This is a genomic window from Flavobacterium cerinum (assembly GCF_024496085.1).
GTDB classification, from domain to species: Bacteria; Bacteroidota; Bacteroidia; order Flavobacteriales; family Flavobacteriaceae; genus Flavobacterium; species Flavobacterium cerinum_A.
On sequence record NZ_CP101751.1, the window covers coordinates 3,747,360 to 3,805,030 of the forward strand.

Consider the following 57,671-nt stretch of genomic DNA (forward strand, 5'->3'; position numbering starts at 1 on the left):
GAAAAAGACACAGACATTGTTGCGTTGGCACAGACCGGGACAGGTAAGACAGCTGCGTTTGGTTTCCCGCTGATTCAAAAAATTGATGCTGAGAACAGAAATACTCAGGCTTTAATTTTATCGCCAACACGCGAACTTTGTTTACAGATCACCAATGAGATTAAACAATATTCAAAATACGTTAAAGGAATTCACACTGTAGCGGTTTATGGTGGTGCCAGCATTACCGAACAAGCTAAAGATGTAAAAAGAGGTGCTCAGATTATTGTAGCTACTCCAGGAAGAATGCAAGACATGATTAACAGAGGTATGGTTAACATTAAGAACATTAATTTCTGTGTTCTTGATGAGGCTGACGAGATGTTAAACATGGGATTTTATGATGATATCACTGCTATTTTATCCGATACCCCGGAAGATAAAAGTACCTGGTTGTTTTCTGCAACCATGCCACAGGAAGTAGCGCGAATTGCCCGTGAATTTATGAGAAAGCCACTTGAAATTACAGTGGGTCATAAAAATTCCGGTTCGCAAAACGTTTCTCACGAGTTTTATCTTGTTAATGCCCGTGACCGTTATGCTGCTTTAAAACGTTTAGCCGATGCAAATCCGGATATTTTCTCTGTGATTTTTTGCCGAACAAAACGCGATACTCAGGCTGTAGCTGAAAAATTAATTGAAGACGGATACAATGCTGCTGCTTTACACGGTGATTTGTCTCAGGCACAACGTGACAGCGTAATGAAATCATTCCGTGGTCGCCAGATTCAAATGCTTGTTGCAACTGACGTAGCTGCACGTGGTATTGACGTTGATGATATTACACACGTAATCAACTATCAGTTACCGGACGAAATCGAAACGTATACACACCGTTCAGGAAGAACCGGTCGTGCCGGAAAATCAGGAACTTCACTTGTAATTATTACTAAAAGTGAATTGCGTAAAATTTCACAGATCGAGCGTATCATCAAAACTAAATTTGAAGAGAAACCGATTCCTTCCGGAATTGAAATCTGCGAAATCCAGTTATTCCACTTAGCTAACAAAATCAAAGACGTTGAAGTAGATCACGAAATCGATTCTTACCTTCCGGCTATTTATGAGGTAATGAAAGACCTTACAAAAGAAGAGGTAATTAAGAAAATGGTTTCCGTTGAATTCAACCGTTTCATCAACTACTATAAAAAATCACGCGATTTATCAGCTCAAAATGCAGGAGAACGTCGCGAAGATGCCGGAAGTATCCCAACTGACGGAGCTGTTCGTTTCTTTATCAACATCGGGTCACGCGATAATTTTGACTGGATGACGTTAAAAGATTTCTTACGCGACACATTGGAACTAGGCCGTGATGATTTGTTTAAAGTAGATGTAAAAGAAGGTTTCTCCTTTTTCAATACGGATGCAGAACATGCTGACAAGGTAATGGACGTATTAAACAATATCCATTTAGAAGGTAGAAAAATCAACGTAGAAATTTCTAAAAACGACGGTGGTTCTAATAGCAGACGACGTGATCACAACGGACGTAGTGGTGGTGGCGACAGAGGCCGCTCTTCTTCTTTCCGAGGTGGTGACCGCGATCGCGACAGAGGTCCGAGAAAAGAACGTAGTTTTGGTGGCGGACGTTCCGAAAGAAAAGATGATTTCGGCGACAGACCGGCACGAAACGAAAGAAGATCAGACCGTTCTCCGCGTCGTTCAGAAGGTTCTTCGAACAACACTAGCGGAAGACGCCCGAGAAGAAGCTAATTCTTTTGTTAATTTTCTTCTAATATAAATTAAAAACTGCAAAATATCCCTTACTTTTAGACCAATCTAATAACCCGTATGAGATTTTTTGCAGTTTTTTTATTGACCTTACTTACATTAACCGGCTACGCTCAGGAAACCGAAACATCCACTACTGTTTCCGGAATTGTAGTAAATGCCACGACTTTACTTCCCAAAAGTAATGTCAACGTTGTTAACATCAATACCGTAAAAGGAACTACTTCCGGCGGTCACGGTGAATTCACTATTGAAGCCAAAGTAAACGACACCCTTCACTTTTCTTTTATCGGTTTCGAATCGATTAAGATTCGGGTCACAAATGACTGGATCAAAAATAAAAACACTAAAATCCGACTAACTGAAAAGGCATATGCACTGGAAGAAGTTGTGATTAACAAATATCAATTGACCGGTTACCTTGAAGTGGATACCAAGATTTTACCGTTAAATGAAAATTTCCGCTATCCTATCACCGGATTACCATACGGATATGAAGCCGGCGATCATTCACCAAACAAAATTAACCGCGTTTTAGGTTCACTCTTTAACCCTGCTGATTTACTGTATAATTTCTTCGGAAAAAAACCGAAAGAAATGAACAAGCTTAAGGAAATCAAAAAAGATGATGTAGTCAAAAACCTATTGGCTTCCAAATTCGACAAAGAGACACTCGCTTCTTTACTAGGTATTGATCCGAAAGAAATCAATGAAATTTTACAGCGTTGTAATTATTCCGAAACCTTTATCAAGACAGCAAATGACCTTCAAATCATGGAAGCAATCAGTAGCTGTTATGAAGATTATAAAATCTTAAAACGGAAGAAATAACCTCATTTATGAAAGAAACTTTAGCTAAAGCAAAACATTATTCAAAATGGCTTTGGCTGCTACTTTTTTCGTATTTCGGTTATCTGATGCTGGAAATTACTCTGCGTTATATTCCTTTTCATACTGATACCGCCTTTTTACAGATCAAACAACAGGAAGTAACTGCTATTACGAGTTACATTACCTTCTTTTATATTCATGTATACAGCGCTCTATTTGTCTTATTAGCCGGTTATACACAATTTAGTTCTTCGTTGTTGGAACGATTTCCTAAACTTCATCGAATTAGCGGAAAAGTGTATGCTTTTATTGTTCTTTTATTAGCCGCACCCTCCGGAATCTTTATCGGTTATTATGCCAATGGTGGCTTAAGCTCCCAAATCGCTTTTATACTATTAGGCCTATTATGGTTCTTTTTTACACTTAAAGGCATCATCGCTATCCGAAAAAAAGCTATCATAGCGCATCGAAATTTTATGCTTCGGAGTTTTGCATTAGCTTTATCTGCCATAACTTTACGTTTATGGAAAGTAATTCTGGTATATTTATTTCATCCGAATCCTATGGATGTCTATCAAATTATCGCATGGTTAGGATGGATTCCCAATCTTATACTAGCAGAATGGCTTATTCGTTCTAAAAAACAGATTAAATGAAGAAAATTATTTTTTTTGCTCTCGTTTTAACTTTGGCAGCTTGTAACTCCAAAGACAAAAAAACAACCGATTCCATTGAGAATATTGCTTCCAATGAAACGGTGAAGGAAACCAATACCGAATTATACGGCTCCTGGGTTGGTGACTTTATCGTAGTTGAACAAAAAGATCCTGCCGAATATCATCCGGACAATAAAATCAGTATTGTTTTAAAAAAAATAACACCTGAACAGGTTATCGGGCAAAGCGTTGTAGCCGGTAACAGTAGGCCGCTCACAGGAACTTTATCGGGAAATAAATTCATCTTAAAAGAACCCGGCGATCATAAATATGACGGTGTTTTTGAATTCGAATTCCGAAATGATAGTTTAATTGGTAACTGGACCGCTTTTAATACCAATATTGCTGTTCCGAAACGAAGTTTTGGTCTGGCGAAAAAACAATTTATATACGATCCGAAGCTAATGTTACCGGAAGAAGGTGATTATGTTGATTGGTATAATCCCAAACAAAAAGAACAGGAAATTGAAGGTGAAACCTTTTCGGAAGAATATTACCGTCAGGCTTCCGATGAAATTACACAACTTAATGCTTCCACACAGAAGTTAACGGAACCAATTCTGAAAAACTTAAAAAAACTGGATCTTGAAATCATTCGCAATACTATATACGCCCGACATGGTTATACCTTTAAAAAGAAAAGCATCCGCCAATTCTTTGATCCGGTTAGTTGGTATATGCCGGTTTCCGACAATGTAGACAACGAACTGACACCATTGGAAAAGGACAACATCGCCTTGTTAAAGCGATTTGAAAAATATGCCGAAGATAATTACGATACTTTCGGAAGATAAAAGAGGAAATTATTCCTCTTTTTTGTTTTTTTCCAGATATAATCGGGTGATATAATCAATATCCTTAATCGATTTCCGGGTCCAGTCGATTCTTTTTTCCAGCATTTCCGCTTCCGTGAGTTTCCAGTCCAAACCGGAATTTCGCAAACGGGTTGATATATTTTGCAGAATAATAGCCGCTGAAACCGAGATATTAAGACTTTCCGTAAAACCAACCATTGGAATTTTCATAAAACCATCGGCCTGTTGCATTACCTCATCCGATAATCCGTTCCGCTCCGTTCCGAAGAAAATAGCGGCCGGCTGTGAAATATCAAAATCTTCCAATAAACAATCATTATCATGCGGAGTGGTCGCAATAATACGATAGCCTTTTTGCTTCAAATCCATAATACAATCCTGATTCGAATTAAAACGATTAATATCGACCCATTTTTGTGCCCCCATTGCAATCTCTTTGTCAATTTTTTTTCCGAAACGCTCTTCTACAACATTCAGCTCCTGGATTCCGAAAACTTCACAACTACGCATCACAGCACTTGTATTGTGTAACTGAAAGAGATCTTCAACCGCAACCGTAAAATGTTTCGTACGGTTTTCTAACACTCTGATAAAACCCTCTTTGCGATTTTCTGTAATAAAATTCTCTAAATATGCTAAATAAGCGGTATCCGAAAAAAGATGCTCCATTAAAAAAATATGATTTGTTAATTTTGTTTACTAACTTTAGTGAGGTTAAATCACTCTTATGACTCAAGAAGAACTACTGGCACAAATTTACAAAAAAGACGACAAAGCTTTTACGCTTTTGTACGACATGTATGCCAAAAACCTGTACGGTATCATTTATACCCTTATAAAAGACCGGGAAGAAGCTGAGGATGTCCTTCAGGAAACTTTTGTTAAAATCTGGAAAAATCTGGATTCCTATAACGAAAGTAAAGGGCGTTTTTTTACTTGGATCCTCAATATAGCCCGTAACGGAGCCATAGATCGATTGCGTTCCAAAGACTTTAACAATAATCAGAAAAACTTATCTTCCGACAATTTCGTACATATACTCGATGACAGTTCAAGGACGACTAATAAAATCGATACAATAGGAATCCAGGAGTTTGTCAAAAAACTAAAACCTAAATGCATCCAGCTTATCGACCTTTTATTTTTCAAAGGTTATACACAACAGGAAGTTTCCGAAACGCTGGAAATACCATTAGGAACAGTAAAAACACAAAACAGAAATTGTATTAACGAATTAAGAAACCTGCTGAGAGTATAATGAATACAAGAGAATATATAGAATCCGGTATTTTAGAACTATATGTTTTCGGAAAATTATCCGAAGATGAAAATACTGATGTACAAATTCGTGCCAACGAATATCCGGAGATAAAAAAAGAAATTGAAAGTATCGAACAAGCGATTATCAACTTATCGTATAGTGTTGCTCCGCATCTTTCCAATGAAAATTTCAATGCAATCCGAAAGGCATTACTTGAAAGAGAAACGGCCGTAGTACCGTTAAAACCGAAGACAAACCGAGCTGCTTATCTGGGCTGGGCCGCCTCATTCCTATTATTATTGGGTGCCGGCTTCCTGTATTTCCAAATGAATCAGGGCGATATATTATTAAAAGACAGCAAACAGAAAAACGATCAATTACAGAAATCGGTTGTAACGCTTCAGGAACAAAATAAAAACAATGAAACCATCCTGAATCTCCTTAAAAACGAGAAAAATACCCTTGTAACTCTTGCCGGGCAAACTGTTGCACCGGAAGCAAAAGCTAAAATATACTGGAATCAGGAAGATCATTCCGTATATGTAGACGCATCAGGATTACCGGAAGCACCTAAAGGCCATGTTTATCAGGTATGGTCCTTAAAAATGGATCCGCTAACACCAACAAGCATCGGGTTACTGGAAAAAACCGAAATCGGAAATTCAAAAATATTTAAAGTAGACAATACCGCTGATGCCGAAGGTTTCGGAATTACTTTAGAACCGGCCGGAGGTAGTGCAGCACCTACAATGGATCAATTATATACATTAGGAAAAGTTTAAAATGAAGCAGAAACTTGTCGTTCTTTCCGGTGCCGGAATTAGTGCCGAAAGCGGAATCAAAACCTTTCGCGATGCAGATGGCTTATGGGAAGGGCATGATATTATGGAAGTCGCCTCTCCTATCGGATGGGCCAATAACAGCGAACTGGTTCTTGATTTTTACAATAAAAGAAGAGCCCAGTTAAAGGAAGTACATCCTAATAAAGGACATCAGATTTTAGCTGAACTTGAACCCTATTTTGATGTGCATATCATCACGCAGAATGTAGATGATCTTCATGAAAGAGCCGGTAGTTCCAATGTTTTACACCTTCACGGCGAATTATTAAAAGTCAGAAGTACTGTTCATGACGACATTATTCTGGATTGGCATCATGATTTAAACAAAGGCGATAATGATATTCACGGCAATCAGCTTCGGCCGCATATTGTCTGGTTCGGAGAAGAAGTTCCGGCTATCGAAGCCGCAATTCCGATTGTAGAACAAGCCGATTACCTCGTTGTTATAGGTACCTCGTTACAGGTTTATCCGGCCGCCGGCTTACTTCATTATGCACATGAAAAAACACCGCTTTACTATATCGATCCCAAACCGGCTTCCATCAACAATATTGACAATCCGTTGAAAGTAATACCGTTAACCGGATCCGAAGGAATGGAAATCCTGAAAAAAGAACTCCTGGAACAATTTGAAAAGATTTAAAAATGTTGTTTCAGAAGTTTTGGTAAAAGCTTATCTTTGCGACTATTACAAAAATAACACAACAACAAATGCATTTAACTGAACTAAGTGCTATATCGCCAATTGACGGTCGGTATAGAAACAAAACCGTTTCCCTTTCTCACTATTTTTCTGAAGAAGCCCTGATCAAATACCGCGTACTGGTAGAAGTGGAATATTTTATCGCTTTATGCGAATTACCATTGCCGCAACTAGCCGGAGTCGATCAAAATTTATTTGCCGAATTGCGAAAAATCTACGAGAATTTTACAACGGAAGATGCACTTTGGATCAAAGAAACAGAAAAAACAACGAACCATGATGTAAAAGCAGTGGAGTATTTTATCAAAGCAGCTTTTGATCAATTAGGTTTACAACAATATAAAGAGTTTATCCATTTCGGATTAACGTCACAGGATATCAACAATACTGCGATTCCGTTATCAACCAAACATGCTTTCGAAAAAGTATATCTGCCATCGTTAGTAAGCGTTGTAGCCCGATTAAAAGAACTAAGTCAGGAATGGAAAGATGTACCGATGTTGGCTCGTACACACGGACAGCCGGCTTCTCCTACTCGTTTAGGTAAAGAAATTGCCGTTTTTGTAGAACGTCTTGAAGAACAAATGCGTTTGTTGTTCAATGTACCGTTTGCTGCGAAATTCGGTGGTGCTACCGGAAATTATAATGCCCATTTTGTTGCTTATCCAACTTTAGACTGGCGTAAATTCGGTAACGATTTCGTAGAAGATATATTAGGTTTACACCATTCATTCCCTACTACACAAATTGAACATTACGATCATTTTGCTGCCTTTTTCGATGCTTTAAAACGTATTAATACCATTTTAATCGATTTAGACAAGGATATCTGGACTTATGTTTCAATGGACTATTTTAAACAGAAAATAAAAGCCGGAGAAATCGGATCATCGGCCATGCCACATAAAGTAAACCCGATCGACTTTGAAAACTCAGAAGGAAATTTAGGAATTGCCAATGCCATTTTCGAACATTTATCAGCCAAATTACCAGTTTCCCGTTTACAACGGGATTTAACCGACAGTACGGTATTACGTAATATCGGCGTACCGATGGGACACACGCTTATTGGTTTTGAAGCAACTTTAAAAGGGTTAAACAAACTACTTTTAAATGCAGAAAAATTCGAAGAGGACTTAGAAAAAAACTGGGCTGTAGTAGCAGAGGCCATTCAAACGATTTTAAGACGTGAAGCGTATCCGAATCCTTATGAAGCGTTAAAAGACCTGACCCGTACCAATACTGTGATCAATAAAGAAGCTATTCATAACTTTATAGGCACATTAAACGTATCTGACGCTGTTAAAGCCGAGCTTTTAAAAATTACACCAAGCAATTATCTCGGGATCTAAAACCCGATCTGAATAGTATTTTATCATCCCGACAGTTATGAAACTGTCGGGATTTTTTATTTACCTTTATGATAAATTTATCTTAAAATAACAGCTTAACAAGCACCGGCTCTTTCATAAATACGCATTATTTTATAACTTACACAAATCCTAAAAAACAAAAAATATATGCCATTATCAACTGCCGAAACAATAACCGAAACTTCCCATCATTTATATCCCCTAATCAGTGATTTAGGATTAATCCTAATGACAGCCGGTGTAGCCGTACTGCTTTTTAAGAAAATCAAACAACCCCTGGTATTAGGTTATCTGGTTGCCGGTTTTCTCGCCGGAAATAATTTTGATTTTTTCCCTTCCGTCACCGATATAAAAAGTGTTGAAGTATGGGCTGAAATCGGGGTGATTTTCCTATTGTTCAGCCTCGGACTCGAATTCAGTTTTAAGAAGCTGATGAAAGTGGGCGGAACCGCTTCTATTACCGCCATTATTCAGATTATTTCGATGATTTTTATCGGGTATATGTCCGGACAATGGATGGGATGGTCCCAAATGGACAGTATTTTCCTCGGCGCCATTCTGTCAATGTCCTCCACCACGATTATCCTCCGTGCTTTTGACGAATTAAACGTAAAAGGAAAGAAATATGCCGGAATTGTTTTCGGAGCCTTAATTGTAGAGGATATTGTCGCCATCTTACTGATGGTGTTACTTTCCACCATCGCCGTTAGTCAGCAATTTTCCGGAGCCGAATTATTTGAATCCGTTTTAAAGTTATTCTTCTTCCTGATTCTTTGGTTTGTAGGCGGAATTTTCTTTATTCCTACCTTACTAAAAAAGGCCAAAAACCTGTTGAATGAAGAAACCTTATTAATCATATCATTAGCCCTTTGTCTGATGATGGTAATTTTGGCCACCAATGCCGGTTTTTCACCTGCTTTAGGTGCCTTTATCATGGGATCGATTATTGCAGAAACAACTCAGGCCGAAAAAATCGAACATCTTATCAAACCGGTAAAAGATTTATTCGGAGCTGTATTCTTTGTATCCGTCGGAATGTTAATCAACCCGGATACTTTGGTTGAATATGCCGTTCCTGTATTATTGATCACCCTTATTACTATTTTAGGTAAAACAATTAGTACCGCAGCCGGCGCTTTGGTCTCCGGACAACCTTTAAAACAATCCGTTCAGGCCGGTATGAGTTTGGCACAGATCGGGGAATTTTCCTTTATTATCGCTACGTTGGGGATGTCGTTAAAAGTAACCAGTGACTTCCTGTATCCGATTGTAGTAGCCGTATCCGCCGTAACGACCTTTACGACACCATTCATGATCAAAATGTCGCAACCGGTTTATGAAAAACTGGAAAAAGTGTTACCGCAAAAATGGCTTACCGCTATTGATAATTACAGTACAAACTCACAATCAATCAAAGCTACCAGTAACTGGCAGGTGGTATTAAAAGCCAAAATGACACAGATTGTGATCAACTCGGTAATTATTATTGCCATCATATTATTAGCCGATTTGTATATTTCCCCTTTGGTAGTGCATTCTAAAATGGGAAATGCTCTTGCCGCACTTATCACACTGATAATCATTGCACCGTTTCTATGGGCGTTATCACTTCGAAGAGTCGCAGTAAAAGCGATGGATGAACTTCGTAAAGAACGTAAATATCGCGGTCCGTTAACCATGTTAATCCTTGTAAGAATTGGTCTTGCCTTATTTTTTGTCGGGTTTCTTCTCAATAATTTCTTTTCACCGATCGTCGCTTTTATCGCTTTGATTCTGGTGATCATATCCTATATCGTCTTTCCTAAAAAGCTACACGCTCAATATGAAAAGATCGAGAATCACTTCCTTAAAAACTTCAACGACCGTGAAATTGCACGAGCTCAGAAAACCCGTGACGATTTAACCCCTTGGGACGGACACATGGCTAATTTTGAAATCGCCAAAGAATCCAATCTGGCCGGGAAAAAATTACAGGATTTAAAAATCCGGGAAAAAATGGGAGTCAACATTGCTTTTATCAAGCGTGGTGAAATCATGATCAATATTCCAACCCGAAATGAGCGTTTGTTCCCTGGCGATGAGATTTGTGTTATCGGAACTGATGATCAGGTTCAAAACTTCAAAGGCTATTTAGATCAGAATGAAATTGAAGTTCCGGAATCTGTAACGGAGGCACAGATTGTATTACAGCAATATGAACTGACGAATCAGGATTTTATCGGAAAAAGTATTCGGGAATCCCAATTACGGGAACGTACAGGCGGACTTGTCGTAGGTATTGAACGTAACGGTGAACGTATCCTGAATCCGGAATCGCATCTTATTTTAGAACAAAACGATATTCTATGGTTGGTAGGTGATAAAAAACTATTATCAGCCGTATTTAAAAACTAATTTCGATCTGACAGATTTGAATAAAAAAACCTGATATTTTCATATCAGGTTTTTTTGTTTTTTATCTTGAATAATTCGGTGCTTCTTTTGTAATTGTAACGTTATGCGGATGGCTCTCTCCGATTCCGCTGGTTGTAATTCTAACGAATCGTCCTGTTTCCTGTAATGTCTGAATATCTTTAGCACCACAGTATCCCATTCCGGCACGTAATCCGCCAATAAACTGAAGCATACTTTCGTTTAGTTCTCCTTTATACGGTACGCGTCCTACAATTCCTTCCGGAACCAGTTTTTTCACATCATCCTCCACATCCTGGAAATAACGATCTTTCGACCCCTCTTTCATCGCTTCAACCGATCCCATTCCTCTGTATGACTTGAATTTTCTTCCTTCAAAAATAATAGTTTCTCCCGGTGATTCTTTTGTTCCTGCTAATAAAGATCCTAGCATCACACAGTCGGCTCCGGCAGCAATCGCTTTTGGAATATCACCTGTATAACGGATTCCACCGTCAGCGATAACCGGAACACCAGTCCCTCTTAAAGCAGCTGCAACTTCCAATACTGCGGAAAATTGCGGGAAACCAACTCCGGCAACAACACGTGTTGTACAAATCGATCCCGGACCGATACCTACTTTAACAGCATCAGCTCCATTCTCAGCCAGATATAAAGCCGCTTCCGGTGTCGCAATATTACCTACAACCACATCTAATTCCGGGAATTTTTCTTTTACCTGTTTTAAAACACCTACCACTCCTTTAGTATGTCCGTGAGCCGTATCAATAATCACAGCATCTACACCGGCATTTACCAAAGCAGTCGCTCTTTCTACTGCATCATTTGTTACTCCTAAAGCAGCTGCAACACGTAAACGTCCGAATTTATCTTTGTTTGCGTTTGGTTTTTGCGTTAACTTGGTAATATCTCTAAAAGTGATCAATCCAACTAATTTGTTTTCCTGATTGACTACCGGTAGTTTTTCAATCTTATTATGTTGTAATATTTCTTCAGCAGTCGTTAAAGTCGTTCCTTCTCCGGCCGTTACCAAATTCTCAGAGGTCATTACTTCGATAATCGAACGGGTGTTATCTTTTTCAAAACGCAAATCCCGATTCGTTACAATCCCTTTTAGAATCTGATTTTCATCCACTACCGGTATTCCTCCGATACTGAATTCACGCATCGCCAGTTTGGCATCGCCAACCGTTGCTGTAAGCGGTAATGTAACCGGATCGATAATCATTCCGGATTCCGCTCTTTTTACTTTTCGTACTTCGGCAGCCTGCTGCTCGATCGTCATGTTTTTATGTAATACACCAATACCGCCTTCCTGTGCCATTGCAATAGCCATAGCACTTTCGGTTACCGTATCCATAGCAGCGGATACAACCGGTACATTTAGTGTTATATTTTTTGAAAATTTCGTTTTGATACTTACTTCTCTGGGAAGTACTTCTGAATAATTGGGAACTAGTAGAACATCATCATAGGTTAGACCTTCCCCGATGATTTTAGCTGTGTGTGCTTTCATGTTGCAATTTGTAGTTGAATTGCATGCAAATATAACACATTTATTCCATCTGCGGGAAAAACTTTAACATTATTATAAATTGTCTTACAATGGCTTATCTAAAGATCAAATTGTGCTTTTACTTTTTTTCTTTATTTTAGCCATCGCAACAAAATTTTTATTTTTTGTAGCTTTTATTTTTTAAAAAATATTTTAATCTACTCTATTTCAATTCATTTACATTCCATATAGCTACTTATTCCCTTCAAAATGACTCAAAAAATCTATCTTTTATTCTGTTTTATAACTACAATTGCATTACAGAACAGCTACGGCCAATCCGCAGTGCCGAAAAAATTTCACAGCAAAGATTTTAACTGGACCATAACCATACCGGACAATTTTGAAACAGTTTCAAAATCCGACTGGACTAAAATTCAAAATCGCGGTCAGCAGGCAATCGAAGATACTTTTGATCAGGAAATTGACAATCAATCCGTTAACATTTTCGTTTTCAAGAATGATCAATTTAATTATTTTGAAGCCTGTCATCAGCCTTTTGATCCGAAAATTGACGGCAATTATGTACAATCCTGTAAAGATGTAAACAATCTTTTATACAAGGTTATGCAAGAACAACTACCCGGAAGTCCGATTGACACACTCAGAACCGTTGAAAAAATTGACAATTTAGAATTTCAGGTCTTTAAGATTGCCCAAACGCTTCCCAATCAAAAAACATTTACGATGATCATGTATAATCGTCTATTCGGTAAAAAAGAGTTGGCCGTTAATATTATGTATATGGATGAAGCGAAAGGCAAACAGATGTTATCCTCCTGGCGAAATTCTACATTTTTAAAGAAAGTTCCAAAAGCGGCAATAAAGAATAAGAAATAGGATTCTTCATTTATAGTTCCTGTAACATGGATTCGCTTTCTTCTATTCAGCTAAAACCGATATTGCAATGTAATATAGCCCGTTCTCGGTGCTGACGGTATAATCCCCGGTCCGGGATAACCGGTGGCTCTTCGGGTAAAATAAACCGTATTCATCAGGTTTGTAATTCCGGTTTCCAATGTAAAACGGGAACTGAATTTATAGGATAATGACCAATCTGTGATAGCATATCCGGGAACCTGACCTTCGATTCCACGTATGTTTTCGTTTTTATCCTGTTTTATATTTGTGGCATCGGTATATTGATCACTTAGATAAGTAAACTGTATACTTGTCAGCCCGTTTTTATAGCCTAACGTCATTCCGGTTTTTAAGTTGATCATCGGAACAAATTCTACCTGATTTCCGGTTATTCCCGGTTGTCTGGAATGCGTATAAGTTGACTTTGTAAGCGCGAGATTCGTAAATATATTCCATTTATAATCATTGTCTAACGGATTAAATAGTGTTTTTTGCAGACTTAAATCGGTAAAAAATTCAAGTCCGTATAACATCGCATCACCTACATTCGTTCGGAAGCGAATAATTCGAAAATCGTCTGTCTCCTTAATAATTTGTCCCAAGCGTCCTTTATAGGCCAATCCAAAAGCACTGATATCATAAGTCAACTTGCTTTTCCATTGCCCACGAATTCCGAAATCAAACGTATATCCATATTCATCCTTTAGATTCTCATCAATCTGATACGACGGTTCTGTAATTCGCATATCGTTAAACGTTACCGAACGATAATTTTGTGAGAAATTCATATATGTTTCAACAGCTTTAATCGGTTTATAACTTAATCCGATGCCCAAAAGCACAAACGAGCGTTTTAAATTGTTGTTTTCATCGTAACGTTTATCAAAAATGACATTCCCGGCATTATCGCGGTTTATTTTTTTATAATATCCTTTTGCCTGTGTATTGATATATTCCCAACGAATTCCGGGTGTTATTGAAAAGGCATCCGTGATACGGAAAATATTTTCTCCGAATAACGCTAAATTGAGATTCGGATAGTTATAATCCGATTGGTTCTCATAATACGGAAACGCTTGTGTTGCTAAATTAAAATCGGCATCACTTCCGGAACTCCCCGGTCCTTGCCGGGCATTATTTTTTGACTGATAATACTTTCCTCCAATCACAAATGCATTTTCATGCCCCAGAAAACGATAACGCTGTAAAATTTTTGCTTCCATTCCCCAATTCGCAAATTTTCCGGTAATCAGATCGCGAACGGTTCCTTCCTTATCTTCCTGAAATACCCGATTGGAACGAAATCCTAATGCTTTCCGACCGGCATATAATCCGAATACATTCAGGCTTATATCTGTTTTTTGAGTGGCCTGATGCTTTATTTTAAATGAAAAAAGATTCCAGTCAACCGCAAACCAATTTCGCTTCCGATTACTTTGAAAGGCGTCTTCATAAAACATCTTATCCGTTAATCCTCCGGGTTGATGCGCTAAATACTGAAAATGAGTATAGTCAAAACTCAGGTTCGTTTTATTATTAATCCGATAATTAAAGTTTCCGAAATAATTTTGAGATTCAAAATCGGAATTAAGCTGAAAGCCATCTCCTTTTTTATAATTGAAAAACGTGTAATAACTAAAATTCTTTAGTGTTCCGCTTAAATCGGTAAAACTGGTAAATAAATTATTACTTCCTATTGTTTGTCTGTTGGTTAAACGGCGTTTTTTATCCGGATCCGGGGCTTTTATTTTAAAGTTGATCAGTCCGCCGAACTGTGTTCCGTATTGTAATGAGGCAGCTCCTCTTATTATTTGTATCCGGTCTAATCCTTCCGCCGGCGGTGTATAATAACTTTCCGGATAACCTAATAAATCTGCACTGATATCATAATCATTTTGCCGAATATTAAAATGCGCTGATCGATTCGGATCCAGTCCTCTTCCGCCAATATTAAGTTGTAAACCACCGGCATCACTTTCATAAATATTCAATCCTGCAACTTGTGAAAACACTTGTCGGGCTAAATTGACCGCTTTATTTCCCGTTTGTTCACCAACAATAACTACTTCTGATTTTTTACCGGCATAAATTCCCATCCCGTCAACATCCCGCAATCGTGACATTGCAAAAAATTCCTTTCTTCTTTTTTGAATTAAAACTTCACTGAGTCGGACTTCCATTGGCTGTAAAACCACTAATACCTCTACATCACTATGCTTTATAGTTACTTTCTTTTCTTTCAGATGAAAATGATCGGACAAGAAAATCAAATGGTATTGACCTGGCTTTATATTTGAAAAAGTAAATTCCCCGTTTTCGCCGGATTGCACTCTGATACCATCCTCTACTTTTAAGATTTCAGCCAAAACTACCGGAGTACCATTGTTAGCATTGCTAATTTTGCCATGGATATTGAATTGTGAAAAACAGCTCCAACTGATCAATGTAAATAACACTATATTAAAGTCCTTTAATCTCATCTTCAAATGGAATAATCCAATATTTTGGTAAAAAAGAATCTTTCTCCTTTGCCAGATTTACAGTCGGGTTAATAAATATCCGTGAGGGTCTCCCGTTAAGGGTTACGTAACTTTCTACAGAAACGATAGGATCATTCATCCCTTTTTCTTGGTAATAATTATGTATAAAACGAGCAAACTCAAGGATAAAATCCGGTTGAAAAGCCATTTGTTTTTCCTGAAAAGGGGTTAGAAACTCGGAATTATCGATGTAAAAGGAATTTCCTGTTACCGCATCTTTGACGATAAACTGGGCATAACCCGCTTTTTCCATCAGCATAACCCGCCAGGAAAAACGAAAACCTTCTTCCGTCCAGAATAATTCGCCCGGATATAAAAGATAGCGCAACGGGAATACTAATTGTACTATAAAAAAACAAATCAATATTCTGATTCGTATTGCCGTACCACTCAATGTTTTGGTAAATCGTGCTTTACCATTATCAAATCGTTTTTTATTGATTTTAAAAATAATACTGAGGTATTCCAATGCTTTATGATGATACTTGGCATCAAAAAACACCAATGTTGCACCAATCATAATAAACGGAAACATTCCGATAGGAAACAAAATCCGGGTTACGCTATGAAAAATGACTACTAATACAAAGGCAATAAGTCGGGTTTTGCGATATAACAGCAGAAACGGGATAGCCAAATCATATAGCATACCGAACCAACTGAATATAAACGGCATCCATTCCTTTTGGAGTAAAAAACCAAATACAGGAAGATCATACTGCGGTTTTAACCATAATTGTAACGGCATTGCTTTGAACAGCCAATCGGAATTGATTTTAGCCAATCCGGCATAAAAATAGACAATGCCCAGCATAAGTTTCAAACTGTCGATACACCAGGCCGGTATTTTCTGAAAAGCTAATTCCGGTTTTAGTCGAGCATCCACTGAGTAGTAAGCATTGGCAGGCAAAAAAATAAGAATAAATGCTACCGTACTAATAAAATAGTAATGATTCAGATAGGTCGTTTTATCCATCAGCTCTATATAAGTAAAACTTATAAAAAACAGGATAATGGCAATCCTATACCGATATCCTATAGCGATCAAAAGACAGGATAAGGAACAAATCAAAAAAATCAGATACGTAAAATCGCTTACTGGTTTTACCCATTCAAATCCGTAATAGGAAAAGAAAAACTTCGGTTCGATATACAATGTCTTTACCCAACCTTTACTCACAAACCGAACCAGACTTATAAACATAATAGTACCGAAAAGAATACGGAAAGTAGCCAACGGAGCTGCTTCGGTTGTTCGGTTTAGATACTCCTGAAATCGTTTCATCTGTCGTATTAATCGCCGTCGGTGTCTGCGTAATCGATCGCGATACTCATCGCTGATGTCATATCCGATTTCATATAGGCAACATTACGCTGTAAAGCATTAAAAGTGGCTGTCATCTTTGTATTATCTATGGTAATCTGTCGGCTTAAATCCGGTAATAGCAAATCTGCTATATAGTGTGATTTATAGAATTGATTACTAATCAGTTTACTTAATAAAATCCCTGACTCCTCACTCTTTCCTTTTATATCCAGATAATCCAGATAACTTTTCAACGAAGGTCCGCTTTCATTTCCGTTAAAATGCTTGCCTTCAAAGAAGTTTTGCGCCGCTATGATCGCTTCCAAAAGCAGCTCTTTCGAATATTTTTTACTGTAATAGGCTTCCACCTTATCCGGATAGGTTTCGGTCGAAAATTTACCGGCCGGATAACCTATTTTTGCAGTCCGAATGTCTTTTTCATAAAAATGAATATACGCATTGACCATACGGTTTACACTTCCGGAGGCCGTATTATCACTTTTTTGAATAAAGGTAGCCTTGAATCCGGATTGCCAGTCATCATAAACTGTATTAAACAATAAAGCCAATCGGTTTACAAGTGCATTCAGATAACCTTTATAGTTGTCGGCATTCGCATTCGTAGTATATCGCTCCAGAATCGCATCTTCATTCTCTCCCAATCCGAATAACATATAATCCAAAGCCGGAAAGCCCTGAACAACATCAAAAGAGGCTCCGTTCAGATCAAAATTACCCGAATCGATTTTTGCTTCAATTTGTCCTGTTGCCGTCGGATAGGTATTCGAATACTTACTGAGTTGTATTTCATCGGCTTTTCCGATAGTAAACATCGAAATATATTGATAGGTTTTATATGCTTCCAGCCATTTTTGTCTTACTTCTTCGAGCAGCATCATATCGGGTGTTGCAATAAAATCATCTGAGGCACTTTTCAAGTTTTCTAATTGTGTTTTATAATGCTGAAAAGAAGGCATAATGTTATTATCAGCCCAATTCAATAATATTGCTTTCCTGTCATATTTATCAACAACAACCTCACTATCAGAATTATCAAAATCACAAGAACACACTAGTTGCGATACTACTGTCAGTAATAATCCTATTTTTTTCATTAAATAATTACATTAAAATTTTACAAAGAATCATATCATAAAAGGATATTCTTCCCAATGTTTTTAAAATGAAAAGAGTCCCGAATTCAGGACTCTTTTTAAACATTAATGGCTTCCCGCCTGTGCTATAGCCTGCTCAATTGTAAATCCAAATGCTGTTGCAATTGTCTGAGAAATGGAATCAATTTGATCTGCGGTATAATTAGCATCCCAAAATCCATCGTTACCGCCTAAAAATGAAGTCAGTACTTCCTCGACTCTTGTTTTTGTCAGATAAGGTTGTCCCGTGGCCGGGTTATTCGTATAAGCCAATCCGCTTATAAATCCGTAAGCTTCAGACAAGCCGTGAAATGCAGCAGCAAGATCACCGGTAATAGTAGTTGTTCCCGATAATTTACCTTTTGATTTATTCAGATAATATACCGCACGAATAGCACCGACTTTCGATAATTTTTCTTTTATGATGTTTATCTGCTTATCCCGTTCTATTTTATTCCCTGCTATAATAGCTGCTTTTCCTTGTTCATAAGCATCAGTAACCGCCTGCGTAATTCCTGAAAAGTTGGCATTCCCGTTAACGGTATTCAAATAGCTTTCCCAGAAGTATTTTTTGTTATTGTTCGGTCCTTTATATCCGAAGATGTAATTATACCCTTCCTCCCATAATTGTTGCGCTTCCTGCTGATTTGCCGCAGCGTTTAAAACCGCGGGATTCAAACAGTAATTCAACGTCTGATCCAGTAAAACGGCTCCCATTAATCCTTTGATAATCGCCTGATTGATTTCAAGCCCTTTTTCATTAAACAATCGGGCTGAAGAAGCTGTTGTATAGGATCCTTTTACACCTTTAGCCGCCGGAATCTGATAAGCAGCGGCCACATTACCCATTTCGGTAAAAAAAAGATCAAACTCCGGCTTTGCATTTTCAGCTGTTTTCTCCTTTAGTGAAGCTCCGGAAGTATTTAAAGCAGCATCCGAAAACGGATTTCCGCTATTTGTAAACATCCCTTTGATTTTTACTTTATCAAGCGGATACAGTGCTTTATCTTTTGAATAAGCATCAAACTCAACCAGCATTTTCACCCTTGTTACGGCCTGAGCCGGATCAGCATGAACCTGAATTGCAATTGGTTGTTGTGGAGTGTCATTGGAATCATCAGAACACGATACCGTGAAGACCGACGCGATTAAAGCGGCAGCTGTAATTTTTCTAAAATGCATATTAATTCTTATTAAGATCGATTATAAACTATTGAAATCAAAAGTAATAATCATTCTTAAGAAGACACTTTTCTACGCATGGTCAAGAATAGACACATGGCGGACAATTAAATAGTACGTTTTTTAATTAATGATAAACCGTGAAGATTTTCAGTGCTTCGTTATAGGCACTTTCAAAACTCATCGGACTTAATCCGGTATCGGCTTTTTGTGTAGTAAAATAGGAAAGCATTTTTTCGGTTGGCATATTCCCGGTTAAATCATCTTTAGCCATAGGACAACCGCCGAATCCCTGGATAGCTCCGTCAAAACGACGGCAACCTGCTTTATAAGCCGCATCTACTTTTTCAAACCATCTGTCCGGTGTTGTATGCAGATGTGCTCCGAACTCAACATTCGGATATTTCGGAATCAGGTTGGAAAACAAATAGGAAATAACTTCCGGAGTTGAAGAACCGATCGTATCGGATAACGACAATATCTTAACGCCCATATTCGCCAATCGTTCCGTCCATTCCCCAACAATCTCAACATTCCACGGATCTCCGTATGGATTACCGAATCCCATCGACAAATAAGCTACCACTTCTTTATCGGTTGCATGTGCAATGTCCAGAATTTCCTGTAGCGTTACAAGGGATTCTGCTATGGTTTTATGGGTATTCCGCATCTGGAAATTCTCCGATATCGAAAACGGGAATCCCAAATATTTGATTTCCGGATGACGGGATGCATTTTCTGCCCCCATAGTATTGGCAATAATAGCCAGTAATTTGCTTTTGGTTTGTGACAAATCCAATTGTGCCAATACTTCCGAAGTATCCTGCATTTGCGGAATCGCTTTAACGGAAACAAAACTGCCAAAATCAATCGTATCAAATCCTACACGCAATAAGGATTGAATGTATTGCACTTTCTTTTCTGTAGGAATAAACGCCTTGATACCTTGCATGGCATCGCGGGGACACTCTATGATTTTAACTTGTTCCATAATGTTTCAAAGATAAGCTAAAGTTCATAACTTTCAAATATACAAACAAAGCCCTACACGGTTTAAAACGCCTTATTCACGCAAAAACATCGCTTTCAGACAGTTATCCCGTTCCCTTTTTTATAATACTGTAAAGTTTAACAATTTTTATGTTTCGTGTAAGAATAGCTTTCGCCTTATTTTCCCGCCAGTATTTTTTTATTAATCGCCTTTATCAAGCCCGGTCCTTCATAAATAAATCCGGTATAAAGTTGTATCAGACTCGCTCCGGCTTCCAGTTTTTCGATTGCATCTTCGGCCGAGTGAATTCCGCCTACACCGATAATCGGGAACGCTTTATTACTTTTTTCGGAAAGGAAACGAATTACTTCCGTCGAACGTTTTGTGAGTGGTTTTCCGGATAATCCGCCGGTTTCTTTTTTATTTTCGGATGCCAATCCCTCTCTTGAAATGGTTGTATTTGTGGCGATAACACCGGCAATTCGGGTCTCATTTACAATCGCAATGATATCGAGTAATTGCTCATCGGTCAGATCCGGTGCGATTTTTAAAAGTATCGGTTTTTGTTTTGGTTTTCCCTGATTCTTATACTGTAAGGTCTGTAATAGCTGAGTTAACGGTTCTTTATCCTGAAGCGCTCTTAAATTAGGCGTATTCGGAGAACTCACATTTACGACAAAATAATCGACATAATCATATAAGGCGTCAAAGCAGATTTCATAATCTTTAGTCGCCTCTTCATTCGGTGTATTTTTATTTTTCCCGATGTTTCCTCCTATTAGTACACCGTTATTCTTTTTCAGACGTTCTACGGCTTCAATAACACCGCCGTTATTAAACCCCATTCGGTTGATCAATGCACTATCCTCCTTTAAACGAAACAAGCGTTTTTTCGGATTTCCTTCCTGTCCTTTTGGCGTTAGCGTTCCGATTTCAATAAAACCGAAACCCAGATTGGAAAGTTCCTTGTATAATTTGGCATCTTTATCCAATCCGGCGGCCAATCCTACCGGATTTTTAAATCGCAATCCGAAAACTTCACGTTCCAGTCGCGGGTCTTTTTCTTCATAAATAGCATTTAACAAAGAAGGCATTCCCGGGATCTTATGTAAGAAACGAATGGATGCAAAAGTAAAATGGTGAATCTTTTCCGGGTCAAAACGGAACAGGATCGGTCTGATAATTGATTTGTACATAAGTGTGTTGTGTTGTGCTGCAAAAATAGGAAAATATATGGTGTTTCGAAAAGCATAAACCGCCCCAAATTCTGCTATTTTCTATTCCTTTTTAAAAAAATGGGATTATATTTGCTAAAAATCGATTTTTATATGAATGCCTTACAGCCAATAATAGAGCAAGCATGGGAAAACCGTGCATTATTACAGGAAGAAAAAACAACAAATGCTATTCGGGAAGTTATTGAATTACTGGATGCCGGAAAATTAAGAGTGGCTGAGCCAACTGTTGACGGATGGCAGGTAAACGAATGGGTTAAAAAAGCCGTAGTAATGTATTTTCCTATTCAGAAAATGGAAACGCTTGAGGCAGGAATTTTTGAATATCACGACAAAATGCCTTTAAAAAGAGGATATGCTGAAAAAGGTATCCGTGTGGTTCCGAATGCTGTAGCGCGTCATGGTGCTTATATCTCTGCCGGTGTGATTTTAATGCCGAGTTATGTAAATATCGGAGCTTATGTAGATGAAGGAACTATGGTCGACACCTGGGCTACTGTAGGTAGTTGTGCCCAGATCGGGAAAAACGTTCACTTGAGTGGCGGTGTCGGAATCGGTGGTGTACTGGAGCCGTTACAGGCTGCTCCCGTTATCATTGAAGACGGTGCTTTTATCGGTTCAAGATGTATTGTTGTTGAAGGTGTTCGCGTTGAAAAAGAAGCAGTATTGGGTGCCAATGTATGTTTAACGGCATCGACTAAAATCATTGACGTTACCGGCGATACTCCGGTAGAAATGAAAGGTATTGTTCCGGCTCGTTCTGTAGTGATTCCGGGAAGCTATACCAAAAAATTTGCGGCCGGTGAATATCAGGTGCCATGCGCTTTGATTATCGGGAAACGCAAACCGTCAACAGATTTAAAAACGTCCCTGAACGACGCCTTACGTGAGTATGACGTTGCCATTTAATTTTAATGAGCATTAATAATCCAAAAATATCGGCGTTAGCCATTATTCTGAACGAGGAAGACAATATTCGGGAATACCTCCGGAATATGTCTTTCGCGGACGAAATCATTGTTGTTGATTCCTTTAGCAACGATACTACTCTGGATATTATCCGGAATGAATTTCCTCATGTTCGTATTGTACAACGTCCGTTTGACGACTTTTCCAGTCAGCGTAATTTTGCTATCGATTTAGCTTCAAACGACTGGATTACTTTTTTTGATGCAGATGAAAGGGTTACGGAAAACGGTATCCGGGAAATTAAGGAACGGGTTGCTTCCAATCCGGAAGAGGTTGCCTTTTGGGTAAAACGTACGTTTTATTATTCCGAAAAACCGATGTTCTACGGCGGGCAAAATCAGGATAGGGCAATTCGCTTGTTCCGTAAATCCAAATGCCGTTATTCGGATAAACTGGTACACGAGCAACTTATTGTTGACGGAAAAACGGCCAACTTACAAGAGATTATTCACCATTATTCGTTTAAAAACAAAGCGGATTTTCTGGGTAAAAGGCTGCAATATTCGCAACTGCGCGCTCAGGAACTCTATCGTAAAAACCGAAAGCCGAGTGCCTTTCATTTTTATGTTAAACCGGCTTTTCGTTTTTTTAAACATTACGTTATAGAACTGGGATTTTTAAACGGTTCGCAAGGCATATCGTTAGCCAGAATCATGTCACAACATGTTTATATGCGCTATGTTTACCTACAACAGTTATATCAAAACGACAATTCCGATAACCGAAACATGATTATCGGTTATGAGGCAAAACGCGTTTTTCACAATAAAACCGGATTAGGTAATTACAGTCGGGATCTGGTACGGATTCTATCGCGTTTTTACCCCGAAAATCAGTATTTATTATACAATCCGAAACCAGCGAAAAAACCACTTTTCACTATCGAATCGGAGTCGATTTCAGAGAAACAACCAACGGGCTGGTTTAACCGGAAGTTTTATAACATCTGGCGACAACGCACTATTGTTTCCGACCTGAAAAAAGATAAAGTACAACTTTTTCACGGCCTTTCCGGGGAATTACCTTCAGGATTGAAAAAAGCCGGCATCAAGAGTACGGTGACTATTCACGATCTGATCTTTATGCGCTATCCTGAATTTTATTCCTTTTTCGATCGGAAAATTCATTTTTATAAATTTAAAAAGGCAGCACATAATGCCGACAGGGTTATTGCGATCAGCGAACAGACAAAAAGAGACATTATACAGTATCTGAACATACCCGAATCTAAAATAGACGTAATCTATCAGGGATGTCAGAACGTTTTTAAAGAAACCTTTACCGATCAGGAAAAAAAAGCGGTTATCGAAAAATATAACCTTCCGGATCAGTTTGTATTAAATGTCGGCACTGTAGAAATCCGTAAAAATGTGCTGGCTGTTGTAAAGGCGGTTCAGCATATCGATACCCATCTTATTATTATAGGAGGCGAAACTTCCTATACGCAAACGGTAAAACAACATATCAGCGATCACAAAATGGAGGATAAAGTAACCTTTTTAAAAGGACTTAACAGCCGGGAACTCGCTATTGTGTACCAATTGGCTACCGTTTTTATTTATCCGTCCTTATTTGAAGGATTCGGCATTCCGATTATCGAAGCTTTATATTCACGAACACCTGTAATTACAACTAATTCGGGCGTTTTCCCTGAAGCCGGCGGACCGGATAGTCTATATGTAGACCCGACCGACAGTACCGATATACAGGCAAAAATTGAATTATTGCTGCGTGATCCGAATTTAAGAGATGAGATAACAGAAAAAGGTTATATGTTTGTACAGAAATTTAACGATGACAGGATCGCAAAAAAGATCATGGCATTGTATAAAGCTTTGTAAAAAAAACAAAACCTTCTTATTTTTAAGACAATATAAATAATATATAAATCCATAACCCTATGAAAGTCGCCGGTTTTACCTTTATCCGCAATGCCGTTCAAAACGATTACTCAATCGTAGAAGCAATTACTTCCATATTGCCTATCTGTGATGAATTTGTCGTAGCACACGGAAATTCTACCGACACCACATTGGAGCTTATTAAAAGTATTGATTCTCCGAAAATCAAAATTATTGAAACCGTTTGGGATGATACCGTACGTGAAGGCGGCCGTACTTTTGCATTGGAAACCGATAAAGCTTTTAAAGCGATCAGTCCCGATGTAGACTGGGCATTTTATATTCAGGGTGATGAATGTGTTCATGAAAAATACCTGGATACGATCAGAAAAGAGATGGAATTATCTCTTAAAGACCCGAATATTGAAGGATTATTATTTAACTATACACACTTCTACGGTTCTTACGATTTTTATGCTCATTCCCGCAGATGGTACCGCAGAGAAATCCGTATTATCCGTAATCTTCCGGGAATGGAATCGTATAAGGATGCACAAGGATTCCGTTTTGAAGGTCGAAAATTAAAAGTAAAACACATTGCCCCTTATATTTATCACTACGGTTGGGTAAAAGCGCCGAGCGGATTAAAAACGAAAGTTAAAAATACCGGACGTTTTTACAGTAACGATGATGAATGGATCGATACAACATACAATGAAGATTATGAATTCGATTACGGTAATGCCGAACGATTACTGAAATTTAAAGGAACTCATCCGCAAGTATTTCAGGAAAGAGTAAATCGCAGCAACTGGAAATTTTCTTTTGATCCGACTAAAATGGGGCTAAAATTGAATTTCAGAAGACGATTTTTAGCACTTGTTGAAGATCTGACCGGCAAACGATTATTTGAATACCGCAATTACGTAATTGTAAAACGAAGTTAAAACCTATATGACACCGCAACCCAGCCCAGTTAAAATCAGCGGACTGATAATTACCTTTAACGAAGAAAAAAATATCCGGGAAGTAATCGAATGCCTGGACTTCGTTGACGAAATTATCATAGTGGATTCCTATAGCACCGATAATACCGTGGCAATTGCCAATACCTATCCGAAAGTAAAAGTGATACAAAACAAATTTGTAGACTTTACTTCGCAACGTAATCTTGCACTTGATTTAGCCAAGTATAACTGGGTTTTATTTCTGGATGCCGATGAAAGAATTACACCGCCTTTAAAGGCTGAAATCATTGCCGAACTACAAAAACCGGAAACAAAAGACGCTTACTATTTTGTAAGAAAGTTCTTTTTTGCCGGTAAAGCGATTCATTTTTCAGGAACACAAACCGATAAAAATTTCCGCCTTTTCAAAAAAGACAAGGCGCATTATATTCCGGAAAAACTGGTTCATGAAACACTAAAAGTAGACGGAACTGTAGGAATACTTGAAAATAAGTTGCTCCACTATTCGTATGATAATTATGCAATCTATAAGAAAAAGATGATTAGTTACGGCGTACTGAAAGGGAAAGAACTTTTTCAGAAAGGGAAACGTTATAATTTTTTTACCCATTACCTGAAAACTATTTTTAAATTTATCAAAGCTTTTTTTATTCGATTGGGTATTCTGGACGGAAAAAACGGACTCATTATTTCTTATCTACAAGCCTTAAGTGTTCATCACACCTATAAATCGTTAAAATTTAACCAAAAACAAAATATTTAACTCGTTATAACGGTTATTATTAATAACACCTCTCCCATTAATATTATAATTTAAAATGAAACAGAAGATTTGTTTGATTAGTTTCGACAATTGGCACTACGACAAATACATCATCAAATTGCTACAGCAAAAAGGTATTGATGCCTATCATATTAATTTGGGAGGATATAAGCATGCCAATTTAATCTCCCGGGTGATTAATGTATTTTCGAAAATATTTCTGGGTATTAATCTTAAAACCAAAAAGAAACAGGAACATATCTTGTCGGAACTAGAAAAAAACGGACAACACGATATTATTCTTGTAATCAATCCTGATGTTATCGAATTGAAATACCATCAGTTGATTAAACAACATACCAAAAAATACATTGCTTATTTATATGATAGCTTACATCGTTGTCCGGTGGATCATCTGTTAAATGCAGGTCTTTTTGATGAAGTTTTTTCGTTTGATGAACAAGATGCCAAAGCGCATAACTTCATCAAAATGAACAATTATATTTATTTTGACAAAAAGCCGATTCCGGCCGAAAAGCCACCTTATAAAATCACAACAATATCATCGTTTGACAAACGCTTCCCGATCTACAATACGATCGCGAACCAATTGGAACAAATGAAAGCTCCGTTTCATTTTATCTTTGTCAGCCGTAATATCAACTTTAAAAAATTCAAGTATAATTTTAAAGCTGAAGCCGGTGCCAAAACTAACAAGCAACTTTTGTTTCAGTCGAAAAAAATCCGATTGAAACAGTTATTAAAGCTTTATTCTGAAGCCGAAATTATTCTTGATATTGTACAAAACAACCAAACCGGCCTGAGTTTCCGCGTTTTTGAAGCGATGGGAATGCAGAAAAAACTGATAACCGACAATAAAACAATTGTCAATTATCCTTTTTACAATCCCAATAATATTCTAATTATAGATCGTGATAATCCTGTAATTACCCCGGAATTTCTAGCCACCGATTACGAACCTGTTCCGGAAGCAATTTACAATCAATATACACTGGATAATTGGGTTAGTACGATTTTTAACCTCCAAAAATAAACTATGAATGTTTTAATCCTAACGCGGGAATACAAGCATCCGCTACTTCCTCCTTGTGGCGGAACCGGTAACTTTGATACTTTATTGGCTAAAGAATTGGTCAGACAAGGACATAAAGTATATGTTTTCGGAGTTAATAAAACTAATATTGATTTTGAAGATGAAGGCGTTCAGGTACATTATACTAAAAGTTTATTCAAACGCAATTTTGTATACAATCTTCTGAGATCCGTTACGCAAAAGATCCCGGCATTATTGCCGTATCATTTTAAGCTGCACGAAAAAGAAAAACAAGATATCAATGCGCGATTATTCGCCTACATTCAAAAAAACAATCTGGCTATCGACATTATCGAATGTCATGATTTTGAAGGCCTCAGCTTATTCTTAGGCAAAAAAATCCCTTATGTGGTACGTTGTCACGGGTCGTTTTCGGTACTGGAAAAATATTTTGGTTACAAAGTAGAATCCGGACGAAAACACTGTGAAAGAGAAGCTTTTAAAAAGGCTGAAAATGTTATTGCCGTATCCCGTTTTTCAGAGCAGGTTAACCGGGAATTATTCGGTGTTCCGAAATTCAAACTTATTTATAACGGTATCAACATACAAGAGTTTCAACAGGATCCTACAGTTACGACAATTCCTTTTTCTATTTTCTATATCGGAAATGTTTCGGTTGAAAAAGGCGCAGATACCGCATTCCGGGCATTTACACATTTAGCCGAGAAATTTCCGTTAGCAACCTTACATTATATTGGTCGGGAAACACCTTATAAAAGCATACTGGAGAAAGATATTCAATCGCAATCTCTAACTGATAAAGTTCTTTTTCACGGTTATCAGTCCAAAGAAAATATTATCCGATTACTGAGCAGTGCCAATGTGATTCTGTTTCCGTCAAAAGGCGAAAATTTCAGTCTTGCACTTTTAGAAGCAATGGCTTTAAGTAAACCTGTGGTAACGTCAAATCTGGATTCCTTCAGGGAAATTATCACATCCGGTGAGAATGGCTATATTTGCGAAAATGATTCCGATTTTGTAACGGCTGTTTCTGCTATTTTCAACGACAAAATATTGGCCGATTCCCTGGCACAAAAAGCACGAAAAACAATAACAGATGGTTTTAGTATCGAAAAAATGATGACTGAAACACTCGCTTATTATGAAACCGTAATCCGTAATCATTCCTAATCCTTTAGTTTAAAAAATATGAGCCAACCTATTTTATCTGTTGTAATGCCGGTTTATAATGCCGAAAAATACCTTCAGGAAACAATTGACAGCATCTTAAATCAGGATTTCACAGATTTTCAATTGATCATTTTAAATGACAAATCAACGGATAACAGTAAAGCCATTATTGAAAAAAATGCTGCATCGGATTCCCGTATTGTTTTTGTTGACAAAGTAGAAAATGTAGGTCCGGCCCGATTACGAAATGAAGGATTTTCGTTATCTACCGGTGAATTTATCGCCTTAATGGATGCCGATGATATTTCAAAACCGAATCGTTTTACGAAACAGTTGGAATTTTTACGTACACATCCTGAAATTGGTGTTTGCGGAACTTTTTACACGCTATTTAAGCCCGACGGAAAGCGAAAATTAATCTCGTTACCTACTGAGCATATTGATATTAAAACCGATTTTTTATTTTATAATCCGATTGGGAATCCAACGATAATGCTTCGAAAAGCAGCACTAAAAGATTTCCGATTTGACAATGATTTTGTTCCGATTGAAGATTACGAATTATGGGATCGAATCAGTGCTTTTACGGTACTTGCCAATCTCCCGGAATCTTTACTTGATTATCGTTGGCATAATACCAACATCAGTCAGACAAAAATTGACAATGTAAACCGATCACTTCGCAATATCCGATTGGCTCAATTACAGTTCCATTTCGGAATAGCCGCCAACGACTCCAATATTGAAGGCTACCTGAATGCATTGGATTTTAAACGGGGCTTATCGGCCGAAGCGGTTATGAATACCGTTAAAGCCGCTCAAAAATTAATCGAAATTAGTCGCGCATCCGGAACTTTAAATCAAAAGATACTGGAAAAACAAGTCAACCAGATTGCGGTTCGTACTATTCGAAAATCAAAAGAATTTAATAAAACGCTTTTAAAATACCTGCGTAACGAAGGGAAACCGGTTTTTCAAAAAGTACGCTGGTTCGATCGTCTCCTGATTATGCTAAAAGCTTTATAAAAAAAGAGCGAAGATAAAATGATTGTCTTCGCTCTTTTCTCTTTCTTCTTTCTTCTCTATTCTTTTTTCTTTATTCTCTCTATCAATATTTCATACCGAAGTATTTCATCTTGATATAGCGTCTCCAGAATTTCATCCGCATTTTAAAAGAAGCTTCTTTTAGAAAGGTTTGCACCACCTGTTGCGGTTCTTTTTGGTATTCTTCTTTATTTTCGTGTAGTTTTAAGGCTTCAAAAGCAGCATCCTTTAATAGCGATTGCAACACATTTTTCATATTTTGTGTTCGGGATTGCGGCACTTTTTCGTAAATCTCTTTTACATTCAGATACGACGAATAGCGTTGGAAAAAAGCCGATTTAAGCGAATAAATTCCTCCGGCATGCCAACGGTATACACCACCCTGAAAATTCAGGAAAGCTCCTTTTCCGTGACATAAGACCAATCCGTACAACGTATTATCTTTTAAATATTGAAAGTTTTTAAAATCGGCCGGATTAACCGCAGTTCTTCGGAACAAACTGGTTAAAGTATAGGTACAATACGGAACGAAAATACTATTAAAATCGATCGTATACACTGCCGGTAGTGTCTCTTTAAAGTCATTCGGAACCAACTCTTCCCCTTTTCGGTTTAAAAAATCAGTCCAGGTAATCACATAATCCGGATTCGTTTCTAAAAAGTCGACCTGTTTTTGCAATTTATTCGGATCAATCCAATAATCGTCTCCTTCACAAAGTGCAATGTATTTCCCTTTGGCTAACGGAAACGTATTTTCACCCCATATACCACGGGTTCCTATTTTTGAATATTGATTTTCCGTCTGATAAATCGGTTTTATCAATAACGGATATTTGCTTTCAAATTCTCTTAAAACAGCCGGAGTTCCGTCAGGAGAAGCATCTTCATGGACAATAATTTCGAACGGAAAAGTTGTAATCTGACTTAAAAATCCTTCCAATGCATCCCGCAAATAAGCCTCATGCTTAAAGGCATCACACAAAATGCTCACTAAAGGACTGTTAAGATCCTGTCCGTTCCAACCCGCAATTATTTCTTCCTGACTTCTACCCTGTTTCATACGTAATTATTTTCTAACCCGATTCTATCGACTGTCATCTTATTCCGACCAAATACGGTTAGATTGCTTAACTTTTTATATTTTTACAGCACAAATGTAACTATTAAGTTCATTTCTAAACGATAAAAATTTGACAAACCCTACAGTAATGATAACCGTAACCAAAACCTTTTTCCCTGATTTAAAAGAATACGAAAAACAACTCGAACGGGTTTGGAAAAACAAATGGCTTACTAACCGGGGCGAGCTGGTACTGGAGCTGGAACAAAAATTAAACGGTTATTTGTCAACCGAAAATATCATTATCACAAATAACGGTACCGTACCGTTGCAAATTGCCTTGAAAATACTGGGAAATCAGGGTGAAATTATTACGACACCTTTTTCCTATGTCGCGACAACTTCCTCAATTATATGGGAAAATTGTACTCCGGTTTTTGTGGATATCCATCCGGATTACCTGACGATTGATGAAACCAAAATCGAAGCGGCAATAACGCCCAAAACAACGGCTATTCTGGCAACGCATGTTTTCGGGAATCCGTGTGAAGTCGAAGCCATTGCAGCCATCGCTAAAAAGCACAATTTAAAAGTAATTTACGATGCGGCTCATTCGTTTGGTGTTACCTATAAAGGTACTTCCCTATTCAACTACGGAGATGTGAGCACGTGTAGTTTCCATGCGACCAAGCTATTTCATACCGGGGAAGGCGGAGCAATGTTCTGTCAGGATAAAACACTTTTTCATCAATTGTTTTACAGTCATAATTTCGGGCATAACGGACCACTGGAATTTCACGGATTAGGGATTAATGCAAAAATCTCGGAACTACAAGCCGCAATGGGACTGGCTGTTTTACCGCATATGGCAACCATCTTATCCGAAAGAAAAAAAGTAGTTGATTATTACAACGAAAATCTGGATTTCAACCAATTGAAAACCATGACCATTCGCAACAATACAACCTGGAATTACAGTTATTACCCTGTTATTTTGCCTTCGGAAGCGATTTTATTAAAAGTACAGCAGGCACTTAACTATGCAAACATTATTCCGAGAAGGTATTTCTATCCTTCGCTTAATACGATTGAATACGTTGATCAACCAAATCAGACCATGCCGGTTTCAGAATCAGTAGCAAAACGCATACTCTCTTTACCGCTTTATGTCGGCTTGACTACAGAAGAATTAGAACAAATAACCGCTATAATCAATCAGAACGCATGCTAGTAATCGGAGCGAAAGGGTTTGCCAAAGAAATTCTGGAAGTCCTTCACCGGGACGGTCTGAGTGAAAATCTGGTTTTTTATGATGATGTCAGTACCGATCTTCCGGATAAATTATATGCACTTTTCCCGATTATTACCAATCTGGCAGATGCGCAAACCTATTTACAGGAAACCGACAATCGTTTTACGTTAGCTATCGGAAACCCGATATTGCGCAAACGACTTCATGATAAATTTATCGCAATCGGCGGTATTTTTACGTCAACAATATGTTCAAGAACATCAATCGGTACTTTCGGTAATCAAATCGGAATCGGATGTAATATTATGACCGGTTCCGTTATTACCAATGGTGTTACTATCGAACAAGGTGTTTTGATCAACCTTAATTGTACTATAAGTCATGACTGTCATATTAAGGAGTTTACTGAAATTTCACCCGGCGTTAATATAACCGGTAATTGTACGATCGGATCTTTTTGTGCGATCGGTACCAATGCCACGATATTGCCTAAAATAACGATTGGGAATAATGTTGTAGTTGCTGCCGGTGCTGTGGTTACTAAAGATTTACCGGATAATTGTATGGCAGCAGGCGTTCCGGCTGTGATCAAAAAAATACTTCCCGAATTGCCTTTTTAGCGATTACTATACCAAAACAACCGCAAGAAAAGTGATTATCATTTTTCTTTGGCTCAATTAAGTATCAGAGCTGTTACTCCAAAATACTGCACGATCGATCGTATCCGCTACCAAATAAAAGAACGTTATCAATAGGTTTTATAAATCCGGATAGTTAAAAATGTAACTATCTGAATTTTAACTATTCTTTTCGTTCATTTTCCTTACCATTCCATCCAACGATACGATATAACATTAGGTCATACCCTAATTTTGATTTTTCAAATTCGACTTTTATCAATCAAGACTTATTGATTGTTTAAAGCGCTGAAAAATCAAAAATGAAAAAACGTTTATTATATATCGCTCCGGATCATTATGATTTCTATAAGATTGTTTTAAAAGGGTTTCAGGAGTACAGCGATTATGAAGTCGTTATGGTATTTTCCAGTGGCTCTATGCATAGAAATGTTTGGAAACGTCTGCTTCATTTGTTTCAAAAATTGTTTTTTAGAAAAAACGGCAAGCAACTTTATTTTCAAAAAAAAATTATCGAATCCATTAATCGTTATGATTCATACGATCTCCTTTATATCAATCGTCCGGATATTTTCTCTTCCGACATGCTCTCTTTTATTTCAGGTAAGGCCAAACGCTCTATTGTCCATTATTGGGATAGTTTTGATAAAATAAAAGGCCAAAAAGAAACCATTCCGTTTTTTGATATTCATTATAGTTTTGACGAGAAAGATTGTCTTGAATATAAAATCAAACGGATTCATAATTTTTATTTTGCGGAGAATATCACTTCGAAACCGGAACATGATGTTTTCTTTTTGGGTACCTATGACAAACGCTTTGAAAAGATTAAATACATTATTAATCAAATAAGTCGGTCCGGCATAAAAGCTAAAGCACTGTTTTTATCAAAAGATCGGAACACTATAAAAACACATACTTCCGACACGATCTCCTTTATCCAAAAAGCTATTCCGTTTCCGGAATCCATCACTTACAGCGCTAATACCCGTATCCTTCTGGACGTAGATCATGAAAACCAAACCGGTTTGTCCTTTCGTCCGTTTGAAGCTATGGGTTTCCGAAAAAAGCTAATCACAACCAATAGGCATATCAGGAACTATGACTTCTACAATCCGGATAATATTTTTATCTGGACTGATACTACAACGAAAATACCGGAGTCTTTTTTAAATACTCCTTATCAGGAAATTCCAACTGAAATCCGAAATAAATACAGCCTCAAAAATTGGATTGAATCCCTTTTAAATGTTTAAACAATATATGAAAAGAAAGATCTATTTTATCTGCCCTGATAATAAAGCACCAATCGGAGGAATCAAACAACTCTATAAACAAGTAGATATTTTAAATAAAAACGGTTTTAATGCTGTAATTCTTCATAAAAAAAGAAATTTTCGCCAAAAATGGTTTCACAATAATACTCAAATAGAATATAACTACCCGTTGTTTATGCAAATCCGTTCCGGAATAAACAAACGCAAAGCCTCATTCTTAAAGCGATTTTATACTACTATTGTTTATACTTTCCAGCGTATATTCGCTCCGAAACTCAATGATAATGCCATCCTCGTCTTTCCCGAAATCTTCAGTCAGAGTATACATAAAATAAAGATTGATGTCCCAAAAGTAATATTTAATCAAAATTGTTATTACACTTTTATAAACAATTCGATTGATAGTTCTGCTCAGGAAAATCCATATTACAATCAAAATATTCTAGCGACCATTGTTGTTTCAAAAGATTCTAAAAATTATTTATCGTTTGCTGCTCCCGGGATTTCCATGCACCGGATACGCCTCGGTATTGATAATCAAAAATTCTATTACAATCCGCAAAAGAAAAAACAAATTGCATTTATGCCTCGTAAACTCGAAGATGATATTACTCAGATTGTAAACATCTTAAAATACCGAAATAGTTTACAAGACTGGTCACTGGTTAGCATTGATAATAAAAACGAACAGGAAGTTGCCCAAATCATGAGAGAAAGTCATATTTTCTTAAGTTTTAATCACATTGAAGGATTCGGATTACCACCTGCTGAAGCCATGGCTTGTGGCTGCATTGTTATCGGATATACGGGACGAGCCGGTAAAGAATATTTTAATCCTGATTTTTCCTATCCTATCGAAGATCGGAATATCATTGCTTTTGTCCGAAAAATAGAAGATGTTATTTTGCTGTTTGAAAAAGAACCGGGTGTTTTTACAGATAAACAAAAAAAAGCGTCACAATTTATCCTGGGTCAATATAATCTCGATCATGAAGAGCAGGACGTTGTCAATACATGGAATGCGATCATCAACTCATATTGATCAGCCCATACATTGTTGTTCATTGCTACGAATCAATTGTAACATTTGTTTATCTATTCCTTAAAATAAATCTGAAAAAGGATCTCCTAATTGTTGGGGTAGTAGTTTTTTGATCTTATTTTTGCATTAGAAACGGGAAAGTCATTTCCATATCGAAAAGTTTTAAAATACAGCAATACTCAATTTTGCTTTAAAACTCCTTTTCCGAATCTAATTCACTTTATTCTGAAAAAGCATAAATTGCTATAATTTTAAAGACAAGATAATGATTGCAGAAGAAGTTCATAAAGCATATGAAGTCATCAAAAACGGAGGAATCATCTTATATCCTACCGATACGGTTTGGGGAATCGGATGTGACGCCACCAACCCGGAAGCAGTAAAAAAAATTTACGCGCTTAAACAACGGGAAGAAAGCAAAAGTATGATCGTACTGATGAACGGTGACCGCATGGTATACAATGTTTTTAAAGACATACCTGAAGTAGCCTGGCAAATCCTGGATCTTTCTGAAAAACCAACAACTTTAATCCTGGATAATCCGCGAAATGTAGCGCCTAATATTATCGGACAGGATAATACATTAGGAATGCGAATCGTTAAAGAACCATTCTGCTTTAAACTGATGGAACGGATGAAAGTACCGTTGGTTTCAACCTCAGCGAATATCAGCGGTGAACCGACACCAAAATCATTTAAAGAAATAAGCCCAGCAATTTTGCAAGGCGTTGACTATGTTGTAAATTTGCACCACGATAAAATCGGCGGAAAACCGTCGACCATCATCAAACTGTCTGGGAACAGTGAGGTAAAAATTATACGAAAATAAACAGGTTTCCTGCGAACGCAGTTACGATTAATGAAAAAACAAACTTCATATAAAGAGGCATTACAGTCAAAAATTTTTGAAATTATTTCCAATGCGGCTAAAGAATTACAAGTCGAGTCCTATGTTATCGGCGGATTTGTAAGAGATTTGATTCTGGAACGCAATCATAAAAAGGACATCGATATCGTAGCTGTAGGCAGTGGTATCGAACTGGCTTTAAAAGTATCCGAATTGATCCCGCATAATCCAAAAGTACAGGTTTTCAAAAACTACGGAACGGCGATGCTTCGCTATGAAGACATGGATATCGAATTTGTTGGCGCCCGTAAAGAATCCTATCATTTCGACAGTCGTAATCCTGTTGTGGAAAACGGCACACTTGAAGATGATCAAAATCGTCGTGATTTTACAATCAATGCATTGGCTTTATCGTTAAATGAAGAAAATTACGGTGATCTGATCGATCCTTTTAACGGATTAACCGATCTGGAAAACAAAATTATCAAAACACCTTTGGATCCGGATATCACCTATTCTGATGATCCATTGCGTATGATGCGTGCGATTCGTTTTGCTTCGCAACTTAATTTTACTATCGAAACGGAGTCTCTAAATTCCATTTCCCGAAACAAAGACCGGATTACTATTATTTCCGGAGAGCGTATCGTAGAAGAGTTAAACAAAATTTTATCCTCAGAAAAACCTTCCATCGGATTCCTGTTATTATATCAAACCGGGTTACTGGACATTATCCTTCCGGAATTAACCGCTTTAAATCAGGTTGAAGAAATAGAGGGTCATACCCACAAAAACAATTTTTATCATACGCTGGAAGTAGTCGATAATATTTGTCCGAATACAGATGATGTATGGTTACGTTGGTCGGCTTTACTTCACGATATCGGAAAAGCACCGACAAAACGTTTTAATAAAAAACAAGGATGGACATTCCACGGACATGAATTTTTAGGCGGCAAAATGGTCAAAAGAATATTTGAACGTTTACATATGCCGTTAAACCACAAAATGAAATTTGTTCAGAAAATGGTAATGATGAGTTCCCGACCGATTGTATTGGCTCAGGATATTGTTACCGATTCTGCCGTTCGTCGTCTGGTTTTCGATGCCGGAGAAGATGTAGAAAATCTAATGACATTATGTGAAGCCGACATTACGACTAAAAATCCGTCTAAATTCAAAAAATACCATAATAATTTTAAAATTGTCCGTCAGAAGATTGTCGAGGTAGAAGAACGCGACCATGTTCGTAATTTCCAACCTCCTATTTCCGGAGAAGAAATCATGGCTATTTTTAATCTGAAACCTTCACGTGAAATCGGGGTTTTAAAAGAAGCCATAAAAGAAGCCATACTCGAAGGAGAAATCCCGAACGAATACCAACCGGCTTATGATTTTATGATGGAAAGAGCTTCAAAATTAGGATTAAAAAAAGCAACCGAATAAACTTCGGAAACGATAGTAAAAGCATATAAAATGAAAAAACATTTCACCTCCATCGCAAAAACGGCCTTAGTATTAGTCTATTTAGTAATTGTAGCCGGAGCACTGGTTCGTATGACCGGTTCCGGAATGGGTTGTCCCGATTGGCCGAAATGTTTTGGATATTATATACCGCCAACTGATATTAAAGAATTAACCTGGAGTGAAAACCGGGAATTTAAAAAAGGACAAGTGATTATTAAAGAGCAAAGTCTTCTGGTTGCCAAAGATAATTTTACAACCGGAACTGAATTTGAAGCGGATCACTGGGAAAAATACACCAAGCACGATTATGCCGTTTTTAATGCTTCACACACCTGGACAGAATACATCAACCGACTTACCGGTGCTGTAGCCGGACTCGCTTGTTTTATTATGGCTATTGCTTCTTTTTCACTTTGGAAACAGAGTAAGAAGATCACATTATTATCCTGGCTTGTCGTTTTTATGATGGGATTTCAGGCCTGGCTAGGTGCAACGGTAGTTTATTCCGTTTTAAATCCGGTTAAAATTACGGTTCATATGGTGATGGCACTGGTTATTGTTGCTGTTATACTTTATATTATTCGTCTGGCAAAACCGGTTTCATCCGATAAAATTTTCAATCCGATGTTCCGGAATATCCTTTGGATAGCACTTGCCTTAACACTGGTTCAGGTTGTTTTAGGAACACAGGTACGTCAGTTTGTCGACGAACAGGTAAAATCAGGTATTGGTAATGAAACCCTTTGGTTAAGTAATCCGGAAATCAGTTTTTACTTCCACCGAACTTTCTCTTTTGTGGTATTTTTAGCCAATTTATTTCTTTATCTACGCAATAAAAGACTTGGATTGGGTTTTTCAAAAATCAACTGGGTTATCCTTTTACTGGCGCTTGAAATTATTTCCGGTATTGCGATGTATTATCTACATTTTCCATTCGGTAGTCAGGCGATTCACCTGGTATTGGCTTCCATCTTATTTGGCGTTCAATTCTATATGATTCTTGAAACCCGTAAACAAAATGGGATCCAATAAAAAATGGATCCTAACCGATCCATTCTTTAAAATCACTAACCCGTTCCCGACTTACGATGACCTCATCGCCTTTATAAGTCGGTAGAACTACTTTTAACCGGGAGTTACTGTATAAGACAATTTCTTTAATCGCCCGCATCGGAATAATGAATTTCCGGCTTACGCGGTAGAAGTCTTTCGGATCCAGTTCCGTTTCCAGTTGTTCCAGTGTCTGGTCCAACAGATAATCTCTGTTATCAGTAGTATGAACGTATGTTCCTTTATTTTCGCTAAAAAAGCATTCCACTTCTTCAATTGGAATCACTTTTAGTTGTTGTCCGATTTTAACAGTAAATCGTTTTTTATAACTCTTATCCGCCGGAGTGACCAACATTTTTTTGATCATTTCAAAATCCAACGCTAAGTGTTGTGGTTCCGGGTTTCGTTGTCGGAATTTATTCAGTGCAAATTCCAGATCATCTTCATCAATCGGTTTTAGCAGATAATCAATACTGTTAAGTTTAAATGCTTTTAAAGCATATTCATCATAGGCAGTGGTAAAAATAACAGCACTTTTGATATCAATAGCTTCAAAAATTTCAAATGACAATCCGTCCGAAAGCTGAATATCCAGGAAAATAAGATCCGGATGCGTGTTATTCCGGAACCATTCCAGCGATTCTTCAACCGAATGCAACAGCGTATTAATCTTTAAACCCAGTTTTTCCACTTTACGTTGCAACAATCTTGCAGCCGGCTTTTCATCTTCAATAATTATAATATTCATCGTATTGCTATTTGGCAGTTATTCCCATTTTTCTTTTTTCTCTTTATCCATATATTCCCGGATCTTGCGGTTTTCCCAGTTTTGTCCGAAAAAAAGGTCATATCCGAAAACCCGGATTCCGTGTGCTAAAAGTCCTATTCCCCAACAAATCGCAGTAAAGAAGTTTTTAATCTGAAAATAGCTTTCCCCTTCTTTCATATCCTGAATATTCAGAAATACGATAAATGCATTGACAAGCAGATAAACCAAAAGGTGTGTATAAAATCCTTTGATCCGTTTTACTCTTCTTACAGCAGCCTCGTAACGATTATCTTCACTGTATTGTTCTTCCCATGAACGGTATTTCCTAGCCATCTTAACTCCAGTTTTGTTTGCCTTTTTGTTCTTCTTCTAAAAATTCTTTCATTTTTCGCTCTTCCCAGTTACGTCCTAAAAACGGCATATAGTTAAATACTTTCATTCCGTGAAAAGCCACCCCGATTCCCCATCCGATCATCGGATAAAAAAACCACAAATGCTCCGGTGAAGTTAGCAAATTGATGATTAAGAGCGTTATATTCACTGCGATATAGCCCGTTAGATTTCCGTAAAAACCTTTGATCTCCTCGACTCTTTTTTTAGCGATACGGTATCGCTCTTCTTCGTTATAATTGCGTTCCATGTTTGTTTCTTTTACTTATTTCCAGTTCTTTTTACTGTTATTATCCTGTTCCTCCATCAATTCTCTGATTTTGCGTTCCTCCCAACTGGCTCCGTAACCTAAAACACTAAATCCGTGAATAAAAAGTCCCATTCCCCAGCCTAGCATCGGGAACCAAAACCACTGAAAACCGGGTGAAAAATACAGGTTAATAAATATCAGGGACGGGATCACTATACAATAAGACATTAAATTTCCATAAAATCCTTTTAAAGCTTCTACTTTCTTTTTGGCTCTGTAATAAGCCGTATCGTCGTGTTTTTCATACGTTTCCATAATACCGATTTGCTTGGTTAACATTGGTAATTGTACCGTGAATTTTTTTTCAGTTTGATCAATATTCACTTGACGATCGGTCAGTATCGCATAACGGTCGATAATGTTTTGCAGTCCCACACCCTGCCGATCTTTTAAAACTTCTTTTTTTTGCAGATCATTCTGTACCACCAGATAATTGTTCTGTTCGAATATCCGTATATGCAATGGTTTTTGCTCGCTAACGATATTGTGTTTTATTGTATTCTCTAATAATAATTGCAAGGATAGCGGAACAACTTTAGCATCCGGATTTTGCAATTTTTCCGGGTGTTCGTAAAAAATACTGTTTTCAAAACGCATTTTCAACAAATTCATATACGTTTTCGCAAATGCCAGCTCCTCTTCCACACTCACCAGTTCTTTATCTTTTTGCTCCAGTACATAACGGTAAATTTTGGATAGCGACGATGTAAATCGCTGGGCATTATCCGGGTTTTCTTCAATCAAAGAACTTAGTACGTTGAGACTGTTAAATAAGAAATGAGGATCAATCTGATTTTTCAGGCTTTCAAATTTGGCGGAAGCCGTTCCGGCGATGATCTTTTGCTGTTTTACCCGGTTTTCCTGATAGGCCCGGTAAAAGTAGACCATATGTATAATCAGAGCAATGATAAACGTAATGATAACAGATGCGATATAATTCCGGGGACTTTCTTTGGCTAAAAATTCCTGAAACGATAATCCGGTAAAACGCATTTCTTCAAAAGCCCGTAACAGAAATATCACACCGATTGAAATTATAAAGGAAGCGGCAAATCCGATAAACACTCTTTTTACAGCAAATCGATCTTGTACAAATATTCGATCCAACACAATAAACACGACCATATTAGCCATATATAATACCACGGTGTACAGCATCGTAAATTCGACACTCAGCCAAAAACTATGATCTATAGTTACCGGGTTTCCATTGAGCCACCGAAGGAAAAGCAATACTAAAATGATTGCGATACCCAGCCCTATAGCTCTTAAAAAATGTTTCAGATAAAGATTCATATTTGCTTTTCGTTTGTCCGTTGGATTATGCCTCATCCGACGTATTTATTATTTACAGGCTTTTAATAATTCCTGCGCTCTGTCCAATCCCCAGTTCGGATGAAATACCGATTCCGGTTTAAAAGTAGCAAAAAGATTAATTGATTTCTCAATCTGCGCGCACATAGGCTTTGTATCTTTTCCGAAATATTTAGCCCCTCCGATTTCAAATTCAGCTTTACAATACACTACTCTCGGATTATTCGGTGCCAATGCCAACGCTTTATAATACTGTTCCATTGTTTTTCCGGTATATTTCATTCCGTTGGACTGCGGATCATATACTATCCATGCCGTATAAATTAATGCTTGTGTTACCAAAAGCTCCGGGTTATTCGGACTAATTGCACTGGCTTCATTTTCGGCTTGTTGTGCTTTTTCTAATAAAGTCGGAATTTTTTCTCTGTCGGGATTTCCAAATGCTTCTAATGTATTGATCAAGGTTACATAGTAATTCGGAAGCCAGTTGTCTTTTTCGACTAAAGCAATTCGCTCAAAAAGTGCTTTTGCTTCTGTTGATTTTCCGTCTTTCCACAAGCCCATCGCTTTGGTCATTCCTTGTTCATATTGCGATTGTGAGAATGCTATACTGCAAACGAATAAAACTACTGTTGTGATAAATTTTGTCATGATTATTGTTTTTTTGTTGGTTAGTGATTTATTTTTTGATGATTGAAACTTTAATTAACACTTCAAAGGTATTTTGACCGGTTGTCTTTTAAAATTAATACTGACTCAACTGTTGTTTTTGAAGGATGAACTGTTACAGATTCTCCAATTGGTTCGATTTCTTATCCTGACTGATGGTCCAGAAGAATCCGACAAAGAAGAAACGATCTGCCGGTTGTCCTATCGCCTGACGCTGAAACTGTCCGCTTACATCCCGTGAATTAGCATATTGATATCCAAATACATTATCGCTTCCCAGTACGTTTGAAACCGAGAAATACAATATTTTTTGTTGGGATAACAGATAGGCCCAACTCAAACTCAAACTATTATAGCTTTTTGTTTTTCCGTTCATAAAAGCGATTTCGTTCGGGTTATTATAAGGACGTCCCGTAGCAAAGCTATTCGTCACACTCAACTGCGAGCGCAAATCATTAATCCAGTATTTACCAACTATCGAAAGGGTATGATTTGCAATAAAATTAGGCGTTACTTTATCGGTATAATTTTTATAATCTCTTTTACTGTCGATATAGGAATAGGATACCCAATAATCCAGGTTTTTAAAGGTTTTACTATCTCTCCAAAACAAGTCGAAACCTTGTGCATAACCTGTTCCGTTATTCGTAAACAGACTGCTGTATTGCGGTGTAACGGTATTGTACTTTACCAGATTGGCATAATCTTTATAATACAATTCGGCGCGTAAGGTTCTTCCGTTCGGGTTATAGCTATAATTCAATAAATAATGGGCTGTCTTTTCCGGTTCAAAATTCGAAGTATATTTCAGGTATTCCTGTTTCGGTAGTTGATGAAAATCACCATAAGCCAGCGACAATTGTCCGTTTTTGTTCGTTCTGTAGGCCAATGACACTCTCGGTTCCAATACTGACGTTGCAATCAAATCGCTGTACATTCCGCGAACACCCGCTTTTACAGCAAAATCAGATGATAAAAGAATATCCGTTTCCGCATATAAAGCGCCGATATTACTGGTATATCCTGTTTTGAATTCATTGGATAGCTGACGGTAATTTTCATTGAAATCGGTCGTAAAATAATCCCCTCCGAAAATTAATTTTATGCTATTTGAAAACTTTTTACCTAATTTCAGTTTCAGGTGCGCTGCATTTTCCTGATCTTTTAAAAAATTAGCGTTCAAATCCGTTTTAGTCAGGCTATAACCGTAACCGATTCCGGTTTGAAGCGTCCAGTTAGCACCGAAATTCCCTTTATAAGAAGCATTCACATATAAATTATTATTTTGAGTCGCTACACGGATCGGATCCTCATAATTGATATCCTTTTGATTCAGGTCGAAATTAGCATAATCGAAAGCGGAATACAGTTTAAACAATCCGTTTTTAAACTGGCGACGGAAAACCATTTCACCCGACATGGATTGGTACGGTTTGTTCCAGTCTACATCTTGTTTAATTGCTTTTTGATAGGGTTCCAGATTGATATAAGATGTATTGATACTAAAAGATCCTTTTTCCCATTTCTTTGTATGTCCGACACCTAAGCCAACTGTCATAAGAGAAACATCTGTTTTTTCCTGATCCGGCTCATTAATCGTACTCATTAGCAATACACTGGATAAAGCGTCACCGAATTCGGCTGAATAACCACCGGTTGTAAATGAAATTCCGCTAAACAAAAAAGGAGAAAAACGACCGCGGGTTGGTAAATTATTTGCTGAAGCACCATAGGGTTGCGCTACACGGATACCATCGATATAAGTTTGCGTTTCATCCGATTCTCCGCCGCGAACAAACAAACGACCGCTTTCGCCTACGATTTGTGCTCCCGGAAGCGTTTGCAAAGCCCCGATAATATTACCCGGAGAACCTGCCGTTGTAACAATATCCAACGGTTTTAAAACGGAAGCCTTCGAATTGTCACCCGCCTGAAAAGATCCTACCGAAATCACCACATTATCCAGTGCATTTACACTGGCTTTTAATTGAAATGAATGCGGTTGATACGTTTCAATAGCAATAGTTTCACGGGTGGTTTCAAACATAATAAAACTGATAGCCAAAATTTGTTTGCCTTTTGTATCGGTTTCGAAAGTAAAGGTTCCATCGGCACCGGATGAAGCTCCGTCATAAGTCCCTTCGATAAACACATTAGCTCCTTCTACCGGTTTTCCTTTCTGGTCCGTTACTTTTCCGGAAATTTTTGTTTGTGCCTGTAACATCAGACAACATAAAACACTACAAATTGTAAGTATCGTTTTCATCATTTTTTGTTTTTTGATAGGTCAAAGTTGCAACAGCCCACTATTTTTTACTAAAAAAGAATACCGAACTGTAATTTTTCAGGGATGAATTGTGATTTATTTTTCCAACCCGTTATATCTTGTTTTAAAATGACGTAACTTAGTAGAAGATCAAACTACCGAACTATGGATATTGAAGCTTTACAAATTCTTTGCACGTCCTTTCCCGGTGTTACCGAGGATATAAAATGGGGCAACGATCTGTGTTTTATGATCGCGAATAAAATGTTTTGTGTTATGGCGCTTGACAGTGTACCGCTAAATGTTTCATTTAAAGTAACTGAAACTGAATTTGCAGAACTCACAGCCCGGGAAGGAATTAAACCGGCACCTTATATGGCTCGGTACAATTGGGTACTGGTTGAGGACAGTTCTCGTTTAAATCCGGAGGAATGGAAGCATTTTATTGCGCAGTCCTATCAACTGATCAAAGGAAAACTCCCAGCTAAAACGCAAGCCTCCATATCCTAATCTAAAACCGGTTATCATGAAAATTCCGACGCAATATTTACCGGTTATGCCCTACATCATTACCGATCAGGCAGACGCTTTTCTGGATTTTACCAAAAAAGTATTCGGCGCGAAAGAGCAATTGATTGTTCCCGGCGAAGGGGAACGTTCCATTATGCATGGTGAAATCCGGATTTTTGATGCCGTAATCATGTTTGCTCAAAAACCGGAAAATTTTGATTGTCGGCCGTGCGGCATGTTTATTTATGTAGAACAAGTCGACCCTATTTATCAAAAAGCATTGCAGCATAATGCTGTTTCCCTTATGCACCCCATACAACAGGACTACGGTTATACTGCTGGTTTTGAAGATCCTTTCGGCAACCAGTGGTGGATTGTTTCACCATAATTTTAACATTTCAAGACCGTTTTTTCATATCACAATGGCTATTTTTGTGTACCGAAATTGATATTATGCTCTTGAAATGAAAAAAATAACACGTATCAAGAAAAATCATCGCCTGATTGTTTTTCAAAAATTAGTTCTTACAGCCGCTATCATTGGTTTTTTAAGTGCCCTATTAGGTAACACATTAAAAAAAATCACCGAACATTACGAAAGTATTTTCTTTACTCTTGCCCGGCAACACTGGATGCTATATCTGCTTTTCCCGATACTGGGTTTTTCTATCATTTATTTTTTAAGGCAGACTTTATTCCGCAAAAAGGAAAACAAAGGCATAAAGGAAATTTATGAAAGTACCGATTCCAAAACGAAACACCTGCCGGCATATAAAGTCAGTTCGCATTTTATCAACGGATTAATTACGGTTATTTTCGGAGGTTCCACCGGAATTGAAGTTTCAACAGTAGTCGCTTCTGCCGCTATCGGTTCGGTTGTTCAACAAAAAGAAAATCTGTTTAAACGCTATAAAACACAACTGATTTGTGCCGGGATTGCTTCCGGAATTACAGCACTTTTCGGTAGCCCGATTGCCGGATTGATTTTTGCTTACGAAGTTATCTCCCGAAAATGGTCCCGTTCTTTTTTACTGACAAACGGAGTTGCCGTAGCCGTAGCCTTTGCCTTTACGTATTTTGTAGATAACCAACCTCTTTTTTCAATCAATGTATTGCCCTGGCATCTGCATGCACTTCCCTATATGATACTCTTAGGTATGATTGCCGGAGTAAATGCGGTTTATCTGAACCGATGCGTCATGCTTTTTAAACAGAAATTTGCTGCAATCGACAAGCATCATTTCCGAATTATCATCGGAGCCGGTTTTGTAAGTCTGGCTTTAATTCTGTTTCCGCAACTTTACGGAGAAGGCTATCACGCCGTAAAAGAACTGATTTCACAATCGGGACATTTTAATCTGTCCCTTTCTTTCGCTTTAACACTATTGTTTGTTATCCTTTTAAAACCGATTGTCACTTCATTAACTTTGGTTTCCGGTGGTGATGGCGGCGTATTTGCTCCGAGTTTGTTTATCGGTGCCTTTTTAGGTTTGTTAACCGCTTCTGTTTTAAACACCTATTTTAATGCCGGTGTTTTACCGGTTAACTTTATGGTTATCGGAATGGCGGCTATGTTAAGCGCCAGTATCCATGCTCCGTTTACCGCTTTATTTTTAGTGTGTGAAGCGATTGGTGATTATACGTTGTTTTTCCCGATACTAATCGTTTGTCTGATCTCGAAAACTACGGCCAAATTGATCTATCCTTATACTGTTTATAGTTATTCCCGAGTTTAAAATGCCTACACCAAAAATAAAACGCAATTACCGCAAGGCCCGTTACGTACTCTATAAAGAAACATTAGTCGATTACAGAGAGCATTTTTGGGCTTTCTTGGGATCGTTTGTCGGATTGGGAATTATTTCTTACCTGCAATACGGTTTGTTTACGCCCGAAGATTATACGTTTCTGATCGGTTCATTCGGCGCCTCATGTGTTTTGGTCTATGGCGTTATTCAAAGCCCGTTGGCACAACCTCGTAATCTGATTGGCGGTCATGTTATTTCGGCCATAATCGGTGTTACGGTACAACAACTGATTCCTGATATTCTTTGGATTTCAGCTCCGTTAGCAGTCTCTTTATCAATCGTTTTTATGCAAATTACCAAAACATTACATCCGCCCGGCGGCGCCACAGCATTGATTGCAGTCACCGGTTCTCCGCAAATTAAAGAATTGGGCTACTGGTATGTTTTGTCACCCGTATTAAGCGGCGCGCTGATCCTTTTGGTTGTTGCATTGGTTTTCAATAATATGACCGCTAAACGACAATATCCTTCTCATCCGAAATTTACGCATTTCAAAAAAAGAATTATCGGACGTCTGAAGTCATAACCAAAAAAAAGTACTGCTAAAAGTGCGAATTAATAACAAAATGATATCAATATTTTAATTACTCTTAAAATATTATAATTATAAGATTAATTTTCTTAGTATTGCAAAACAATATTAACTACCTTAAACTATGAAATACTTTAAATCTCTATTAGTTATCGTTGCTTTATTCGCTTTAAACACGATTTCAGCACAATCTATCACTGATAAATGGACTCAAGTCAGAAATTATCAGGATTTGTTAACTAAAACATCACGCGATGCTCAGAATGGTAATTTCAATCCGCTTAAAGCTAATTCTGAAACATTGGTACAATATGCTGAAGCCATCGATACCAACAAATTCCCTGAGTATGTAACCCGTACATCCGGTTTATCAGAAAAAATTCAGGCGTTACAAAATGAGACAAAAACATTAAACGATATCATCAACAGTAAAGGTACTAATGATGCCATCTTAAAATCCCTTGCAAAAGTAGAAGGTTCTTTTAAAAACGTTCTTAACACTGTTAACGGAACAGCGACATCCAAAACCGCTGCTCCTGCAAAAGCAAAAAAATAATCGGAAAGCCTAGTTAACACTAGGCTTTTTTATTGCTATATTCGCCATATGTTATCTCTCAATAAAGTTCACCATATCGCTATCATCTGCTCTGATTACGCCGTTTCTAAACGCTTCTATACCGAAATCCTCGGATTGACTATTATTCAGGAAGTCTATCGAAACGAACGGCAATCCTATAAATTGGATCTGGCCATTAACGGTAATTATTGCCTGGAACTTTTTTCTTTCCCCAATCCGCCGCAACGTCCTTCCCGCCCGGAAGCAGCCGGATTACGCCATCTTGCCTTTGAAGTAGACAATATTGACATTACACACGAATATCTTCTAAAAAACAATATTGAAGCCGAAGCAATTCGTATCGATGAATACACCGGTAAACGCTTTTTCTTTATCGCCGATCCGGATGAGTTACCTATAGAGTTCTATAATCGATAAAAAGTTACTCTTAAACTGATTTTTTATATTTTTATAACATTTAAATTTACTTTAGTTATAAAACAATATAATCAATCATGTTACAACGAATATTTTCTTTTTTACTATTTACACTCTTATCCTTCAATCCGATTCATTCTCAAAATACTACAAAAAATATTCTTTTCGTAGGGAACAGTATGACGTATTACAACGATATGCCGGTAATATTCCGCGATATCGCCAATAACAAAGGAAAAAATGTAGCCACACAAATGCATGCTCCGGGAGGTACCGGCTTTATAAATCATGTTACCAATCCGCAGGTCTACAATCTTTTTAAGAGCAAAGAATGGCATGCTGTTATTCTTCAACCCGGTACTGGTGAATCAGCCGGTGTTACATCATCTGTAAACACAACGGCTCAACGGGGACAAATCCTGATTGATTCCATTCGAAAATACAGTCCTTGCGCCAAAATTATGTTATATGAAATTCCGTATGGAGTACCCGCTGCCACAGATTATGCTACCTACTTTGTACTACAGACTCAGATTCGGGATTCTATAACCAAAATGGCCGATTTATTACATATTCCGTTCGTACCAGCCGGTGAAAGTGCCCGTATGCATTATAATACACAGCAAGATTTATTACTGCACAGTACTTACAATGACGTTCATCCTAATTTAAACGGGTCCTACTTAGTAGCTTCCACTATGTATGCTTCTCTTTTTCAGGAACCGGTGACCGGTACCACTTCTTTTAACGGTATACCACAGGCTACAGCAACTTATTTCCATTCTATTGCCGATGAAATCGTTTTACCGAATAAAGCCAACTGGCGAATCAATACTTATAATCTTCATGCTGATTTTGACTATCAAATAACCGATACTACTGTAACGTTTACAAATACAGCAACGAATTTCACAACTCTTGAATGGGATTTTGGTGACGGAAATACAGCTAATATTCTTAACCCGGTACATACTTTTGCTAATAACGGACAAAAGACAGTCCGTTTAAAAGTAATGCGGGATAACTGTTCGGAAATAATAGAAAAACAAATTGATCTCAATTCTTTAGTCCTTACCGATTTTTTCCGTTCTCAGATAACCCTCTATCCGAATCCTGCAAAATCACAATTGAATATCACCGGTAAGGTCGCTACCGGAATCCGTATTTTCAATAGTATCGGACAAAAGGTATACTCGAATACGACCAGGCAATTACAACACGAAGTCAACCTATCAGGTTTTACAAACGGAGTGTACTTTCTTATAACAGATGATAATCAGATCTATAAATTCATCAAGTCCTAAATATTCGCCTCCCATTTTTCAGGACTCCGAAAACAACATAAAACACTAAAAAAGAAAGCCTTATAAAACTTAGTCAAAAAATTATCAACACTAATTGGAATCAAAAGTATTAACCGTAACTTTGGCTTTTTAAAAACAAACAAGGTTATGGTTTATAAATTTAGAGTTATACTCGATGCCGAAGAGGACATTTTCAGAGACATAGCAATTCTGGAAGAGGATACTTTGGAGGATTTACACAATGCTATCGTAAATGCTTTCGGCTTTGACGGAATGGAAATCGCTTCATTTTACACTTGTGATGACGAATGGACACAGGAAGATGAAATCCCGTTGTTTGATACCGGTGATGTTCCGGGCGAACAAAAAACCATGGCTGATTACCCGCTTTCTTCCATTTTAGATGAAGACAGTACAAAAATCATATATGTTTATGATTTCTTTAATATGTGGACGTTTTTCGTAGAACTGGCCGCTGTGGAAGATGCTGAAAACGGTGCTAACTATCCGGAATTATTATTCGCTCACGGTGAATTACCGACCAATGCGCCTACAAAAGATTTTAACAGTCCTGTGGTTTCTAATGATGATATGTACGGTGAATTCGAAGACGATTTTGACGAAGAAGACATGGACATGTTTGACGGTGACGACAGTTTCAACGATTATGGTTTCGAAGAAAACTGGAACTAATCAACTTATTTTCAATTAATTAAAAAATAAAAAAATCATGCCGTTATAAAAACTTTATTGTTTTTATCCGGCTGTTTTTTTCGCCATATACCAATAATAACACCATGATAAACTTATTCAATACCCACATCGACAACCTTTCTATCCACAGAGTAGGAAATAAAAGCCGTAGCGAAGCTTATTTTTTATCGGAAACTCCTTATAGTCTGAATGATGAGATTATGCCTTTATTAAAGGAGTACTTCTTTAAACCTTTCCGTGAAAAAGAGGAAAATTATTTCCAGTTTGCTCATGATGTAGATTTGGATTATAATGAAATGTACAATTTTGCAAACGAGATTTTTACAAATCCGGGAAGTATTCATGATGTTTCTAAAAAAATAACCAAACATTTATTCGAGCAATCCAACCATCCGCACATTAAAAACGGAGAAGTATATGTAACGTATCTGACCAATGTTTCGATTGACAATAATCCTGTTGATGCAATCGGAATTTTTAAGAGCGAATTAAAAGCCGATTTCCTTCAGTTTGAAGAAAACGGTTCGACATTGGAAATGATCTTACAACAAGGGATCAACCTGAATAAACTGGACAAAGGATGTCTTATCTTCAACTATAAAAAAGAAGAAGGCTATAAGATTTTAACAATCGACAGCAACCGTTATGATGCGCGTTACTGGTTAGAGCATTTCCTTTCGGTAGATGCTTTCCAGGATGAGAACTTTATGACTAAAAAATACCTGAAATTCTGCCAGGATTTCGCTAAAGAAGTTGTTTTACCGGCCGAAGACAAAAAAGAAGAAGTAATGTTTATGAATCGTTCGGTAAATTATTTTGCTAAAAATGATGAATTCGAAGAAACCAACTTCCTAAACGAAGTAATCGATAACCCGGACCTGATTTCTGAATTCAAGAATTATAAAGTAGACAAAGGAGAAAAATACAGTATCGAAGATTTAACAAACTTCCCGATTGCGAATGCTGCTGTTTCCGATGCCCGTAAAAAGATGAAAAACATCATTGAACTGGACACCAATATCCAAATCAAATTGGATTTTATCAATCCGGAAAGTGCTGAAAAATTCGTAGAAAAAGGATGGGATGAAGAAAAACAGATGTATTATTATCTGGTATATTTCAACAAAGAGCAAAAAAGCTAAAAAATATTAAGAGGTCTAATGACCTCTTTTTTTTTTATGACCCCGCAACATGTTTGTTTTTTTTCCGTTCCTTACATAATTTTTATATCTTTAAGTACCGATTACTTCTGATAAATGTTACAAAAAACCGCTGCTTTTCTGATTTTGTTTCTGATTCTCGCATCAAACGGATATGCGCAGGACAACAAAACCAAAACCAAAGCCGATTCGACTAAAGTTATTTATCAGGACATTGAAAAATATTCCAAGAAGAAAAAGTTTACCAGTTTTATTCACCGGCTTATTTTCAGACCAACCCGAAGCGTTACCACTCCCAAAAAAGAGATTAAAAATGCCCCTCCGCCTAAGGCAGCTTCTTATCTTCCTTTTGAAGGAAAAGTAATCCGGAATATTAAAATTGAAACTTTGGATCCGTTTGGTTACTCCGTGAACAATGAAGAGGAAGTTCCGAACAAATGGATTGAACGTTTCGGTAACCGGATTCACGTGCGAACCAAAAACTGGACCGTCCGCAACCTTTTACTTTTTAAGAAAAATGAAACTATCGATTCGTTAAAAATGCGGGAATCCGAACGTCTGATTCGTCGTCAGCGTTATGTACGCAGTGTCGTGGTAAAACCTATTCCAACTTCCAGCCCGGATTCCGTAGATGTTGTGGTTCGCGTATTGGATTCCTGGAGTTTTATTCCAACCGGAGCCATATCCAGCTCCCAAAGCAATCTGGAATTAACCGAACGTAATTTTATGGGATTGGGACACGAATTCGAAAACAATTTCAAACAACGCTTTTCCGATAATAAAAGTGCTTATAGTGCCCGTTATACGATCCCGAATATCAGAAATACCTATATCAACACCACACTTCGTTACGAATACGGTCTTGAAGACGATTATATTAAGGGGATTTCGATCGAACGTGGTTTCTTTTCCCCGTTAACCAAATGGGCCGGCGGTTATAGCTTTGAACAGAATTTTCATAAAGAAGAATTTAAAGACGGAACTTTTGACGATCTCGGCAATCCCAACACCGTTTTTCAAAATTTTAAAGCCGAAGGACAAAACATTTGGGGCGGTCGTGCCTTTCGTATTCTAAAAGGTCGTTCGGAAGACAATCGGGTAACGAATCTGGTAACCACAGCCCGGTATTATAATTTAAAATTTATTGAAAAGCCGGGTATCGAATTCGACTCCATTAATTTTTTTTCCAATACGCAACTCTATTTAACCAGTATCGGAATCACTACCCGTAGTTTCGTACAGGAACGTTATTTATTCAACTATGGCATTATCGAGGACGTTCCGGTTGGACGCGTATATTCGATTACAGCCGGAATCCATCATAAAAACGCATTAAAACGTATGTATCTTGGCGGAAGACTATCATCCGGTGATTATTATAATTTCGGTTTTTTAGGAACCACGGTCGAATGGGGCGCTTTTTTTAACGGTTCGTCAACCGAACAAAGTGTTTTCCGTTTTGAACTCAATTATTTTACCAAGCTGATGGAATTGGGTAATTGGAAGTTCCGACAGTTTATCAAGCCCGAATTTATAATCGGAAGTCATCGTTTACCAACGGAACGCGATTTACTGACTTTATCCGGAAATAACGGGATTCAGGGATTCGACAGCGTAGATTTTTACGGTAGTCGCAAATGGCAGCTTACGATTCAGACACAATCCTATATGCCCGGAAGCTGGTACGGCTTCCGTTTTAGTCCGTTTGCTAATTTTTCGTTCGGTATGTTAGGTGATCAGGACCACTTGTTTTCCACCCGCCTGTTTTCAAAATTCGGTCTTGGTGTATTGATCAGTAATGACTATCTGGTCTTTAACAGTTTTCAGTTATCTTTTGCTTTTTATCCGAGTATTCCCGGAGCCGGCGATAATATTTTTAAAACCAACTCATTCAAAAACACCGATTTCGGATTGCAAAACTTCCAAATGGGTAACCCTGCTTTGGTTCCGTATCAATAATTTCACTTTTGCCGTAACAAATCGGAAATTGACTCGTCTTATTTTAATCAATCAAAAAATAATACTTTGGAAACAATCCTTACCATTCAAAATTTAGATAAAAGATTCGGGAATGTCCATGCTGTTAAAAATGTTTCTTTTGAAATCAAAAAAGGAAACGTTTATGGTATTTTAGGACCAAACGGAAGCGGTAAATCGACCACGTTGGGCATCATTCTGAATGTTGTCAATAAAACGTCCGGTAACTATACCTGGTTCGACGGTAAAATGGACACTCATCATGCACTGAAAAAAGTAGGTGCAATTATCGAACGTCCTAATTTTTATCCTTATCTGACAGCCGAAGAAAACCTGAAACTGGTTTGTAAAATCAAAGGCGTTAGTTACGATAAAGTACAGGAAAAGCTTGAAGTTGTAGGACTTCACGAACGAAAAGACAGTAAATTCAGAACTTTTTCATTAGGGATGAAACAACGTCTTGCTATTGCCTCGGCTTTACTTAATGATCCCGAAATTCTGATTCTTGACGAACCTACAAACGGGTTAGATCCGCAGGGAATCCGACAAATTCGTGACATCATCAAACATATTGCCTCATTGGGAACGACAATTTTACTGGCCTCTCACCTTTTGGATGAAGTAGAAAAAGTGTGTACGCATGTGGTTGTACTCCGTAAAGGAGAAATTCTGTACACCGGGACTGTTGACGGTATCATTTCGAACGAAGGCTTTTTTGAACTTCAGTCGGATAATCATGAAATGCTGAAATCCGTTTTAAAAGGTCTTACTGTAATTGATAAAATAGAAGAAGACGAAGGAAAACTATTTGTGTACTTAAATGCACCGTTAGAAGCTTCGGAACTTAACCGTTATCTGTTCCGGAACAACATTGTTCTGAATCATCTGGTAAAACGAAAACACAGTCTTGAAGAACAGTTTTTACAATTAACCAGCAATCAGTAATTTCATCAATCACAATCCAACCTCATGAAACGTCTTTTAGATATCGAACTACAGAAATTATGGAAAAACAGAGCCAGTAAGGTTTTAATTCTTTCCTACTTTATATTATTATCCTTTATTGCTTTAATCGCTTCTATCAAATTTGACTTCGGAAGTTTTCGATTGCATATTGCCGAACAAGGAATCTTTAACTTTCCTTATATCTGGCATTTTAACACTTATATTGCTTCTATTTTAAAGCTTTTCCTTGCTATTGTAATTGTATCCATGATGGCTAACGAATACAGTTACGGAACTTTAAAACAAAACCTCATCGACGGATTAAGCAAAAAAGAATTTATCAAATCGAAATTTCTGACCGTATTACTCTTTGCTTTTGGTTCTACGGTTTTTATATTCCTACTTTCTCTTATTTTAGGTTACAGCTATTCTTCCTATAATGAATTCAATATTGTTTTTTCGGAATTGGATTATTTAGCCGCCTATTTCCTGAAATTAACAGCTTTTTTCTCTTTCTGTTTATTTTTAGGCATACTGGTAAAACGTTCCGCTTTTGCACTTGGTTTCCTTTTATTATGGAGTATTCTGGAAGCAATCGCCATCGGATTAATGCGTTGGAAATTTTTTAAAGATACCGATGTTTACCAACAAGTAAGTCGCTTTTTTCCGTTAGAATCAATGAGTAATCTAATAAAAGAGCCCTTTTCCCGCCTTTCGGTTATTAAAAATTTAAGCAATACAATTAGTGGTCAGGACATGGCAAAAGACTATAGTGTACATTTTGGAGACATAGCCATCGTGATCGTCTGGACCGTTATTTTTATGTTAATGTCGTATAAAATTCTGAAAAAACGAGATTTGTAGTATCTTTGCAGGCATTATGCAGGTACAGATCTCCCGTTTATTTACAGCAGTTTTATTGTTGTTTTCTACAACAATATTCGCACAATACATTCAGGTAACCGAGAATTATACCGATGACCAACTGGTTCGGGATAAGCTATTTAACAGTTCCTGTGCTCAGGTTTCCAATATTTCAATCAACGGATATACATTTTCAGACGGGGCAAAAAGTTACGGTTATTTTCAGGGAGCAAGTGGTTTTCCTTTTAACGACGGTATCATTATCACAACCGGTAAAGCCCGGTCAGCGGTAGGTCCGAATACTTCAATTTTAAGCGAAGGTCCGTCCAGCTGGGTCGGTGATCAGGATCTGGAACAGGCTATCGGCGAAAGCAATACTATAAATGCAACGGTATTGGAATTTGATTTTGTACCGATTTCCAATAAAATGAGCTTTGACTATGTCTTTGCTTCCGAACAATATTTAACCAATCCGAGTCCTAATCAATGTAATTACTCGGATGGTTTTGCTTTTTTACTAAAAGAATCCGGCGCGACACAATACCAGAATCTGGCTGTCGTCCCCGGAACCAATACACCTGTAAAAGTAACAACAGTTCGTGGTCCGGGAACCATTTGTCCGCAAGCCAATGCGCAATATTTCGGCGGTTTTAATGATCAGGAAAGCGCGACTAATTACAACGGACAAACCAAGACATTACGAGCTGAAGCTACCGTAACACCGGGAGTAACCTACCATATCAAATTGGTTATCGCCGACCAAGGGAATCAATATTACGATTCTGCTATTTTCCTAAAAGGCGGAAGTTTTAATATCGAAACTGATTTAGGTCCTGACCGACTTATTGCCACCGGAAATCCGTTATGTCCCGGAACAAACTATCCGCTGGATGCGACGGTAACAGGTACTAACGTTACCTATCAGTGGTTTGATGCTAATGGAGCCATTACCGGCGCTACAAATCCTATTTATGATGTAACCGCTGCGGGTACTTATCGTGTGGAAACAACTATTACTTCACCCGGAGGAACCTGTACTTCCAGTAGTCAAATCGTAATCGAATATGCCGGTGTAACTGCCAATAATGCTACTTTGATTCAATGTGCCGCTCCAAGCGGACCGACAAAATTTAATCTGACACAGGCTAATAATACCATTACCGGCGGAAGTAATAACCTAAGTGTTGCTTTCTATCCGACGTTAGCCAATGCACAAGCACAAAGCAATCTTATCACCAATCCGGATGATTATACCTATGCTAATCTTAATACCGTAACGGCTCGTGTCGAAAATCAATTCGGCTGTGTAGCTTATGCAACGGTAACACTTCAAATTGTAAACAATACCATCACACCGGTTGGTCCTCAAAGTGAATGTGATAACGACGGTGACAGTAAAGCTGATTTTGACCTGAATGCTATAACAGCCCAGTTTACCGGTTTACCAGCCGGAGCTCAGGTTCAGTATTTTGCAACAGCAAATGACGCCTTGTTAGTTATCAATCCGCTAAATTCGCCTTATAATTCATTCAGTACTACGATTTATGCCCGCGTGATAAATGGTTCCGATTGTTATGGAATCGCACCGGTAGCGTTGGTTGTCAATAATTTTAACGGAGCTAATATCCAGGATGAAACCAAAATCATCTGCCCGAATACGACAGTGACGCTGAATGCTCCTGCCGGTTTTACATACGAATGGAATAACGATCCTACTATAACGACCCAATCTATCACTGTTAATCAAACCGGAACTTATACCGTAAAAATAACGAATGCCGATGGTTGTTTTGTGACCAAAACTTTTACAGTTGTAGCTTCAGCTCCGGCAGTAATTACTTCAGTAACTGTTAATGATTTTGCATCGGGACAAAACAGTGCTACAGTAAATTATCAGGGTATCGGTGATTATGAATTTTCACTGGACGGTGTCATCTTTCAGGACTCACCTACCTTTACCAATCTGGATTCCGGAGAATATACCGTGACAGTAAAAGACAAAAAAGAATGTGGCATTGTTCATAAAACCTTTTTTGTTTTAGATTATCCGCGTTTTTTCACCCCTAACGGTGACGGTTATAACGATGTTTGGCGTATCCCGTACCTCAACCGTTATCCGACCGCTCAGGTTGCTATTTTCGATCGCTACGGAAAGTTACTTCACTTTTTTAAAGGCGGCGGCTACTGGAACGGTCAATACAACAGACGGGACCTGCCTTCAACGGATTATTGGTTCACTATCACTTTTGATAACGGAAGAGTCGTTAAAGGTCATTTTTCAATGTTGCGATAAAATCCTTTTTTGAATCGAAAGATTTTATATTTTTATTTCGATTTAAATCCTGATTTTATGCTCCATTTTAATTTCACTCCATTTCCGGTTTTAGAAACAGATCGTCTACGATTAAGACAGATCGTCGAAACCGATGCCGAACAAATGTTTCAACTTCGTTCCAACCCGGAAACGATGCAGTATATTCCACGTGAATTACCGAAAACGATCGACGATGCCATTGCTCATATCCAATACATGGATGGTCTTCGCTTGAGTAACGAATGCCTGAACTGGGGTATCACTTTAAAAGAGGAAGATGTTATTGTCGGACTTATCGGTTATTTCCGTCCGAAACCCGAAAATCATCGTGCGGAAATCGGTTATATGCTATCGCCGGATCATCATGGAAAAGGCATTATGCAGGAAGCTTTAGTTAAAGCTATCGAATACGGTTTTGACGTGATGCAACTACATTCGATTGAAGCCATTACCGATCCGGAAAATTATGCTTCCTGGAAACTACTTGAAAAAAACAATTTTATACGAGAAGCTCATTTTAGAGAAGATACGTACTGGCAAGGACGTTATTTAGATAGTTATGTTTATTCTTTACTTAATAAAAAATAATCCGTTTTCAAGAACTTTTCCTTTTTTTAAATCGATCAAATCTCTAATCCTAACGATTTTGGATTAATAATAAAAGTAACTTAGTTAAACAGAAGTAGCTTTCGGGCAGCTTCTGTTTTTTTTTTGACAGACTCCTTCTTTTATTTCATTTGTTTTCGACACAATCATTTACAAGTCTAATGATTTAATATAAAACTGATGGCAATTGAATTACTTTTTCCATATAGAAC

General features: G+C 37.7%; 54 protein-coding genes (2 of these 54 cut by a window edge). 38 read left to right on the plus strand and 16 right to left on the minus strand.

Annotated elements, in window-relative coordinates; all coding sequences use genetic code 11:
• The 4 genes from NOX80_RS16940 to NOX80_RS16955 form a co-directional block, all read left to right on the plus strand.
• Positions 1-1,755, plus strand: partial view of a DEAD/DEAH box helicase gene (locus tag NOX80_RS16940; protein WP_256550997.1) — the 3' portion only. Its footprint begins 111 nt before the window's first position; the window shows 1,755 of its 1,866 coding nt (coding positions 112-1,866); its start codon lies off the left edge, out of view; its stop codon occupies positions 1,753-1,755.
• Between the two features lie 78 nt (positions 1,756-1,833).
• Positions 1,834-2,604: a carboxypeptidase-like regulatory domain-containing protein gene (locus tag NOX80_RS16945; protein WP_256550998.1), complete on the plus strand. Its 771-nt coding sequence runs from the start codon at positions 1,834-1,836 to the stop codon at positions 2,602-2,604.
• Between the two features lie 8 nt (positions 2,605-2,612).
• Positions 2,613-3,260, plus strand: a complete 648-nt coding sequence (locus NOX80_RS16950) for a DUF2306 domain-containing protein (RefSeq protein WP_256550999.1) — start codon at positions 2,613-2,615, stop codon at positions 3,258-3,260.
• The gene (locus NOX80_RS16955) at positions 3,257-4,114 is read left to right on the plus strand and encodes a YARHG domain-containing protein (protein ID WP_256551000.1); all 858 of its coding nucleotides are present in this window, start codon (positions 3,257-3,259) and stop codon (positions 4,112-4,114) included. Before NOX80_RS16950 ends, NOX80_RS16955 begins: the two co-directional genes overlap by 4 nt.
• Before the next feature lie 9 nt (positions 4,115-4,123).
• On the opposite strand, the gene NOX80_RS16960 is transcribed toward NOX80_RS16955, so the two are convergent.
• Positions 4,124-4,804, minus strand: a complete 681-nt coding sequence (locus tag NOX80_RS16960) for a TrmH family RNA methyltransferase (RefSeq protein ID WP_256551001.1) — start codon at positions 4,802-4,804, stop codon at positions 4,124-4,126.
• Between the two features lie 58 nt (positions 4,805-4,862).
• Here NOX80_RS16960 and NOX80_RS16965 point away from each other — a divergent pair, with 58 nt between their 5' ends.
• The 5 genes from NOX80_RS16965 (at position 4,863) to NOX80_RS16985 (ending at position 10,708) form a co-directional block, all read left to right on the plus strand.
• Positions 4,863-5,393, plus strand: coding sequence for an RNA polymerase sigma factor (locus NOX80_RS16965; RefSeq protein WP_256551002.1), 531 nt, complete (start codon positions 4,863-4,865; stop codon positions 5,391-5,393).
• Positions 5,393-6,178: an anti-sigma factor gene (locus NOX80_RS16970; RefSeq protein ID WP_256551003.1), complete on the plus strand. Its 786-nt coding sequence runs from the start codon at positions 5,393-5,395 to the stop codon at positions 6,176-6,178. The genes NOX80_RS16965 and NOX80_RS16970 overlap by 1 nt, the downstream gene beginning before the upstream one ends.
• 1 nt (position 6,179) lies before the next feature.
• Positions 6,180-6,881 carry an SIR2 family NAD-dependent protein deacylase gene (locus tag NOX80_RS16975; RefSeq protein WP_256551004.1) on the plus strand — a complete coding sequence of 234 codons (702 nt, stop codon included), beginning with the start codon at positions 6,180-6,182 and terminating at the stop codon, positions 6,879-6,881.
• Between the two features lie 68 nt (positions 6,882-6,949).
• Positions 6,950-8,293, plus strand: coding sequence for an adenylosuccinate lyase (purB, locus tag NOX80_RS16980; RefSeq protein WP_256551005.1), 1,344 nt, complete (start codon positions 6,950-6,952; stop codon positions 8,291-8,293).
• Between the two features lie 168 nt (positions 8,294-8,461).
• On the plus strand, positions 8,462-10,708 hold the full coding sequence (locus NOX80_RS16985) for a cation:proton antiporter domain-containing protein (RefSeq protein WP_256551006.1): 2,247 nt from the start codon (positions 8,462-8,464) through the stop codon (positions 10,706-10,708).
• Between the two features lie 61 nt (positions 10,709-10,769).
• On the opposite strand, the gene guaB is transcribed toward NOX80_RS16985, so the two are convergent.
• On the minus strand, positions 10,770-12,242 hold the full coding sequence (gene guaB / locus NOX80_RS16990) for an IMP dehydrogenase (protein ID WP_256551007.1): 1,473 nt from the start codon (positions 12,240-12,242) through the stop codon (positions 10,770-10,772).
• 249 nt (positions 12,243-12,491) lie between these two features.
• Here guaB and NOX80_RS16995 point away from each other — a divergent pair, with 249 nt between their 5' ends.
• Complete coding sequence (locus tag NOX80_RS16995) at positions 12,492-13,121, plus strand: hypothetical protein (RefSeq protein ID WP_256551008.1); 630 nt, start codon at positions 12,492-12,494, stop codon at positions 13,119-13,121.
• A 50-nt stretch (positions 13,122-13,171) separates the two neighbouring features.
• Here NOX80_RS16995 and NOX80_RS17000 read toward each other — a convergent pair whose 3' ends face one another.
• The 6 genes from NOX80_RS17000 to NOX80_RS17025 all read right to left on the minus strand — a co-directional run bounded on the left by NOX80_RS17000 (position 13,172) and on the right by NOX80_RS17025 (position 21,511).
• Positions 13,172-15,622 (minus strand): TonB-dependent receptor domain-containing protein, encoded by a 2,451-nt coding sequence (locus tag NOX80_RS17000; protein ID WP_256551009.1) that lies wholly within the window; start codon positions 15,620-15,622, stop codon positions 13,172-13,174.
• The gene (locus tag NOX80_RS17005; RefSeq protein WP_256551010.1) at positions 15,603-16,967 is read right to left on the minus strand and encodes an HTTM domain-containing protein; all 1,365 of its coding nucleotides are present in this window, start codon (positions 16,965-16,967) and stop codon (positions 15,603-15,605) included. The genes NOX80_RS17000 and NOX80_RS17005 overlap by 20 nt, the downstream gene beginning before the upstream one ends.
• An 8-nt stretch (positions 16,968-16,975) precedes the next feature.
• Entirely contained in the window at positions 16,976-18,103 is a 1,128-nt protein-coding gene (locus NOX80_RS17010) for an imelysin family protein (RefSeq protein ID WP_256551011.1), read from the minus strand.
• A 105-nt stretch (positions 18,104-18,208) separates the two neighbouring features.
• Positions 18,209-19,324 carry a DUF4856 domain-containing protein gene (locus tag NOX80_RS17015; protein WP_256551012.1) on the minus strand — a complete coding sequence of 372 codons (1,116 nt, stop codon included), beginning with the start codon at positions 19,322-19,324 and terminating at the stop codon, positions 18,209-18,211.
• Between the two features lie 127 nt (positions 19,325-19,451).
• Positions 19,452-20,315, minus strand: coding sequence for a hydroxymethylglutaryl-CoA lyase (locus NOX80_RS17020; protein ID WP_256551013.1), 864 nt, complete (start codon positions 20,313-20,315; stop codon positions 19,452-19,454).
• Positions 20,316-20,491: 176 nt separating this feature from the next.
• Complete coding sequence (locus tag NOX80_RS17025) at positions 20,492-21,511, minus strand: quinone-dependent dihydroorotate dehydrogenase (RefSeq protein ID WP_256551014.1); 1,020 nt, start codon at positions 21,509-21,511, stop codon at positions 20,492-20,494.
• A gap of 132 nt (positions 21,512-21,643) precedes the next feature.
• Between NOX80_RS17025 and NOX80_RS17030 the strand changes: the two genes are divergently transcribed.
• From NOX80_RS17030 to NOX80_RS17065, 7 genes are read left to right on the plus strand one after another with little or no spacing between them, the layout of a single operon-like run.
• The gene (locus NOX80_RS17030) at positions 21,644-22,459 is read left to right on the plus strand and encodes a 2,3,4,5-tetrahydropyridine-2,6-dicarboxylate N-succinyltransferase (protein WP_256553033.1); all 816 of its coding nucleotides are present in this window, start codon (positions 21,644-21,646) and stop codon (positions 22,457-22,459) included.
• Positions 22,460-22,464: 5 nt separating this feature from the next.
• Complete coding sequence (locus NOX80_RS18645; RefSeq protein ID WP_371926060.1) at positions 22,465-24,360, plus strand: glycosyltransferase; 1,896 nt, start codon at positions 22,465-22,467, stop codon at positions 24,358-24,360.
• Between the two features lie 59 nt (positions 24,361-24,419).
• Positions 24,420-25,307 carry a glycosyltransferase family 2 protein gene (locus NOX80_RS17045; RefSeq protein WP_256551015.1) on the plus strand — a complete coding sequence of 296 codons (888 nt, stop codon included), beginning with the start codon at positions 24,420-24,422 and terminating at the stop codon, positions 25,305-25,307.
• Between the two features lie 7 nt (positions 25,308-25,314).
• The gene (locus NOX80_RS17050) at positions 25,315-26,091 is read left to right on the plus strand and encodes a glycosyltransferase family 2 protein (protein WP_256551016.1); all 777 of its coding nucleotides are present in this window, start codon (positions 25,315-25,317) and stop codon (positions 26,089-26,091) included.
• Between the two features lie 55 nt (positions 26,092-26,146).
• Complete coding sequence (locus tag NOX80_RS17055) at positions 26,147-27,145, plus strand: hypothetical protein (protein WP_256551017.1); 999 nt, start codon at positions 26,147-26,149, stop codon at positions 27,143-27,145.
• A 3-nt stretch (positions 27,146-27,148) separates the two neighbouring features.
• Positions 27,149-28,336: a glycosyltransferase family 4 protein gene (locus tag NOX80_RS17060; RefSeq protein WP_256551018.1), complete on the plus strand. Its 1,188-nt coding sequence runs from the start codon at positions 27,149-27,151 to the stop codon at positions 28,334-28,336.
• Between the two features lie 18 nt (positions 28,337-28,354).
• On the plus strand, positions 28,355-29,362 hold the full coding sequence (locus tag NOX80_RS17065) for a glycosyltransferase family 2 protein (protein ID WP_256551019.1): 1,008 nt from the start codon (positions 28,355-28,357) through the stop codon (positions 29,360-29,362).
• An 82-nt stretch (positions 29,363-29,444) separates the two neighbouring features.
• Here the strand turns inward: NOX80_RS17065 and NOX80_RS17070 are convergent, their stop codons facing one another.
• Complete coding sequence (locus NOX80_RS17070) at positions 29,445-30,440, minus strand: glycosyltransferase family 2 protein (RefSeq protein WP_256551020.1); 996 nt, start codon at positions 30,438-30,440, stop codon at positions 29,445-29,447.
• 148 nt (positions 30,441-30,588) lie between these two features.
• Here NOX80_RS17070 and NOX80_RS17075 point away from each other — a divergent pair, with 148 nt between their 5' ends.
• The 7 genes from NOX80_RS17075 (at position 30,589) to NOX80_RS17105 (ending at position 37,995) form a co-directional block, all read left to right on the plus strand.
• Positions 30,589-31,671, plus strand: a complete 1,083-nt coding sequence (locus NOX80_RS17075) for a DegT/DnrJ/EryC1/StrS family aminotransferase (protein WP_256551021.1) — start codon at positions 30,589-30,591, stop codon at positions 31,669-31,671.
• Entirely contained in the window at positions 31,665-32,312 is a 648-nt protein-coding gene (locus tag NOX80_RS17080) for a NeuD/PglB/VioB family sugar acetyltransferase (protein ID WP_256551022.1), read from the plus strand. The genes NOX80_RS17075 and NOX80_RS17080 overlap by 7 nt, the downstream gene beginning before the upstream one ends.
• 320 nt (positions 32,313-32,632) lie before the next feature.
• Positions 32,633-33,586 (plus strand): lipopolysaccharide core biosynthesis protein rfaS, encoded by a 954-nt coding sequence (locus tag NOX80_RS17085; RefSeq protein WP_256551023.1) that lies wholly within the window; start codon positions 32,633-32,635, stop codon positions 33,584-33,586.
• A gap of 7 nt (positions 33,587-33,593) precedes the next feature.
• Positions 33,594-34,649 (plus strand): glycosyltransferase, encoded by a 1,056-nt coding sequence (locus tag NOX80_RS17090; protein WP_256551024.1) that lies wholly within the window; start codon positions 33,594-33,596, stop codon positions 34,647-34,649.
• Positions 34,650-34,914: 265 nt separating this feature from the next.
• Positions 34,915-35,478, plus strand: a complete 564-nt coding sequence (locus tag NOX80_RS17095; protein WP_256551025.1) for an L-threonylcarbamoyladenylate synthase — start codon at positions 34,915-34,917, stop codon at positions 35,476-35,478.
• Between the two features lie 30 nt (positions 35,479-35,508).
• Entirely contained in the window at positions 35,509-36,942 is a 1,434-nt protein-coding gene (locus tag NOX80_RS17100; protein ID WP_256551026.1) for a CCA tRNA nucleotidyltransferase, read from the plus strand.
• Between the two features lie 30 nt (positions 36,943-36,972).
• The gene (locus tag NOX80_RS17105) at positions 36,973-37,995 is read left to right on the plus strand and encodes a COX15/CtaA family protein (RefSeq protein ID WP_256551027.1); all 1,023 of its coding nucleotides are present in this window, start codon (positions 36,973-36,975) and stop codon (positions 37,993-37,995) included.
• A gap of 10 nt (positions 37,996-38,005) precedes the next feature.
• Here NOX80_RS17105 and NOX80_RS17110 read toward each other — a convergent pair whose 3' ends face one another.
• The 6 genes from NOX80_RS17110 to NOX80_RS17135 all read right to left on the minus strand — a co-directional run bounded on the left by NOX80_RS17110 (position 38,006) and on the right by NOX80_RS17135 (position 43,731).
• Positions 38,006-38,761: a LytR/AlgR family response regulator transcription factor gene (locus NOX80_RS17110; protein ID WP_256551028.1), complete on the minus strand. Its 756-nt coding sequence runs from the start codon at positions 38,759-38,761 to the stop codon at positions 38,006-38,008.
• A gap of 18 nt (positions 38,762-38,779) precedes the next feature.
• Positions 38,780-39,115: a 2TM domain-containing protein gene (locus NOX80_RS17115; protein ID WP_256551029.1), complete on the minus strand. Its 336-nt coding sequence runs from the start codon at positions 39,113-39,115 to the stop codon at positions 38,780-38,782.
• A gap of 1 nt (position 39,116) precedes the next feature.
• Complete coding sequence (locus tag NOX80_RS17120; RefSeq protein WP_256551030.1) at positions 39,117-39,422, minus strand: 2TM domain-containing protein; 306 nt, start codon at positions 39,420-39,422, stop codon at positions 39,117-39,119.
• Positions 39,423-39,437: 15 nt separating this feature from the next.
• Positions 39,438-40,814, minus strand: a complete 1,377-nt coding sequence (locus NOX80_RS17125; protein WP_256551031.1) for a histidine kinase — start codon at positions 40,812-40,814, stop codon at positions 39,438-39,440.
• Between the two features lie 12 nt (positions 40,815-40,826).
• Entirely contained in the window at positions 40,827-41,447 is a 621-nt protein-coding gene (locus NOX80_RS17130; RefSeq protein ID WP_256551032.1) for a tetratricopeptide repeat protein, read from the minus strand.
• Positions 41,448-41,580: 133 nt separating this feature from the next.
• Positions 41,581-43,731: a TonB-dependent receptor gene (locus NOX80_RS17135; protein WP_256553035.1), complete on the minus strand. Its 2,151-nt coding sequence runs from the start codon at positions 43,729-43,731 to the stop codon at positions 41,581-41,583.
• A 165-nt stretch (positions 43,732-43,896) separates the two neighbouring features.
• On the opposite strand from NOX80_RS17135, the gene NOX80_RS17140 reads away from it, so the two are divergent.
• The 14 genes from NOX80_RS17140 to NOX80_RS17205 all read left to right on the plus strand — a co-directional run bounded on the left by NOX80_RS17140 (position 43,897) and on the right by NOX80_RS17205 (position 57,441).
• Entirely contained in the window at positions 43,897-44,241 is a 345-nt protein-coding gene (locus tag NOX80_RS17140) for an MmcQ/YjbR family DNA-binding protein (protein ID WP_256551033.1), read from the plus strand.
• A 16-nt stretch (positions 44,242-44,257) separates the two neighbouring features.
• A complete protein-coding gene (locus NOX80_RS17145; protein ID WP_256551034.1) occupies positions 44,258-44,629 on the plus strand; it encodes a VOC family protein in 372 nt (123 codons plus the stop codon).
• A gap of 76 nt (positions 44,630-44,705) precedes the next feature.
• Entirely contained in the window at positions 44,706-45,977 is a 1,272-nt protein-coding gene (locus NOX80_RS17150; RefSeq protein WP_256551035.1) for a chloride channel protein, read from the plus strand.
• A 1-nt stretch (position 45,978) separates the two neighbouring features.
• Positions 45,979-46,575 (plus strand): HPP family protein, encoded by a 597-nt coding sequence (locus tag NOX80_RS17155; protein WP_256551036.1) that lies wholly within the window; start codon positions 45,979-45,981, stop codon positions 46,573-46,575.
• A 130-nt stretch (positions 46,576-46,705) separates the two neighbouring features.
• Complete coding sequence (locus NOX80_RS17160; RefSeq protein ID WP_256551037.1) at positions 46,706-47,137, plus strand: hypothetical protein; 432 nt, start codon at positions 46,706-46,708, stop codon at positions 47,135-47,137.
• Positions 47,138-47,185: 48 nt separating this feature from the next.
• Positions 47,186-47,575 carry an SMU1112c/YaeR family gloxylase I-like metalloprotein gene (gene gloA2, locus NOX80_RS17165; RefSeq protein ID WP_256551038.1) on the plus strand — a complete coding sequence of 130 codons (390 nt, stop codon included), beginning with the start codon at positions 47,186-47,188 and terminating at the stop codon, positions 47,573-47,575.
• Positions 47,576-47,652: 77 nt separating this feature from the next.
• Positions 47,653-48,879 (plus strand): T9SS type A sorting domain-containing protein, encoded by a 1,227-nt coding sequence (locus tag NOX80_RS17170; RefSeq protein ID WP_256551039.1) that lies wholly within the window; start codon positions 47,653-47,655, stop codon positions 48,877-48,879.
• Between the two features lie 147 nt (positions 48,880-49,026).
• Positions 49,027-49,572, plus strand: a complete 546-nt coding sequence (locus NOX80_RS17175) for a plasmid pRiA4b ORF-3 family protein (RefSeq protein WP_256551040.1) — start codon at positions 49,027-49,029, stop codon at positions 49,570-49,572.
• 104 nt (positions 49,573-49,676) lie between these two features.
• A complete protein-coding gene (locus tag NOX80_RS17180) occupies positions 49,677-50,735 on the plus strand; it encodes a nucleoid-associated protein (protein ID WP_256551041.1) in 1,059 nt (352 codons plus the stop codon).
• Positions 50,736-50,849: 114 nt separating this feature from the next.
• Positions 50,850-52,712 (plus strand): hypothetical protein, encoded by a 1,863-nt coding sequence (locus NOX80_RS17185; protein ID WP_256551042.1) that lies wholly within the window; start codon positions 50,850-50,852, stop codon positions 52,710-52,712.
• Between the two features lie 66 nt (positions 52,713-52,778).
• Entirely contained in the window at positions 52,779-53,675 is an 897-nt protein-coding gene (locus NOX80_RS17190; protein ID WP_256551043.1) for an ABC transporter ATP-binding protein, read from the plus strand.
• Positions 53,676-53,699: 24 nt separating this feature from the next.
• Complete coding sequence (locus NOX80_RS17195) at positions 53,700-54,539, plus strand: ABC transporter permease (RefSeq protein WP_256551044.1); 840 nt, start codon at positions 53,700-53,702, stop codon at positions 54,537-54,539.
• Positions 54,540-54,555: 16 nt separating this feature from the next.
• Positions 54,556-56,832, plus strand: coding sequence for a choice-of-anchor L domain-containing protein (locus tag NOX80_RS17200; RefSeq protein ID WP_256551045.1), 2,277 nt, complete (start codon positions 54,556-54,558; stop codon positions 56,830-56,832).
• Between the two features lie 57 nt (positions 56,833-56,889).
• Entirely contained in the window at positions 56,890-57,441 is a 552-nt protein-coding gene (locus NOX80_RS17205; protein WP_256551046.1) for a GNAT family N-acetyltransferase, read from the plus strand.
• Positions 57,442-57,651: 210 nt separating this feature from the next.
• On the opposite strand, the gene NOX80_RS17210 is transcribed toward NOX80_RS17205, so the two are convergent.
• Positions 57,652-57,671, minus strand: the 3' end of a protein-coding gene (locus NOX80_RS17210; protein ID WP_256551047.1) for an SPASM domain-containing protein. The gene runs 997 nt beyond the window's last position; the window shows 20 of its 1,017 coding nt (coding positions 998-1,017); the start codon falls outside the window, past its right edge; its stop codon occupies positions 57,652-57,654.

What these genes read in the sequence shown, in the direction of transcription:
- NOX80_RS17135 (WP_256553035.1), bottom strand. Translation starts at nt 43,731, where the DNA reads ATGAAAACGATACTTACAATTTGTAGTGTTTTATGTTGTCTGATGTTA.
- NOX80_RS17180 (WP_256551041.1), top strand. Translation starts at nt 49,677, where the DNA reads ATGATAAACTTATTCAATACCCACATCGACAACCTTTCTATCCACAGA.
- NOX80_RS16965 (WP_256551002.1), top strand. Translation starts at nt 4,863, where the DNA reads ATGACTCAAGAAGAACTACTGGCACAAATTTACAAAAAAGACGACAAA.
- NOX80_RS17105 (WP_256551027.1), top strand. Translation starts at nt 36,973, where the DNA reads ATGAAAAAACATTTCACCTCCATCGCAAAAACGGCCTTAGTATTAGTC.
- NOX80_RS17000 (WP_256551009.1), bottom strand. Translation starts at nt 15,622, where the DNA reads ATGAGATTAAAGGACTTTAATATAGTGTTATTTACATTGATCAGTTGG.
- NOX80_RS17070 (WP_256551020.1), bottom strand. Translation starts at nt 30,440, where the DNA reads ATGAAACAGGGTAGAAGTCAGGAAGAAATAATTGCGGGTTGGAACGGA.
- NOX80_RS17145 (WP_256551034.1), top strand. Translation starts at nt 44,258, where the DNA reads ATGAAAATTCCGACGCAATATTTACCGGTTATGCCCTACATCATTACC.
- NOX80_RS17030 (WP_256553033.1), top strand. Translation starts at nt 21,644, where the DNA reads ATGAATGCCTTACAGCCAATAATAGAGCAAGCATGGGAAAACCGTGCA.
- NOX80_RS17075 (WP_256551021.1), top strand. Translation starts at nt 30,589, where the DNA reads ATGATAACCGTAACCAAAACCTTTTTCCCTGATTTAAAAGAATACGAA.
- NOX80_RS17095 (WP_256551025.1), top strand. Translation starts at nt 34,915, where the DNA reads ATGATTGCAGAAGAAGTTCATAAAGCATATGAAGTCATCAAAAACGGA.
- NOX80_RS17175 (WP_256551040.1), top strand. Translation starts at nt 49,027, where the DNA reads ATGGTTTATAAATTTAGAGTTATACTCGATGCCGAAGAGGACATTTTC.
- NOX80_RS17160 (WP_256551037.1), top strand. Translation starts at nt 46,706, where the DNA reads ATGAAATACTTTAAATCTCTATTAGTTATCGTTGCTTTATTCGCTTTA.
- NOX80_RS17100 (WP_256551026.1), top strand. Translation starts at nt 35,509, where the DNA reads ATGAAAAAACAAACTTCATATAAAGAGGCATTACAGTCAAAAATTTTT.
- NOX80_RS16950 (WP_256550999.1), top strand. Translation starts at nt 2,613, where the DNA reads ATGAAAGAAACTTTAGCTAAAGCAAAACATTATTCAAAATGGCTTTGG.
- NOX80_RS16955 (WP_256551000.1), top strand. Translation starts at nt 3,257, where the DNA reads ATGAAGAAAATTATTTTTTTTGCTCTCGTTTTAACTTTGGCAGCTTGT.
- NOX80_RS16970 (WP_256551003.1), top strand. Translation starts at nt 5,393, where the DNA reads ATGAATACAAGAGAATATATAGAATCCGGTATTTTAGAACTATATGTT.
- NOX80_RS17115 (WP_256551029.1), bottom strand. Translation starts at nt 39,115, where the DNA reads ATGGCTAGGAAATACCGTTCATGGGAAGAACAATACAGTGAAGATAAT.
- NOX80_RS17195 (WP_256551044.1), top strand. Translation starts at nt 53,700, where the DNA reads ATGAAACGTCTTTTAGATATCGAACTACAGAAATTATGGAAAAACAGA.
- NOX80_RS17140 (WP_256551033.1), top strand. Translation starts at nt 43,897, where the DNA reads ATGGATATTGAAGCTTTACAAATTCTTTGCACGTCCTTTCCCGGTGTT.
- NOX80_RS17065 (WP_256551019.1), top strand. Translation starts at nt 28,355, where the DNA reads ATGAGCCAACCTATTTTATCTGTTGTAATGCCGGTTTATAATGCCGAA.
- NOX80_RS16945 (WP_256550998.1), top strand. Translation starts at nt 1,834, where the DNA reads ATGAGATTTTTTGCAGTTTTTTTATTGACCTTACTTACATTAACCGGC.
- NOX80_RS17090 (WP_256551024.1), top strand. Translation starts at nt 33,594, where the DNA reads ATGAAAAGAAAGATCTATTTTATCTGCCCTGATAATAAAGCACCAATC.
- NOX80_RS17005 (WP_256551010.1), bottom strand. Translation starts at nt 16,967, where the DNA reads ATGAAACGATTTCAGGAGTATCTAAACCGAACAACCGAAGCAGCTCCG.
- NOX80_RS17085 (WP_256551023.1), top strand. Translation starts at nt 32,633, where the DNA reads ATGAAAAAACGTTTATTATATATCGCTCCGGATCATTATGATTTCTAT.
- purB (WP_256551005.1), top strand. Translation starts at nt 6,950, where the DNA reads ATGCATTTAACTGAACTAAGTGCTATATCGCCAATTGACGGTCGGTAT.
- NOX80_RS17150 (WP_256551035.1), top strand. Translation starts at nt 44,706, where the DNA reads ATGAAAAAAATAACACGTATCAAGAAAAATCATCGCCTGATTGTTTTT.
- NOX80_RS17010 (WP_256551011.1), bottom strand. Translation starts at nt 18,103, where the DNA reads ATGAAAAAAATAGGATTATTACTGACAGTAGTATCGCAACTAGTGTGT.
- NOX80_RS17130 (WP_256551032.1), bottom strand. Translation starts at nt 41,447, where the DNA reads ATGACAAAATTTATCACAACAGTAGTTTTATTCGTTTGCAGTATAGCA.
- NOX80_RS16995 (WP_256551008.1), top strand. Translation starts at nt 12,492, where the DNA reads ATGACTCAAAAAATCTATCTTTTATTCTGTTTTATAACTACAATTGCA.
- NOX80_RS17170 (WP_256551039.1), top strand. Translation starts at nt 47,653, where the DNA reads ATGTTACAACGAATATTTTCTTTTTTACTATTTACACTCTTATCCTTC.
- NOX80_RS17055 (WP_256551017.1), top strand. Translation starts at nt 26,147, where the DNA reads ATGAAACAGAAGATTTGTTTGATTAGTTTCGACAATTGGCACTACGAC.
- NOX80_RS17200 (WP_256551045.1), top strand. Translation starts at nt 54,556, where the DNA reads ATGCAGGTACAGATCTCCCGTTTATTTACAGCAGTTTTATTGTTGTTT.
- NOX80_RS17015 (WP_256551012.1), bottom strand. Translation starts at nt 19,324, where the DNA reads ATGCATTTTAGAAAAATTACAGCTGCCGCTTTAATCGCGTCGGTCTTC.
- NOX80_RS18645 (WP_371926060.1), top strand. Translation starts at nt 22,465, where the DNA reads ATGAGCATTAATAATCCAAAAATATCGGCGTTAGCCATTATTCTGAAC.
- NOX80_RS17110 (WP_256551028.1), bottom strand. Translation starts at nt 38,761, where the DNA reads ATGAATATTATAATTATTGAAGATGAAAAGCCGGCTGCAAGATTGTTG.
- NOX80_RS17045 (WP_256551015.1), top strand. Translation starts at nt 24,420, where the DNA reads ATGAAAGTCGCCGGTTTTACCTTTATCCGCAATGCCGTTCAAAACGAT.
- NOX80_RS17155 (WP_256551036.1), top strand. Translation starts at nt 45,979, where the DNA reads ATGCCTACACCAAAAATAAAACGCAATTACCGCAAGGCCCGTTACGTA.
- NOX80_RS17025 (WP_256551014.1), bottom strand. Translation starts at nt 21,511, where the DNA reads ATGTACAAATCAATTATCAGACCGATCCTGTTCCGTTTTGACCCGGAA.
- NOX80_RS16960 (WP_256551001.1), bottom strand. Translation starts at nt 4,804, where the DNA reads ATGGAGCATCTTTTTTCGGATACCGCTTATTTAGCATATTTAGAGAAT.
- NOX80_RS17185 (WP_256551042.1), top strand. Translation starts at nt 50,850, where the DNA reads ATGTTACAAAAAACCGCTGCTTTTCTGATTTTGTTTCTGATTCTCGCA.
- NOX80_RS16985 (WP_256551006.1), top strand. Translation starts at nt 8,462, where the DNA reads ATGCCATTATCAACTGCCGAAACAATAACCGAAACTTCCCATCATTTA.
- NOX80_RS16975 (WP_256551004.1), top strand. Translation starts at nt 6,180, where the DNA reads ATGAAGCAGAAACTTGTCGTTCTTTCCGGTGCCGGAATTAGTGCCGAA.
- guaB (WP_256551007.1), bottom strand. Translation starts at nt 12,242, where the DNA reads ATGAAAGCACACACAGCTAAAATCATCGGGGAAGGTCTAACCTATGAT.
- NOX80_RS17125 (WP_256551031.1), bottom strand. Translation starts at nt 40,814, where the DNA reads ATGAGGCATAATCCAACGGACAAACGAAAAGCAAATATGAATCTTTAT.
- NOX80_RS17060 (WP_256551018.1), top strand. Translation starts at nt 27,149, where the DNA reads ATGAATGTTTTAATCCTAACGCGGGAATACAAGCATCCGCTACTTCCT.
- NOX80_RS17120 (WP_256551030.1), bottom strand. Translation starts at nt 39,422, where the DNA reads ATGGAACGCAATTATAACGAAGAAGAGCGATACCGTATCGCTAAAAAA.
- NOX80_RS17080 (WP_256551022.1), top strand. Translation starts at nt 31,665, where the DNA reads ATGCTAGTAATCGGAGCGAAAGGGTTTGCCAAAGAAATTCTGGAAGTC.
- NOX80_RS17205 (WP_256551046.1), top strand. Translation starts at nt 56,890, where the DNA reads ATGCTCCATTTTAATTTCACTCCATTTCCGGTTTTAGAAACAGATCGT.
- NOX80_RS17020 (WP_256551013.1), bottom strand. Translation starts at nt 20,315, where the DNA reads ATGGAACAAGTTAAAATCATAGAGTGTCCCCGCGATGCCATGCAAGGT.
- NOX80_RS17050 (WP_256551016.1), top strand. Translation starts at nt 25,315, where the DNA reads ATGACACCGCAACCCAGCCCAGTTAAAATCAGCGGACTGATAATTACC.
- gloA2 (WP_256551038.1), top strand. Translation starts at nt 47,186, where the DNA reads ATGTTATCTCTCAATAAAGTTCACCATATCGCTATCATCTGCTCTGAT.